At 57.2% G+C, this 43,623-nt stretch carries 52 protein-coding genes, 1 tRNA gene and 2 pseudogenes; 44 read left to right on the top strand and 11 right to left on the bottom strand.

Going from position 1 to position 43,623, the window contains the following annotated elements; translation table 11 throughout:
• The 7 genes and pseudogenes from ACFE72_RS18960 to ACFE72_RS18930 form a co-directional block, all read right to left on the bottom strand.
• A pseudogene (locus tag ACFE72_RS18960) lies at positions 1–478 on the bottom strand (hypothetical protein); the annotation flags it as partial.
• Positions 478–735 (bottom strand): hypothetical protein, encoded by a 258-nt coding sequence (locus ACFE72_RS18955; protein ID WP_375414660.1) that lies wholly within the window; start codon positions 733–735, stop codon positions 478–480. The pseudogene ACFE72_RS18960 and the gene ACFE72_RS18955, both read right to left, overlap by 1 nt.
• A 73-nt stretch (positions 736–808) precedes the next feature.
• The gene (locus ACFE72_RS18950) at positions 809–1,003 is read right to left on the bottom strand and encodes a hypothetical protein (RefSeq protein WP_375414659.1); all 195 of its coding nucleotides are present in this window, start codon (positions 1,001–1,003) and stop codon (positions 809–811) included.
• A 76-nt stretch (positions 1,004–1,079) separates the two neighbouring features.
• Positions 1,080–1,289, bottom strand: a complete 210-nt coding sequence (locus ACFE72_RS18945) for a hypothetical protein (RefSeq protein WP_375414658.1) — start codon at positions 1,287–1,289, stop codon at positions 1,080–1,082.
• A gap of 215 nt (positions 1,290–1,504) precedes the next feature.
• Positions 1,505–2,401 (bottom strand): exonuclease domain-containing protein, encoded by an 897-nt coding sequence (locus ACFE72_RS18940; RefSeq protein ID WP_375414657.1) that lies wholly within the window; start codon positions 2,399–2,401, stop codon positions 1,505–1,507.
• A 30-nt stretch (positions 2,402–2,431) separates the two neighbouring features.
• A complete protein-coding gene (locus ACFE72_RS18935; RefSeq protein ID WP_375414656.1) occupies positions 2,432–3,073 on the bottom strand; it encodes a hypothetical protein in 642 nt (213 codons plus the stop codon).
• A gap of 32 nt (positions 3,074–3,105) precedes the next feature.
• Positions 3,106–3,741 (bottom strand): hypothetical protein, encoded by a 636-nt coding sequence (locus tag ACFE72_RS18930; RefSeq protein WP_375414655.1) that lies wholly within the window; start codon positions 3,739–3,741, stop codon positions 3,106–3,108.
• Positions 3,742–4,333: 592 nt separating this feature from the next.
• On the opposite strand from ACFE72_RS18930, the gene ACFE72_RS18925 reads away from it, so the two are divergent.
• The 10 genes and pseudogenes from ACFE72_RS18925 to ACFE72_RS18880 all read left to right on the top strand — a co-directional run bounded on the left by ACFE72_RS18925 (position 4,334) and on the right by ACFE72_RS18880 (position 12,079).
• On the top strand, positions 4,334–4,627 hold the full coding sequence (locus tag ACFE72_RS18925) for a hypothetical protein (RefSeq protein WP_375414654.1): 294 nt from the start codon (positions 4,334–4,336) through the stop codon (positions 4,625–4,627).
• Positions 4,624–5,274, top strand: a complete 651-nt coding sequence (locus ACFE72_RS18920; protein WP_375414653.1) for a hypothetical protein — start codon at positions 4,624–4,626, stop codon at positions 5,272–5,274. Before ACFE72_RS18925 ends, ACFE72_RS18920 begins: the two co-directional genes overlap by 4 nt.
• A gap of 113 nt (positions 5,275–5,387) precedes the next feature.
• Positions 5,388–5,723: a hypothetical protein gene (locus tag ACFE72_RS18915; RefSeq protein WP_375414652.1), complete on the top strand. Its 336-nt coding sequence runs from the start codon at positions 5,388–5,390 to the stop codon at positions 5,721–5,723.
• A gap of 56 nt (positions 5,724–5,779) precedes the next feature.
• Entirely contained in the window at positions 5,780–6,007 is a 228-nt protein-coding gene (locus ACFE72_RS18910) for a hypothetical protein (protein ID WP_375414651.1), read from the top strand.
• 649 nt (positions 6,008–6,656) lie between these two features.
• Positions 6,657–6,950, top strand: a pseudogene (locus ACFE72_RS18905) (helix-turn-helix domain-containing protein); the annotation flags it as partial.
• Between the two features lie 346 nt (positions 6,951–7,296).
• Positions 7,297–7,656: a hypothetical protein gene (locus tag ACFE72_RS18900; RefSeq protein ID WP_375414650.1), complete on the top strand. Its 360-nt coding sequence runs from the start codon at positions 7,297–7,299 to the stop codon at positions 7,654–7,656.
• Entirely contained in the window at positions 7,653–8,753 is a 1,101-nt protein-coding gene (locus ACFE72_RS18895; protein WP_375414649.1) for a hypothetical protein, read from the top strand. The genes ACFE72_RS18900 and ACFE72_RS18895 overlap by 4 nt, the downstream gene beginning before the upstream one ends.
• Positions 8,750–10,141, top strand: coding sequence for an SNF2-related protein (locus ACFE72_RS18890; RefSeq protein ID WP_375414648.1), 1,392 nt, complete (start codon positions 8,750–8,752; stop codon positions 10,139–10,141). The genes ACFE72_RS18895 and ACFE72_RS18890 overlap by 4 nt, the downstream gene beginning before the upstream one ends.
• Positions 10,138–11,211, top strand: a complete 1,074-nt coding sequence (locus ACFE72_RS18885; protein ID WP_375414647.1) for a DNA-methyltransferase — start codon at positions 10,138–10,140, stop codon at positions 11,209–11,211. The genes ACFE72_RS18890 and ACFE72_RS18885 overlap by 4 nt, the downstream gene beginning before the upstream one ends.
• Before the next feature lie 31 nt (positions 11,212–11,242).
• Positions 11,243–12,079, top strand: a complete 837-nt coding sequence (locus ACFE72_RS18880; RefSeq protein WP_375414646.1) for a ParB/RepB/Spo0J family partition protein — start codon at positions 11,243–11,245, stop codon at positions 12,077–12,079.
• Here ACFE72_RS18880 and ACFE72_RS18875 read toward each other — a convergent pair.
• Positions 12,055–12,564, bottom strand: coding sequence for a hypothetical protein (locus tag ACFE72_RS18875; RefSeq protein ID WP_375414645.1), 510 nt, complete (start codon positions 12,562–12,564; stop codon positions 12,055–12,057). The genes ACFE72_RS18880 and ACFE72_RS18875 overlap by 25 nt on opposite strands.
• 228 nt (positions 12,565–12,792) lie before the next feature.
• Between ACFE72_RS18875 and ACFE72_RS18870 the strand changes: the two genes are divergently transcribed.
• On the top strand, positions 12,793–12,996 hold the full coding sequence (locus ACFE72_RS18870; protein ID WP_375414644.1) for a hypothetical protein: 204 nt from the start codon (positions 12,793–12,795) through the stop codon (positions 12,994–12,996).
• A gap of 35 nt (positions 12,997–13,031) precedes the next feature.
• Here the strand turns inward: ACFE72_RS18870 and ACFE72_RS18865 are convergent, their stop codons facing one another.
• Positions 13,032–13,658, bottom strand: coding sequence for a hypothetical protein (locus ACFE72_RS18865; RefSeq protein WP_375414643.1), 627 nt, complete (start codon positions 13,656–13,658; stop codon positions 13,032–13,034).
• A gap of 54 nt (positions 13,659–13,712) precedes the next feature.
• Positions 13,713–14,525, bottom strand: coding sequence for an HNH endonuclease (locus ACFE72_RS18860; RefSeq protein WP_375414642.1), 813 nt, complete (start codon positions 14,523–14,525; stop codon positions 13,713–13,715).
• Between the two features lie 140 nt (positions 14,526–14,665).
• On the opposite strand from ACFE72_RS18860, the gene ACFE72_RS18855 reads away from it, so the two are divergent.
• The 29 genes from ACFE72_RS18855 to ACFE72_RS18715 all read left to right on the top strand — a co-directional run bounded on the left by ACFE72_RS18855 (position 14,666) and on the right by ACFE72_RS18715 (position 39,503).
• Complete coding sequence (locus ACFE72_RS18855) at positions 14,666–15,601, top strand: hypothetical protein (protein WP_375414641.1); 936 nt, start codon at positions 14,666–14,668, stop codon at positions 15,599–15,601.
• 206 nt (positions 15,602–15,807) lie between these two features.
• Positions 15,808–16,044 (top strand): hypothetical protein, encoded by a 237-nt coding sequence (locus ACFE72_RS18850; RefSeq protein ID WP_375414640.1) that lies wholly within the window; start codon positions 15,808–15,810, stop codon positions 16,042–16,044.
• Between the two features lie 107 nt (positions 16,045–16,151).
• Entirely contained in the window at positions 16,152–16,787 is a 636-nt protein-coding gene (locus tag ACFE72_RS18845; RefSeq protein ID WP_375414639.1) for a transcription termination/antitermination protein NusG, read from the top strand.
• Positions 16,788–17,138: 351 nt separating this feature from the next.
• Positions 17,139–17,214 (top strand) — tRNA-Thr (locus tag ACFE72_RS18840).
• 945 nt (positions 17,215–18,159) lie between these two features.
• Positions 18,160–18,645 (top strand): P27 family phage terminase small subunit, encoded by a 486-nt coding sequence (locus ACFE72_RS18835; RefSeq protein WP_375414638.1) that lies wholly within the window; start codon positions 18,160–18,162, stop codon positions 18,643–18,645.
• Positions 18,646–18,683: 38 nt separating this feature from the next.
• Entirely contained in the window at positions 18,684–20,180 is a 1,497-nt protein-coding gene (locus ACFE72_RS18830) for a terminase large subunit (protein ID WP_375414637.1), read from the top strand.
• A gap of 9 nt (positions 20,181–20,189) precedes the next feature.
• Positions 20,190–21,473 carry a phage portal protein gene (locus tag ACFE72_RS18825; protein ID WP_375414636.1) on the top strand — a complete coding sequence of 428 codons (1,284 nt, stop codon included), beginning with the start codon at positions 20,190–20,192 and terminating at the stop codon, positions 21,471–21,473.
• On the top strand, positions 21,424–22,341 hold the full coding sequence (locus ACFE72_RS18820) for a head maturation protease, ClpP-related (protein WP_375414635.1): 918 nt from the start codon (positions 21,424–21,426) through the stop codon (positions 22,339–22,341). The genes ACFE72_RS18825 and ACFE72_RS18820 overlap by 50 nt, the downstream gene beginning before the upstream one ends.
• A 10-nt stretch (positions 22,342–22,351) precedes the next feature.
• On the top strand, positions 22,352–23,629 hold the full coding sequence (locus tag ACFE72_RS18815; protein WP_375414634.1) for a phage major capsid protein: 1,278 nt from the start codon (positions 22,352–22,354) through the stop codon (positions 23,627–23,629).
• Between the two features lie 17 nt (positions 23,630–23,646).
• The gene (locus ACFE72_RS18810; protein WP_375414633.1) at positions 23,647–24,033 is read left to right on the top strand and encodes a hypothetical protein; all 387 of its coding nucleotides are present in this window, start codon (positions 23,647–23,649) and stop codon (positions 24,031–24,033) included.
• Positions 24,034–24,036: 3 nt separating this feature from the next.
• The gene (locus tag ACFE72_RS18805) at positions 24,037–24,600 is read left to right on the top strand and encodes a head-tail connector protein (RefSeq protein WP_375414632.1); all 564 of its coding nucleotides are present in this window, start codon (positions 24,037–24,039) and stop codon (positions 24,598–24,600) included.
• A 36-nt stretch (positions 24,601–24,636) separates the two neighbouring features.
• The gene (locus tag ACFE72_RS18800) at positions 24,637–25,134 is read left to right on the top strand and encodes a hypothetical protein (RefSeq protein WP_375414631.1); all 498 of its coding nucleotides are present in this window, start codon (positions 24,637–24,639) and stop codon (positions 25,132–25,134) included.
• A 4-nt stretch (positions 25,135–25,138) separates the two neighbouring features.
• The gene (locus ACFE72_RS18795; RefSeq protein WP_375414630.1) at positions 25,139–25,498 is read left to right on the top strand and encodes a head-tail adaptor protein; all 360 of its coding nucleotides are present in this window, start codon (positions 25,139–25,141) and stop codon (positions 25,496–25,498) included.
• A complete protein-coding gene (locus tag ACFE72_RS18790) occupies positions 25,495–25,680 on the top strand; it encodes a hypothetical protein (protein WP_375414629.1) in 186 nt (61 codons plus the stop codon). The genes ACFE72_RS18795 and ACFE72_RS18790 overlap by 4 nt, the downstream gene beginning before the upstream one ends.
• Positions 25,661–26,065: a DUF3168 domain-containing protein gene (locus tag ACFE72_RS18785; protein ID WP_375414628.1), complete on the top strand. Its 405-nt coding sequence runs from the start codon at positions 25,661–25,663 to the stop codon at positions 26,063–26,065. Before ACFE72_RS18790 ends, ACFE72_RS18785 begins: the two co-directional genes overlap by 20 nt.
• A gap of 65 nt (positions 26,066–26,130) precedes the next feature.
• Entirely contained in the window at positions 26,131–26,568 is a 438-nt protein-coding gene (locus ACFE72_RS18780; RefSeq protein WP_375414627.1) for a phage tail tube protein, read from the top strand.
• A gap of 2 nt (positions 26,569–26,570) precedes the next feature.
• Complete coding sequence (locus ACFE72_RS18775) at positions 26,571–26,954, top strand: hypothetical protein (RefSeq protein WP_375414626.1); 384 nt, start codon at positions 26,571–26,573, stop codon at positions 26,952–26,954.
• Positions 26,951–27,376, top strand: coding sequence for a gene transfer agent family protein (locus ACFE72_RS18770; RefSeq protein WP_375414625.1), 426 nt, complete (start codon positions 26,951–26,953; stop codon positions 27,374–27,376). Before ACFE72_RS18775 ends, ACFE72_RS18770 begins: the two co-directional genes overlap by 4 nt.
• A gap of 35 nt (positions 27,377–27,411) precedes the next feature.
• Entirely contained in the window at positions 27,412–27,561 is a 150-nt protein-coding gene (locus ACFE72_RS18765; RefSeq protein WP_375414624.1) for a hypothetical protein, read from the top strand.
• Positions 27,561–29,957 (top strand): hypothetical protein, encoded by a 2,397-nt coding sequence (locus ACFE72_RS18760; RefSeq protein WP_375414623.1) that lies wholly within the window; start codon positions 27,561–27,563, stop codon positions 29,955–29,957. The genes ACFE72_RS18765 and ACFE72_RS18760 overlap by 1 nt, the downstream gene beginning before the upstream one ends.
• 3 nt (positions 29,958–29,960) lie before the next feature.
• Positions 29,961–30,599 carry a hypothetical protein gene (locus ACFE72_RS18755; RefSeq protein ID WP_375414622.1) on the top strand — a complete coding sequence of 213 codons (639 nt, stop codon included), beginning with the start codon at positions 29,961–29,963 and terminating at the stop codon, positions 30,597–30,599.
• A complete protein-coding gene (locus ACFE72_RS18750) occupies positions 30,599–31,270 on the top strand; it encodes a hypothetical protein (RefSeq protein ID WP_375414621.1) in 672 nt (223 codons plus the stop codon). The genes ACFE72_RS18755 and ACFE72_RS18750 overlap by 1 nt, the downstream gene beginning before the upstream one ends.
• Positions 31,267–31,728, top strand: coding sequence for a GCN5 family acetyltransferase (locus ACFE72_RS18745; RefSeq protein WP_375414620.1), 462 nt, complete (start codon positions 31,267–31,269; stop codon positions 31,726–31,728). Before ACFE72_RS18750 ends, ACFE72_RS18745 begins: the two co-directional genes overlap by 4 nt.
• Before the next feature lie 4 nt (positions 31,729–31,732).
• On the top strand, positions 31,733–35,029 hold the full coding sequence (locus ACFE72_RS18740) for a phage tail protein (RefSeq protein WP_375414619.1): 3,297 nt from the start codon (positions 31,733–31,735) through the stop codon (positions 35,027–35,029).
• The gene (locus ACFE72_RS18735) at positions 35,026–35,475 is read left to right on the top strand and encodes a phage tail assembly chaperone (protein WP_375414618.1); all 450 of its coding nucleotides are present in this window, start codon (positions 35,026–35,028) and stop codon (positions 35,473–35,475) included. The genes ACFE72_RS18740 and ACFE72_RS18735 overlap by 4 nt, the downstream gene beginning before the upstream one ends.
• 11 nt (positions 35,476–35,486) lie before the next feature.
• Positions 35,487–36,887, top strand: coding sequence for a hypothetical protein (locus ACFE72_RS18730; RefSeq protein ID WP_375414617.1), 1,401 nt, complete (start codon positions 35,487–35,489; stop codon positions 36,885–36,887).
• On the top strand, positions 36,884–37,123 hold the full coding sequence (locus ACFE72_RS18725; RefSeq protein ID WP_375414616.1) for a hypothetical protein: 240 nt from the start codon (positions 36,884–36,886) through the stop codon (positions 37,121–37,123). The genes ACFE72_RS18730 and ACFE72_RS18725 overlap by 4 nt, the downstream gene beginning before the upstream one ends.
• Before the next feature lie 14 nt (positions 37,124–37,137).
• Positions 37,138–37,521: a hypothetical protein gene (locus ACFE72_RS18720; RefSeq protein ID WP_375414615.1), complete on the top strand. Its 384-nt coding sequence runs from the start codon at positions 37,138–37,140 to the stop codon at positions 37,519–37,521.
• Positions 37,521–39,503 carry a hypothetical protein gene (locus tag ACFE72_RS18715; protein WP_375414614.1) on the top strand — a complete coding sequence of 661 codons (1,983 nt, stop codon included), beginning with the start codon at positions 37,521–37,523 and terminating at the stop codon, positions 39,501–39,503. The genes ACFE72_RS18720 and ACFE72_RS18715 overlap by 1 nt, the downstream gene beginning before the upstream one ends.
• Before the next feature lie 8 nt (positions 39,504–39,511).
• Here the strand turns inward: ACFE72_RS18715 and ACFE72_RS18710 are convergent, their stop codons facing one another.
• On the bottom strand, positions 39,512–40,417 hold the full coding sequence (locus ACFE72_RS18710; RefSeq protein ID WP_375414613.1) for a class I SAM-dependent methyltransferase: 906 nt from the start codon (positions 40,415–40,417) through the stop codon (positions 39,512–39,514).
• Positions 40,418–40,544: 127 nt separating this feature from the next.
• On the opposite strand from ACFE72_RS18710, the gene ACFE72_RS18705 reads away from it, so the two are divergent.
• The 4 genes from ACFE72_RS18705 to ACFE72_RS18690 are packed head-to-tail and all read left to right on the top strand — an operon-like array spanning position 40,545 to position 43,307.
• Positions 40,545–41,360 (top strand): C1 family peptidase, encoded by an 816-nt coding sequence (locus tag ACFE72_RS18705; RefSeq protein ID WP_375414612.1) that lies wholly within the window; start codon positions 40,545–40,547, stop codon positions 41,358–41,360.
• Complete coding sequence (locus ACFE72_RS18700; RefSeq protein WP_375414611.1) at positions 41,357–42,595, top strand: M15 family metallopeptidase; 1,239 nt, start codon at positions 41,357–41,359, stop codon at positions 42,593–42,595. Before ACFE72_RS18705 ends, ACFE72_RS18700 begins: the two co-directional genes overlap by 4 nt.
• Complete coding sequence (locus ACFE72_RS18695; RefSeq protein ID WP_375414610.1) at positions 42,592–42,861, top strand: hypothetical protein; 270 nt, start codon at positions 42,592–42,594, stop codon at positions 42,859–42,861. Before ACFE72_RS18700 ends, ACFE72_RS18695 begins: the two co-directional genes overlap by 4 nt.
• Positions 42,858–43,307 (top strand): hypothetical protein, encoded by a 450-nt coding sequence (locus ACFE72_RS18690; protein ID WP_375414609.1) that lies wholly within the window; start codon positions 42,858–42,860, stop codon positions 43,305–43,307. Before ACFE72_RS18695 ends, ACFE72_RS18690 begins: the two co-directional genes overlap by 4 nt.
• Positions 43,308–43,623: the final 316 nt, after the last annotated feature.

The raw sequence follows: 43,623 nt of genomic DNA, 5'->3' as shown, positions 1-43,623 counted from the left end.
CGCCGCTGTCGCCCGATGCCGTGGCAGCGCCGCTGTAGCCCGATGCCGTGGCAGCTTCATTATCTCCGCTAACGCTAGGAGCATCCTTCCAGATTGCACGATCAAAAACCCATTTGACGGCACGTTGTGCGAGATCGCCTAACGATATCTCAACTCCGATCGTAACTGATGCCGAAGCAAGTTTGGTGTCCCTCTTGTCGCGATCGCCCTCTTGCACTACTTCAAAGAACCGATTGTATGCAGGCGGATAGAACTCGAAAACGGAAAGCGGATGTTCATCGGTTGGGCAGGCGTGGAAACCGTTGCTGCACGCTTCAATCTTGCCCGACACGCTATAGGTCTTGCCGACCTCGAACTGGAATCCGCGGCATTGAAGATTTCTGTCGAAGCCTTTGATCGATGCGACCGGAGCCAAGACATCAGCGACGACAACAGGCTTGGTTTCGGCTTCAACGTTGATTAATTTCTTCGGTGCCATCAAACAATCCCCCGCTCAGAAGCTATAGTTTTGACGATCAGCGCGTAATCGGACGCTGTAATGCCTTTGAGAAAGGCATTGTGAGCCGCATCAAAATCGTCGGAACCGTGGAGATCGCATCCGCTTTCAATCTCGACACGCGAGCAAAATTGCTCCCATGAACGCTCGCGAGAGATTTCCCCATCGTCACAATCGCCATAACCGGCGAACACACCAAGCGTCTCGTATTCTGGGTGTGCTCTATGATGAGCTGCCATCACAGCAACACCACAATGAGCATCGTGCCGAAATAGGCGATGCAGAGGGAGAGAGTGAAGTCGAGAGCGCGGGTCATGACGCGAATCCCTCTGCCGGGGTGGATTGTTCTATGAGAACGCTGTTGATCGTTCCCCACGCAACACAAGCGCCGGGCACCACGGCGAGGGGAATCATGTCGTCCGAAATCCCCCACTTGGCGCGTTGCGCTTCAACGCGCGGCCAATCCCAGCCCTCGGGGAGTTTGATTTCTGCGGGACGTTCGGCCATCACAGCAGCACCGCCACGAGCCATCCGCCGGAATAGGCGATGATGAGGGAGAGGGTGACGTCGAGGGTGTGGGTCATCACACGGCCTCAAAGCGGCGCCGCTCAGCCGTCGTGCTGTATGTCGCTGTGATGTTGTTGCAGGTGGCGCACGCCGCGCCGCGCCAGTCTGGCGTCGATTGCTCGACCGATCGGGAGTGCCGGCAGTTCAGGCTTTCGTATTTGTACGGCGACTTGCCGTACTTCTGATATGGCGACCGGGCTTCGGGCTTCGTCGCTGCGCGAGCCATTTCCGCTCTCCCCCTCCGATCCGGGATTGGATCGTGTGGGAGAACGATAAGTCGGAAAAATCCGACTGTCAAACTAAAAGTCGGAAAAATCCGATAAAAATTTTGGGGGGCTCTCTTTTAAAAAATCCGAACACCACAAAATTACGGTGGCGATGCGGGCACTCAGAGAACCGGGAGAGCGGTCTTTTCCAAAAAAAATGGGGGGGTACTGCTACCTAGCGTATCATTAGCATAAAGTCACTTTCTCCAACGATGCGAATGGCGACACCCCTTGCGATCAAGTCCTCAGCCTTCCGGTGTTTTGAGCTTTTTTCTTGACCACGCGTCAGTTGCAAATCTTGGTCGCCCAAGACTAAAATAGTCGTTTTTTTCGTTACGCTATCCATTACATTGCAACCGGCCGCTGCCGCGTCTGCTGCGGCCAGCGCTCTCGAAACTTGGAGCGAGCCAGTAAAAACAATGGTTTCACCGGCAAGGGGGCCGGTAAGGTTGCCTGGTAAGGCAACCTTGTTGGGCCTGGATATTGGTGGCCGTATACGTTTTGGCGTTGTATTAACGGTCGACTCGTAGCCGTATTCATCAACCATCTGCTGCAGCGAAATTCCACTGTCGGCTATTGCACGCAATAGCAGAAGCCCTGAAGCGCGCGCATCCTCTGCTGCGTCGTGATGGTGAAAATCTATGGAAAATATGCGAGCCAAATTCGAAAGGCTGTAACCGCCAGAATCACGAAATTGCCCCCAGACGATGCGTGCAATTTGACATGAATCGAGCCAATAACATTGCAACCCTCCCGATCCGTATTTTCCTGCGGCTCGAGCGAGAGCGGTTCGATCAAAGGCGCTGTGGTGAACGATAGCGGCCCGTTCGAGTACAGCGCTAATCACCGGGAACACATCAGCCATTGTCGGCTTGCCCGCAACGTCCGTCGGCTTAATCCCGTGGATTGCGATGTTCGTTGGGTCAAAGTGATCCTCAGGATCGACAAGGATAGTTAGTGCTTTAAAGACCTGACCAGCCTTAAAATGCACCAATCCGATTGAGCAAATGCTGGCAAGGTCGGCATTTGCTGTCTCAACATCGAGAGCGATAAAGTCCGTTACATCGACCACAATTCCGCCCACGCAAAGCGATGAACATTTTCAGAAACGTCGCCATCCGAGCCGGTTGCGCGGTTGCTCGGGAATTGAAGCAAGTAAGGCCAACCAATTGGTTCTTTCTGTAATGGCGATGGCTTTTCGGTCGTCATGCAGGGTGATCCGGCATGTTTGATATCTGTTCTTGACAACCAAAAGTGTTCCGAGCGTTCCGCCAATCGCCGCGCCCAACCCTCCTGTTGGCAAGACGCTGAACATACCGAGCGCAGAGCCTACGCCGCCTCCGATCATGCTGCCAATGCTCGCGCCTTTGGCTCGTTCGACGGTAGATGCGCGTTTTTCGGTATGAAGATTTTGCACCGAACGGATCGCTGAGAAGGGAACAATCTCAAGCGCGTTGCCGCGGTTGTGCAGCCGTAGGCCGTCCATGACGATCAGCGCTCGACCAGGCTGAAAATCGCCGCTGATAATTTTGAACGTGGAACTGTTGCCGGCGCGCCAGAGATCAATTTGATGGCCGATTGAGGATGCTTGGTCCGCCAAAAGAGAGGTTACGTAATCAGCGCCGCCACCCAAGTAGCTGCCAACAGTGACCACGTAGGCGCCAAAACTACCTCCCGCCTGCGAGCTTGTGTCGCGGACTTGGGAGATAAGTGCAAGCACCTGCTTCCGACCCGCTTCAATCAATTCCCGCTCCAGACGCGATTGTTCCGCCGGGGTTAGCCCGTTGCGCGAAGAGGCTTTTCTTTGGTGACAATCAGATCTTTGACTGGAATAGAATACCGTTCTGCCAGCGCAAAGGTAACTTCAGTTTTTAAGGATCGCTTCCGGCCGTCAAGAAAATCCGAAATATAGTTCCGTTCTAAGTCAAGTTCGATTGCGGCGGTGACCGGCCCTTCGCCAGCATCATCCATTGCTTTCTGCAATTTTCGCCTGATTTGATCCACCGATGACATGGCGGATTTATCCGACTTTCCGGTATTATCTTCCAGTCGGAAGTTTCCGACAGAAACTGCTTGCGTAGTCGGAATTTTCCGACTATCGTCCGTTCTTATGGAATCCGAACTCCGATCAAACCTCATGGCGTGTGCATCAGCATATGCATCGGCACGCTCCGTAAGCCTCTCCACGATCGGCAGGCTTGCGGCAGGCGATTGGCGGTTTTTTGACCGGCTCGACGATGACGGCAAAACCTTCACGGCCCGCAAATACGACGAGGTGATAGGCTGGTTTTCGCAGCGTTGGCCCAACGAGATCGAATGGCCGTCGCAGGTGATCCGTCCCGCTGATTTTGTCGAGCCTGCGGAGGCTCGCACATGACGCCGACGCCAAGGGCCGCGAATTACCTTTCCCATTGTGATGCACTCCTGATCCCGCCGCCCCGGAACAAAGCAAGCACATCGGCTGTCGAGGAGATACAGAAATTTTTCCTACTGCGGCATTTAGCTGCTTCACGAAGAATTTTTGAAACCGCAACTTATCCGTTAGTAGCAACCACTTCTGCGCGTAGTTCTCGCGCGGTGATTTGCAAATCACGTCGGCAGCAACCATCGCGTTGCTCGCGTTCGGAGAGAGTTTACCGAATTGCACGCACCGCGTTTGTTGGTGGGTATCTTGCCAAGGTGCTTTCCGGATCGCTTGACTCCGCACCGGTGCCGGCATGAAGCCCTCGCAAGAGTTTTTCATAATCCACCAGACCGTGATGGAGTCATGGCTACGGGACGCGTCCACATTTGCGCTGTTCGTCGCCTTGATCGGGACGGGCGTGCTTCTGAACAGCGTCGCATTGCAGTGGGTTGGCGCGATAGTCGGCTTTGTAACGGTTCTTTGTCGCGGAGCCGGGTTCGCGCATCGATTAACGATCACCGACGCCCGCAAAGAGCTTGATCGGATTGAGGCGGAACTAACGTCTCGCCCGGATCGGTCGTTAAAGCCGGGGGTCGTCGCATGACATTCCGGATCAACGAAAAGGTTTTGTGCGTTGATGATTCGGCGAATGGCCTGGGAGCACCTGTTCTCCTTCCCGAGCGCGGCAAAATCTACACTGTTAGGGCCGTTGGTCTGGTTCATCCGCTCGACCTGAGCCGGCTGCCTTGCATCCTGATTGCGGAAATCGACCGTCTGTCGACCGCGCCGCTTTGGGCTCATCGCTTCCGTTCCATTGCCAACAGCAAAACCAGCATCACCTTCGCGCATGACATCCTCCGCGCAGTTTCCCGCAAAGAACCGGTGCACGCATGACCAGCGCAACCGCCGAGTTCAAGACCAGTCTTAGCGCCCACTGCGACATGGCGCCTCCCGAGACCTGCGATGCGCTCGGCGCGCTCCTGCTCGGTATGCTTGCGAAGCGTCCGATGTGTTCGCGCTGCAAGATCAGACCGGCGTTACTTCGGCTCAATGCTGGAATCTTCTGTTCTAAATGTTCCAGTTTCGCCGGGGCCACCACCTTCGGCGAGAACGTGACGGCCGCGGGTTCAGCCCCCAGCCCATCCGTGCCTGCGGCCGTCACACCAATTTCTCGCGAGCCTGATGCCGACGTAGGCGATACGAAACAGATGGCGGGGCCACCGGACAAGCCGTCCGCCCGCCACGTCTCGGCATCAGGCTCGCGGGATTCAACCCCGGATGCTTCCTACCGAATTTCCTCGCATCCGGTAGACTTGACGGCTGGCGCGGAGGGCAACTTAGACGCCGCCGTCACTTTTCTTTCTGCCGATCCAGGTGCATGCGGGTTCGCCCCCGAGCAATTCGGGTGTCCGATCTGTACCGGCCTTGATTGCAAGTGGACGCACGGATCGCATCCGGCGCTGAGCAGAAACACGACCGCGTTGCGCGTCGTCGCGGAGAATTCGATCACGTCGAGTTTCGCATCCGAATCCGAAACCTGAGAATCTGAGAGGAGCAAAATCATGCTGTTTTTATTTGCCCCTTGGCTTGGGAGTTGTCCCAATTGTTATGTGCAACCTCTGGGAAATCTCCCAATCGGATTGGGAGAGCCCTCGTGACGGTGAAAATCATCTATTCGGACGCGCTCAAGGAATTGGCTGAACCCCGGCCTCGCGACGAGTACAAGAAAAACACAATTGCTCGCGTAGCGAGGGCTGCCGGCCTTCACTACTGGCGCGCTTACGACATTTGGTATCTGAAAGCCCGCCGCATCGACGCTGAAGAAGCCAGACGCATCGACGACGCACTCCAGCAAAAACGGGAAGATGAGGCGGTCAATGAAATCAGTGAACTCCGCACCCGGCTCCTCAAGATCGAATCAAGGATCGCTGCGGAGGCTCCAAGTCGGGCTGGCGCGGCTCTTGGCCAAGCTCGGGCACGGCCTTGCTGATCTAGCCGAAATGGTGTTGCCGGTCTCGAAGAGACCAAATCAAAGGAGCAAGCGCGATGACAATTAAATCTCGCCAGATGAGTGCGCCCGATATGACTCGTACCTTCAATGAATGGATGCGGCGGTATATCGAAGAACCGGAAAAATACACGCGGGAGTTTCAACGCGTGCGGGATTTCCTTGCCGACGAGGCGGCCGGTCGAGAGCCAAGCTACGGCGAATCCTGCACCGCCTATCAGTTCGAGATTTTTGACGAGATGAATGCGACCCCGATCGCCGACTGAGACTTTCTCGCGTTGCACCTCCTAAAGGGATGTCATGCCGACAGTCACTCGTTCCGAATTGAACCGATGCGACGACATTATGGCAGAGCGCGGGTTAGTGCGGATGCGCAGACGCTCGGAGCTGAAGGGTTTCGGATCGCCGGTATCTGCCTGCAACGGCAAGGCGTCGTTTATCAGCAAGGCCGCTGCGGGTCAGTCCGCCCGCAGAGGCCAAGTCGCGTATCGCTGCCGTTACTGCCGGAACTGGCATAACGGCGCGCATCAGAAGAGTTCCTGAACCTCTCTCACAGGAGAAGCAAAAATGGTCAAGCTCGTTCAGGGCGACAAAGACAAGATTTCGGGTTTTTCTGGCGTCGTCACAGCACGCGCCGAGTATATCAGCGGTTGTAATCAAGCGCTTTGTTGTCCACTCGTGCACAGTTCTGCGATACATGATCCGTATGCACATCTGACGCCGTCACAGTGCGCAGCCGAGATCGCGAAGCGCTTGCGGCATTCGAGAATGAGCATTGCCAGACCTACATCCATGCGAGCAGAAATCGGGGTTGCAGCCAAAGCAACCGAAAAGCCGATCGAAACTCCGGCTCAATGGGCAGAACGCCAAAAGGAAAGGTTCAAAGAGCCTTGGTTCCAGATTGTCGGAGAATGCGAACCGCTTAAACCGAAGATCGAGGACATTCAGCGCGTGGTGGCCCGGCAGTACAATGTGAGCCGCTCCGATCTGCTGTCGTCGCGCCGCACCGCCGACGTGGTTCGCCCGCGGCAGGTCGCGATGTACCTGGCAAAAACGTTGACACTGCGCTCGCTGCCCGAGATCGGCCGCCGCTTCGGCGGACGCGATCACACCACCGTGCTGCACGCCGTGCGCAAGATAGAGGCGCTGGTCGCCAAGGATGTCGCGCTGTCCGAGGAAGTCGAGTTTATCAGAGGGCAGATCACATGACAAATCTCTTCGAAATGGCGTCTGCCCTCGCACAGCGGGATGCAGGTATCGCCAGCGTTACATCTCACGCAGATGAAAACCATCCACGATGGAGCGAACGGGCGAAGGGCTGGATTCGCACCTACAGCGCAACGCATCGTCAGTTCATCAGCGAGGAATGTGTAGCCGCTGCTTATGCGGCTGGAATTCCGAAGCCGCATGATCCGCGCGCCTGGGGCGGCGCTTTCATGTCGTGCTCGCGCGACAAGTTCATTCGCCGGATCGGTTTCGGCATCAGCAATAACCGGCATCGGTCGCCAACGCCGTTGTGGCGGTCGTGTCACTTGAATTTTGCGGAGGGCTGAGCATGTCGTCGACAGCAGCACTTGAGCGATTGCCTAATACAGTTACGGCGTGTCACGCGGAGATAAGAACGCTGCGTGAGGCCGTGGGTGGCAACAAAGAGGTTAGAGAAAAAATATACGCTCTGGAATCAGAGCGCAACAAATTGAAGGACAGACTGCAAGCTTCCGAAAACAAGGTTTTGGGACTTCAAGGACGGGTTGACGAATTAGAAGAGGCCGCACGACCCGACGCCGAAGTTGCAATCGATGGTTTTCTGGATGAATGCGAGCGTGTTGGCCCGATGCGGTATGACGTTCCGCAATCGGATAGTGCCATCCGAGCAATCCTCCGACTTCACGATCCCGTGGGGAGACAGCCATGAAATTCACCGTGAATGCCGGGGAGCTATCGGCTGCGCTACGCGGGCCGTGTGATCGGGCGCGCAACAAGAGTGCGATAGCGATATTGAAGCATATCAGGTTCGGCACTGTATCTGGGCGGCTGACGTTACTCGGCCACGACATGGATTCGTCCAGCATCGCGAGCATTGAGGCTGAAATTGCCAGTTCCGGCGCGTGTGCAGTGCCGGCCGATCCTCTCGCTCGGCTAATCGGCGCGTTACCCAAGGTGGCCGCACCCTCATTTGAGATTGACGATAAAACCATCGTCATTAAGTCTAGTCGGTCGCGCTACAAACTTCCTATTCTTGATGCCGCAGATATGCCCGATGCACTGACGGCAGACCCCACCTTTCGCGCCACGGTCACCGCAAGCGACTTGGATCAACTCTTTCAACGCCCGCGCGCCGCCTTGAATCTTAGAGATGAGCGTCCGGTTTGCCATGGAATGTTCTTGCATGATGAAGGTGGTCACCTCTGTTCGGTAGGGACCTCCGGCGTTGTCCTGATGAGGTTCTCTACTGATGTTCCATCAAAAGGGTTTGCGGGCGCGATAATTCCGCGCGCCACAGCCGATGAAATACTTAAGGTGGGTCCAGGGGAGCTTTCGATTTCAGATCGAATCATATCGATCGCTGCAAATAACCAAACCTATAGCTCGAAGATAATAGACACCATCTATCCATCTCATTTTCGGAAGACGATTCCGCAGCGTGTCGCAACTCCGGTGACCGTTGATCGCGATTCACTTATCGAATGCCTCAACCGCCTAGGATCGATTGAAGGCTTAGGTGGTTCGGACTTGATTGATATCTCAGCCGGTGGCGGCGAGATTTCGATGTCAGTAGTCGGCGTGGCGTACGGTGTCGAGATGGTCGAATGCGATGCGACGGAAAGTAAATTCGTATGCCTACGATCCACCCAACTTCTTGATGGACTCAAAGCCTTCCGCGGCGAAACGTTAGAGCTCCATATAGGCACAGAGAGAGACCCGGTCCGGATCATTGACCCAACGGAACCCGACGCTGCTAACGTAATTATGCCGTGTGCCTCGCCAAACCGAAGGGCGGCTGCGGCATGAATTACGATCAGTTCATCGCACGGAAATCGGTCCAAGCGGTTCCTGCGGGCATCTCTGCAGTTTCAGAACTTCCACATCAACTGCGTCCATTCCAGCGCGACATCGTGACATGGGCGCTACAGCGCGGTCGTGGCGCAGTGTTCGCCGGTACGGGCCTCGGTAAAACGTTTCAGCAATTATCCTGGGCGCAAGCAGTACAAAAGGAAACGAAACGTCCCGTGCTTGTGCTTGCGCCGCTCGCGGTCGCACATCAAACGGTACAGGAAGCAAAAAAGTTCGATATAGATTCAGTTGCCTATGCTGCAACTCAGAACGAAATCAAGTCGGACATCGTCGTCACAAACTACGATCGGATCGACAATTTCGATCGCCTGCATTTCGATGGGATCGTTCTGGACGAGTCTAGTATCATCAAGGCACATGATAGCAAAACCCGCAAAACCCTGATCGACTTCACCAAGGATATTCCGTTTCGGCTGCCCTGCACCGCGACTCCCGCACCGAACGATTACGTCGAACTCGGCAACCACGCGGAGTTCTTGGGCGTCTGCAGTGCGAAGGAAATGCTGGCCACTTGGTTCGTCCACGACGGATCAATGAAGGCAACCAACGTCAACAACCACGGCAGCAAGCCTATTGCGGAATGGCGCTTGAAAGGCCACGCCGAGCAAGAGTTTTGGGGTTGGCTTTCGTCGTGGTCCGTGATGCTGCGGCACCCCCGCGAACTCGGATATGACGAGCTAGGCTACGATCTCCCACCGCTGCGCAAGGAATTCATCACCGTTCCATCCGGTCTACCCGTGGCGAGAACGCTTTCGGAGCGATTGCGAGCCCGTCGAGAAAGCATGACGGATCGCGTCCGTGAGGCTGCGGCTTTGGTCAACTCAATGCCTGATCGACCGTGGATCGTATGGTGCAACACGAATGCCGAATCCGAAATGCTGACCAAGGCAATTTGCGACGCCGTCGAGGTTAAGGGTTCCGATCATCCAGACTTGAAAATGCGGCGTCTGATGGGTTTCGTTAACGGCACGGTGCGTGTGCTCGTGAGCAAGCCAAGCATCGCGGGCTGGGGTATGAATTTCCAGCGTTGCGCCGATATGATTTTCGTCGGTCTCAATGACAGCTTCGAGCAACTTTATCAGGCTATCCGCCGCTGCTGGCGTTTCGGGCAGACGCAACCCGTCAATGTATGGTTCGTGGCATCGACAGCGGAGGGTGCCGTAGTTGAAAATCTCGCGGCAAAAGAGTCCGCAGCGGACTACATGGCTGATGAAATGTCAAAGCACACCCGCACCCTCATGACGCGGACTCTTCGCGGCATTCGCGAGCCGGCTCCGCACCAGAACAAACTCATCATTCCGGATTGGCTGAAGGCAGTCGCATGAACGTGATCGATCAAGCATCGGGTAAAGACTGGTATCTGTGGAACGGCGATTGTGTATTGGTTGCGCGCTCGCTTCCAGAGGAGTCTGTCCATTACACGATCTATTCGCCTCCGTTCATCTCGCTGTATACCTTCAGCGACGATCCGCGCGACATGAGCAACTGCCGGACAGATGAAGAGTTTTGGGCGCACTATCAGTTCTTGATCGCAGAGTGCTATCGCGTCACCAAACCCGGTAGGCTTGTGTCGATTCACTGTATGAATCTGCCTACCTCCAAGCTCCGGGATGGCTTTATCGGATTGAGGGACTTCCGTGGTGATATCATAAAGGCCCATCAGGCTGCAGGATTTTACTACCACTCGGAAGTTGTGATCCGCAAAGACCCCGTCTCCGCAATGCAGCGGACCAAGGCAATCGGACTTCTGCACAAGCAAGTGTGCAAAGATTCCAGTATCTCGCGCATGGCAGTCCCCGATTACATCATCACCATGCGTAAGCCCGGCGAGAATCCCGAGCGCATCGCAGGCCAGTTCGATGCCTATTATGGCAGCGAAGCGGCACCAGATGATCCGCTTCCGTCTCGCGAATGGGACGCCGTGGCAGAAGAAATGGTGCCGTGTACGGCATACCCGGGCGAGGCACGGTATTCGATCGCCGTGTGGCAGCGCTACGCCGAACCGGTATGGATGGACATCGCTCATAGCGATGTCCTGTCCCGAAAGGAAGCGCGGGAAGAAGCTGATGAGGCGCACATCGCGCCGCTGCAGCTCACGCCCATACGTCGTTGCATGGAACTATGGAGCAATCCCGGCGATACGGTCTTTAGCCCGTTCGCCGGCATCGGCTCCGAACTCTACGTTGCCCTGCAGATGGGGCGGCGGGCGATTGGCGCGGAATTAAAGCCTTCTTATTGGCGCCAGGCGGTACAGAATTGCGAACGTGCGTTGATAACGGCAATTCCCGGGGTAGGAAACGCTCCGCCTCGCCCCACAACGCAACTGCGCAAAGATATCCCAGCATCGCAAGTCGATTTATTCGCCATGATCGAAGCGCAGGAGGCCGCCGAATGACGATTTCAAAGTCACATTTTAGGAGCCGATTATGACCCAGTTACGCGACCTGGCGGAAGGCAAGCGCGATCTTTTGATGTTCGACCCGCGAAGAATCAAGGTCGATCCGGGCTACAATATCCGCGACCTGTCCACGCCAGAAGCGCAGGAGAAACTGCGCGAATTGGCGCGGTCGATCGCGTCCATCGGCGTGCAGCAACCGTTGACGGTGCGCCTGAAGGGCGATCAGCCATTCGTTGTCGCTGGCCATCGCAGACTCGCCGCGGCATTGCTTGCGATCGAAGGCGGCGCGGAGATCAAGACCGTTCCTTGTATCGCGGAAGCGAAGGGGACGAGCGAAGATGATCGCTGCGCCGATCTGATCGTTTCCAATTCGCAGGACCCGCTCAAGGCTATTGAAGTCGCGGCGGGCATAAAGCGTTTGATCGCATTCGGATGGGACAACGCGAAGATCGCGGAGCGATGTGGCTGGGGATCGACACAAACCGTTGACAATTATCTTGCGCTGCTTTCCGCGCCCGAAGACGTAAAGAGCATGGTGCGTAGCGGCGAGGTCTCGCCTTCGACCGCGCGCGAAGTCGTCCGCAAGCACGGCGACAAGGCCGGCGAAACCCTTGCCAACGCCAAGCGCCAGGCCAACAGCGAAGGAAAGACCCGCGTCACCACGGCTCACATCAAGGCGTCGACCGGGGAATTCCAGGCCACAGTTCCTCACATCAAGCTGATGCTCGCAACCCTTCAGAAGATCGCGACCGACGGAGACGAGGACGCGGCGGAAATGGCGCGCGACACATTGGAGAAAATCGGGGTTCTCAAGAAGCAACCGAACGGCTCGGAAGCCGGTCACAGGGCAGCGGCGAATAGATGAAACAGGTTTTTCAATTTTTCAAACGTATCGCGGACTCGCGCCCGCCCGACTTCCTGATCGGAGGTTCGGAGCAGCCGTATATGCGCCGATGGTGGGTGATACCGCGCAATCGTTTCTTCAATATCTATCTGCACCAGTTCCTTCGGTCGGACGATGATAGGGCGCTGCACGATCATCCGTGGCTGAATTGTTCGATCCTGCTCGACGGCAAATACACGGAGCACACCATCGCCGCAGGCGGAGTGAACCGAAAGCGGGAATACTCTGCCGGAGACTTCAAGTTTCGGGCGGCGTCCTACGCACATCGCGTCGAGCTGACGGACGGACCGTGCTGGTCGCTGTTTCTTACGGGTCCAACCATCCGGACATGGGGATTCCACTGCCCGGCTGGCTGGCGGCCGTGGAAGGAATTCGTCAACGACCGCGACAACGGCAAAGTGGGTCGAGGTTGCGAATGACTGTTTCACACGAAACAAACGCAGCATTTGTTGGTGTCGCATGAGCAACAAGACATACATGGCCTCGCGTCGCCAAGGCAGCACCGTAGGATGCGCCGAAAGTAGCGTCCGAATGAGCCTGACGATCAGGCGTGACAGCTTTGATGCGCTCCGCGCCCAAGCCCGGGCCAATTATCATTCGCTATCAGGCGAGGCCGCAGAGGCCATTGAGCGTGATTTAGCTCGCGCCGCGGCGTTGCGGGCGGGGAGGGCGTCGTGAAACATCTTCCCCCGCTTCCATGGTCATATTCGACCAACGCTCCCGTGGGCCAGCACGAGAGCAAAGGGCTCGTCTACTTGCTAGATGCGAACGGCCGCAAAATCGGGACTGTGTGGGGCAATCCTGACGAAAAGCTCGCTGCGGCGGCAATGATCATGGATGCGTCAGAGGCGCTTCACAAGGTCGGTGGCAATTCATGACCACCTCACCCCGCCATAGCTGGGGCGACCCGCGCTCAGTCGAGGTTCATATTTCCAATCTGAGCGTCAAGGGACTTGATCAACGTTGCCGCAACGTCCTCGATTTGCCCACACAGGTTCGCATACCTGTAGACGGGGTCGTTGTACCGGGGGCCTGTGGCGGGAACTTCGAAAGTCGTCGTATCTGGGAAGCTGGCCAACATTTCAATGGCACGCGGGAGTTTAGTCCTTATTGCGTCGATGTGGACGCTGATCGAGACTGGGAAAAGGTCCAGGTTCTCCCAACTTTCATTAAACTCCGATTTTTCGGCTATCTTAATAGCATAGACACCGGTTTTTCTGGTTCCTGCCGATATGTTAAACCCAACGGCCATCCGCACATTACGCGTTTCGACGACAAGTTTTTCCGAGGCGTAGCGGAGGCGAAGGTACAAACCGAGGCGCTTTCGGGCAAGGTCGCGCAACTCGCGATCTCGGTCATAATTGACCTTAGCCATCGCACCCTTATAGGCGTAAGTTCCCGCTATAAACGCGATCAAAGAGGCCATCAAAGGCTGCCACTCCTTCAACGCAAAATTCATAGGCCCCGTTACCAACCAAATGGTCAGAATGGTTGTGAAAAAGAGCAGGGCAATAGCGAGCAGGTCGTAGCGCTGGTTCATAAGGATATGCTGCCGCTCCATCCATCGTTTGTCGAGGGCGGGGCGACCCGGAGGTTAAACCGAAACATTCGGTTCTATATCAGCCATGCCGCTCCCAAGGGTCGAATTATAATCTTCACCGTCCTGACCGGCATGTACCCGGCGATGGCAGTTCGGACAAAGGGCGATGACAAATTGAGGATGGTCAGGACCGCCGTCGCTCACACGCCGCAAGTGGTGCGGCTCCAGATATGGTGTGCCATCCTTGCGGGGAAATGGGGCCGGGGCCTTACACCCTTCGCAGTGACCCGCGGCGCGCGCGAGAACGTAGTTTCGAACGTCGGCACTTCGCTGATAAACGTTACGAAATCCCGCTACGCGACCAGGTGGCGGCGCCCCCGCGGCGGCCATGGCCCTTCGAAGCAATTCGTCGAGTGGCGCGGCCTCTACCGGCTGGGCGTCTACTTGCTCGGCGATTGCAGAGATCGGCCGGAGCTCAAACACGATAGCGTTGCGCTGCGCGCCTTTGCGGTCAAGCGCACGTTCGATGTGGTATGTTTCGAACACCATTTCATCGACAAATTGCAGTCCGTCGCGAGTATCACGAAACAAAAGCAAACTCTTTCCTTCGGAAGAATGACCGGCAATCGCCGCATTTCCGCGTTGCATGGTCATATCGCCGACCTGACCTTCGCCGAAGTATTCAAAGACGCCATCCGGACGCTCTCGATCGGCATAGCCATGCCCGAGGCCGACTTCTCCGGTCACGATGATGACGACGCGGAATCGCTGAGGCGTAATAATTCCGCCCTGCATTTGTCCGCCGAAACGGGCGTGAATGTCCCTTCGCCGGTTGTAAAGCCGGCCCTTCTCAAAACCCCAACTCACCGCGACCCCCGATACGCAACAAAACGCGACAGATTTTGCGCTGGCCGCCGCGCCATGTCCAGGCTCGGTACGGGCACTTGTGGCGGATCGGGGAACCGCAGCAGCCCAAGCCATAGAGACTGAGGCGCGGAAGATCTGAAATGACACGCTGGTGGCGCGCATATGACGGGTCGATCGACCATCCGAAGCTTCTGAAGCTTTCGGACAAGATGTTTCGTGCCTGGTACACGCTGCAATGCGTCGCCTCGGCGAACGGCGGCACGCTTCCGCCTGCCGAGGATATCGCCCTCCGGCTCCGGATCAAGAAAGCGGAAGTGGCGGCGTGGATCACGCAACTGGTCGCCGCAAAACTAATGGATAACGATGAAGGAGTGTTCCGGCCGCACAATTGGGATAGCCGACAGTTTCAGTCCGACCGTTCCACGGAACGCGTTCAGAAACATCGAAACAAAAAAAGGAGCGTTTCGCCCGAAGCGAACGGAAACGTTTCAGGAAACGTTACAAGTAACACCGGAGGAAACGTTTCAGAAACGGCCAATGAAACACCCCCAGAGCAGAGCAGAGCAGATTCAGAAACAGAGCAGAGCAGAGCAGACGCCTGCGCGCCCATTGATGAGGAATTGAAAAGGAAGGTCGCCGCGCTTCAGGCTGGCGTCAGCGCGCATTTCGTCTCCCGAGGGGTAAAAATTCCCAACCTCGAACGATGCCGCCAATGGTTGGCGGATGGCGTAGCGGCCGGGACGGTGCTGGTCGCGGTCGAGACCGTGCTGAAACGTGGCACGAAGCCTGCTACGCTGGATTACTTCGAGGGTCCCGTGAGGGACGCGCACGCCAAGGCGGCGCCGGAAAATCTGCAGATCGTTCCGCCCGGCGAGTTCATTGTCGAAGGTACGCTGGAATGGGCCTGCTGGGACCGGTATCTGCGCGAAACCACGGGGCGCGGGTCGCCAGTCACGGACAGTCGGCACGAAGGCGGCATCCGCCGCGGCTGGTGGCGACCGTCTCGCGTACCCGACGGCTACGACGAAGCAACCGGAGAAAAACTCCCTCCAACCTCTGAGGAGGATGCGGCCTAATGCCTGATGCGCCTTACAAAATTATTGAAGGATGGCGGTCGACGGGACGCCGGCGCATCGTATGCCGCTGGTTTCGGACTCGTATTGAGGAACTGTGGGAGCATAAATCTGGACGCGCCGAGTGGCGGTGATACCACGGCGTGCTCTATCTAAAAACAGACGATGATGCCGGGTCGATCCAGGCTTCGCATTAGAGGAGAGAGAAAATGGCACTTGCAGCAGAAGAGATCGAAAAGGCAAATCGAGGCGAAGGCTGTTTGGGGAAAGCACATCCGGCCGAACCCGTATTCATCCTGCGCGCACAAGATTCGCTTTCAGCCGATCTTGTCGAGAAATGGGCAATCCATGCTCGTTCACTCGGCTGCGGAAACGACAAGGTCAACGAGGCGTTCGCGCTTGCAGATGAAATGCGGCGTTGGCCGGTGCGGAAGAATCCGGATTGACGGTGGGATCGATCATGAGGCGAGTGAACTGCGATCTGTGTAATGACCCCGGCCAACTTATCCGGCTAAAATCATGCATCACAGGGTTTAATTGAAGGATACGGGACGTGCAGGAACTGCAAACGCTGATCGATGCAAAGCCGAAGCCGTCAGAGCGTCCGATCATAAATTCGGGTTGGCATATCGTGTTGTGTGAGCCGAACGTTGAAATTCAAGTATCGATTGCGCTGAACGTTCGTGGCTACGAGTCATTTTGTCCCGCGGAGCACCGACCACAACGAACGAACAGGACCAAAAACGGACGTCGTGTGTATGAGGACCGAGCCAAGGCGATGATACCAGGCTATAACTTTGTACGTTTCGAATATAGGAAATGGGACTTTGAGGGCGTTAAAGCCGTGCGTGGTGTCCGCGGCTTCATGAAAGTGGCGGACCGGCACGGCGACATGGTTCCGGCAGGTCTGAGCGGCGCCGACATTGAGCGACTAAGGGCCGAAGATGAGGCCGCCTTCGTGAGACATCAGGCGTTAATGGCGAAGCGGGCAACGGACGAGGCAGACAGAATAGCAGGCAAGCCAGAGGTTGAATTCGAAGCAGGCAAGCAAGTCCGTATCGATGGGCCGACTGGTGAGAGGTGGGTCGGCGTGATGGTGAGGCAACGCGGCTCGTCGCGAGTCGAACTATTACGGGCCAACGCCAAGATCATCGTGCCGCACTCGAAAATCCACAACCTTTGTGAATAACGGAAAGTTTTAATATCGCGATGGAAACAAATCATTTACCGGCTATTGCGTTCGGCTGGCAAACCATCTCCGAATCGCCAGACGAGATTGATCGATCGCTTAGCAGGTTGAATTCCTGTCGGTCGTTTAACCCCGGGTTCGGGACATCCCACCGCATACACAGTGGTGGGCGCTGCGCATGGTTCATGGCAACATGACGGCGACAGCCCACCCAGATGATCAGGACGCTGTCCGCGAAGCCCTTGAGGCCGCAGCGAGCGACCTCGAAAACCGCGCAGGCAACACGGTATATCGCGCGGCATGGAAAGTAGCGGCGAAGCTCATTCGAGCGCGGAAGCCTAAAACTGATTTGCCCGAATAGCTCAGTTGGTAGAGCGGCTGTTTTGTAAACAACGGGTCGCTGGTTCAAGTCCGGCTTTGGGCTCCAATACTCGTTGCAGAAAGAGCAAGCAAAGATGACCGCAACGGTTCTGCCATTCCCCACACCAGCACCAAAGGACGGCGGGAAGGCGCGTATCCAGGCTGGTCGCATCCGCAAGGGATTGACCGCAGAGCAGGCATTCTTCGCAGCGGCACAGGCCATATCAGGCGGCGCGTGTGATTTGAGAATGGATCATACGGACCCGGAAGATACGGTGCCGAGCGAGTATGTGGCACCTGTATGTGATGGCTAATTCGGAGATTCGAATGTTTCGTAGGTTGCTCATCAATACTTTCGGGCTGAGGCTATTCCGTGCGGGCGATGTCGTTATCGATCGCTTCGATGGCAAGAAGGTGACGTTAGAGCGTGTGACAGGCTCTCGTGCAGAGGTGTTCTGGTTCGATAGGACGAAGCTAAAGCGTGGCTCACTCAACGTACGGCACATCAAACTTGCATAACCAACATCCGCCCGCCGTGACCTCATTGCGCGGCCCAGACGTGGATTAAAGGGCGGAGCTATTGCCTAAACCACTGGAACGAAGAGAGCGGAACAGGGAATACGACGCTCGACGTCGCAAAGAGAAGCCATGGAGAGCGCTCTACAACACGCCACAATGGAAGGCATTGAGGTTAGCGCAGCTAGCAAAAGAACCGCTCTGCAAGCGTTGTAGGGAGCGTGGGATAGTGCGTGCGGCGACCGTGGCTCACCATACTTCGCCGCATCGAGGTGATCCTGGACTATTCTTCAAGGCGTCCATCCTCGCTTCGTCGTGCGACGACTGTCACAACGTGGATGAGCAGCGCATCGAGCGCGGTGGTAGGGCCAGACAAGCAGTAGGACCGGACGGATGGCCGTCATAGGGGGGCGGTCAAAAACTCTGAGTCTTAGGGAGTTGAGACCGGCATGGCAGTCTCGCGTTAAATTCCGCTAAATCCGCATAGGGGGGTCCATTGGGTCGCCGTAAGAAGTTACCAGACATCGAACGCCTCGACGGGAACCCCACAAAGCGCGTCATCGAGGAAAGCGGAATCGAAGCGCTCGGCGAACCGTTCATCCCGGAACATCTGTCTGATGACGCCCGCGGTTGCATCGAGTGCATCAAGGCTTCGATGCCTTCGACCGTCTACTCCGCTCTCGACAGTTTCATCCTCTCGGCATTCGCAACATCTTGGGCGCTGCATAAGCTTGCGGCGCACAAAATCAATGACCCTGCGTTCGAACACGTCATCACCGTGGGAGACAATGGCGCTGAGGCGCAAAGTCCATGGCTGGCAATCCTAAACAAGCAGGCGATGCTAATGGCGAGCCTCGGCGACCGGCTCGGACTCGATCCGAAAAGCCGCGCCGCGCTCAAACTGCCCGGCGCAAAACAGCGCAAAAGCAAGTTCGCCGGCCTGATCGGGCAGACAGGGTTGTCGCGTTCATTGAGCAGCTAACGGTTCCGTCTGGAGAAGGGCAGGGCGGAAAATTCAGGTTGCGCGAGTGGCAGAAGAAGTTTGTCCGGGCGATCTATGAGCCGCACAATTGGGTAAACGGGCGGCTGTTACGCCGTGTGCGCCGCGCGATCCTGTCGATCGCCAGAAAGAACGGCAAGACCGCCCTGATCGCAGCGCTGGTGCTGGTCCACTTGGTCGGACCGGAAGCTGAGCGCAACGGAGAAATCTACTCGGCGGCCAACGATCGGGAGCAAGCCGCCCAGGTCTTCAAGGTTGCCCGACAGTTCGTCGAGGCTGATTCCGAACTCTCGGAAATCATTCGGATCATTCCGTCAACTAAGACGCTCGTCTGCTACGCCAACGGTTCGTTCTATCGGGCAATCTCTGCAGAGGCGGGAACCAAGCACGGCTTAAACCCGACGTTCGTCATCTTCGACGAACTCGCTCAGGCCAAGAGCCGAGACCTATACGATGTTCTCGATACTTCGATGGGTGCTCGTTCTGAACCGTTGTTTGTGGTCATTTCTACGCAGTCGAACGATCCTGAACATATTCTGTCGAAGCTAATCGATGACGGTGCGGGCGCAAAGGACCCGCGCATCGTCTGCCACCTCTACGAAGTTCCCGAAGATTGCAAGGACGTCTTCGATCCGCGCGTCTGGAAAAAAGCGAACCCGGCCCTAGGTGACTTCCGATCGCTCGCCGATCTGAAGGCGATCGCCGACAAAGCCGAACGGATGCCGGCTGAGGAGCCGAAATTCCGTAATCTGTACCTGAACCAGCGTGTTGCGCCGATCTCTTCGCTGATCTCCCGTAAGGAATGGACGGCTTGCGCCGGTCAAGTGGAATTTGTCGAGAAGGAAGAGGTCTATCTCGCGCTCGATATGTCGGCCATCGTGGATCTCTCGGCGCTTATCATGGGCAGCGCGGGGGACGAGACGAAGGTTCGACCGTTCATATGGAAACCGGAAGAACTGCTTCGCGACCACAGTGACCGTGATTTCGGCTCGGGCAACAATCGGTATGGCGAGTGGCACAAGGCCGGGCATCTGCTCGTCTCACCGGGGCGCTCGATTGATCCCGCGGTAGTGGCCCGAAAGATTGCCGAACTGTTTAATACCTACACGGTCTTGGGACTGGCTTACGACCGCTGGCGCATTGCGGACCTGCTTCGCGAGTTCGACCGAGTCGGTCTTGAAGCGTGGGAAGACAAGGGCAACGAGAAGCAAGGCTCCGGTCTTCGCCTCATTCCCTGGGGTCAGGGCTTCAAGGATATGGCGCCGGCAATTGACGCTCTGGAGCTCGACGTTCTTGGGCGGAACTTGGTGCACCCCTCGAATCCCGTACTGACTTGGGCGATGGGTAATGCGGTCGCAACCATGGACCCTGCGGGCAACCGCAAACTAGACAAAGACAAGGCCCGGTTTCGCATTGATCCTGCAGTCGCGCTTACGATGATGTGCGGGCTGAAATCGCGCGACCTCAACAGTGTTCGGCCGTCCGTGTACGAAGAGCGCGGCATCATCATGTTTTAGGCGGGCCGGATGGGATTACTCGATTTCTTCCGCAGCCAGCCCGAACAAGCATCGCAAAGAATCGAACCGCGTGCCGACATCGGCGGCATCATGTTCGACTCCCTCGATGATCCGTACCTTCTCCAATTCATGCGGGACGGATCGGCGACAAAATCGGGCGTTTCGGTTAACCGTCGCAGCGTTCTTTGCAATACCGCGGTACTGCGGTCGGTCTCCCTGATTTCCAACTCCATCGGTATGCTGCCGATGCATTTGATCGATGCGGCGACGAAGGAAAAAGCGACAAAACACCCGCTGTTTCGGTTGTTGCATCGGCGTCCAAACAGTTTTCAGTCCGCCTTCGACTTCAGAAGCTTCCTACAGATGCAGGCGCTGACTGAAAAGAGAGGCGGATTTGCGCTGGTAATTCGCAACGGCGACAGGATTGTGGAGCTGATTCCGCTGGAATCGTGCCGCGTCGAGCCCGTTCAGAACAACGATTGGTCCGTAACCTATTGGTACGATCGTCCAAAAGCCGGGCGAATTCCGTACAAATCCAGAGATATCCTGCATCTTCGCGGCATCACTTACGATGGGATCAATGGAATTTGCCTCGTAGATCAGGCGAAAGAGGCAATCGGGTTGGCGCTTGCGGCCGATCTTGCGATTGCCCGGTACTTCAGAAACGGCAGCTTCATCGATGGCACGCTGAATGCGCCGAAAGACGCCAAAATCAGCGAGCAGGCCTTGAACAGAATGAGGGACTCCTGGCAGGCGCGCTATTCAGGCGCGGACAACGCCGGCAAGACTCCGTTTCTGGAAGAGGGTGTTGAGTACAAGCAACATTCGTCGTCTGCCCGAGATGCCCAATCGAACGAAACGCGTGCGCGGCAGGTTGAAGAGATCGCGCGAGTGTTCGGCATTCCGCGGCCGTTGTTGATGGTCGACGAAACGAGTTGGGGATCAGGCATCGGCGTCCTCGGCCAGTTTTTCGTTCGGTATGGACTTAACCCCTGGTTCGAAGCGTGGCAGCAAGCGATCGAGCGAACGCTTCTTAGCGACGACGATCAGGAAAAGTACATCGTCAAGTTCAATGCCGGTGCGCTGCTCCGCGGCTCGATGGCAGAGCAGGGCGATTTCCTCGCGAAGATGATGGGCGCGGGCGGCCAGCAGCCGATCTTTACGGCAAACGAGGCGCGGGATTTTCTCGACATGCCGTCGCATCCAGACGGCGACAGCTTGTCCAACCAGATGATGGGTCACAATGGCGGACCTCCACTCAACGACAACGAGAGCGGCAATGCGAAACCATAAGTTCAAGGTTTTTGCGAAAGAGCGGCCCGGCGCGTTGCCGATGCCGGCGTCGCGTGACGTACAGGCCCTGACCGACCCGAAGGTGTTCGACAAATGGGCAAGGGATGCCGCTGGCATTCGGGCCGTCGAGCGCGATGACAACGTCATCACAATGTTCGACGTGATCGGTGAAGACTTCTGGTCGGGCGGCGGGATCACGGCAAAAACGGTTTCGGCCGCACTGCGCGCCATCGGGCCGCGTCCTGTCGAAGTTCAGATCAATTCTCCGGGCGGGGATATGTTCGAGGGGATTGCGATTTATAACGTGCTTCGCGAGCATCCCCAGCCGATCACGGTCAAGATCATGGGGATGGCGGCGTCGGCGGCTTCCATTATCGCCATGGCTGGCGACGAAATCCAAATCGGCGCCGCGTCGTTCGTCATGATCCATAATTGCTGGGTCATCGCTGTCGGAAACCGGAACGACCTTGAGGAGGTCGCCGAGTTTCTGGAGCCGTTCGATCAAGCCATGGTTGACCTCTACGCGGCGCGAACCGGTCAGGAAACCAAATTGATCGCGAAATGGATGGATGCCGAAACTTACATGTCCGGCTCTCAGGCCATCGAGCGGGGCTTCGCGGACGCGCTGCTTTCCGCCGACAAGCTGACGACGGACAAGTCTGCACAGTCTCACGACCGTCAGATCAACGATTTGCGCGCAATGGAATTGTCGCTGGTGGCGGGTGGCCAGTCCCGCACCGACGCCCGTGCGCGCATCAACAAGATCAAGGGCACGCCAGGCGCTGCCCGCGATACCGACACGCCAGGCGCTGTCGACCTTAGCTGGATTGGCCTTGCCGCCAGTCTGTCACAGTCCCTCTCCGTTTAGGAAAACCAACATGAAGCATGTTTCCCGCACCGCCCTTCTGGCGGGCAGTACCGCTTTGCCGCGCGCCATTGCGGCCGGCAGCATTCGCATGGACGCGTCGGATCCGAAAGCCGTTCTCGCCGCTCTGCAGAAGTCGTTCGAGGACTTCAAGGCCGCAAACGACGAGAAGCTGAGCAAGAAGGCCGACGTCGTTCTCGACGAGAAGGTGGACCGCATCAACGCGGTCGTCGCCGATCTTCAAACCAAAGCGGAAGCCACGGTCAAGGCCATGGACGATATGGCCGTGAAGATCGCGGCGGCGCAGGTTCGCCCCGGCGATCAGATCGGCGATCTGCCGCCGACCGATCCGGAGTACGTCAACGCCTTCAAGGCGTGGATGCGTCGGGACAAGGTATCGGCCGCGTTGCAGAAGGATACCGATGCGAACGGCGGCTACCTTGCGCCGATCGAATGGGACCGCACCATCACCAACAAGCTGAAGCGTGTTTCGGCGATCCGGGCGAATGCGCGTGTGCAGTCGATTTCGGTGGCCGGCTTCAAAAAGCTGTTCAACGACCGCGCCGTCGGCTCGGGCTGGGTAGGTGAGACCGCTGCGCGTCCGACCACCACCACGCCCGGCCTGGGCTCGCTGGATTTCACGCCGGGCGAGCTCTATGCGAATCCCGCCATCTCGCAGCAGTTGCTCGACGATGCGGCAATCGACCTGGAGCAGTGGCTTTCCAACGAGGTCGAGGGCGAGTTCTCCAAACAGGAAGGCGTCGCCTTTCTGTCCGGCAACGGCACCAACAAGCCGTATGGTGTCCTCACCTTCGTCACCGGTGCGGCAAATGCCGCGCGGCATCCGTGGGGCGCCATCGCAACGGTCAATACCGGCGCCGCCGCGGCGCTGACCGGGGATGGCTTTATCGACCTCATGTACAGCCTGCCTGGCGAGTTCGCCGCCAATGCAAAACTGTATATCAACCGGCTGTCGCTCGGGGCCGCCCGCAAGCTGAAGGACGGTCAGGGTAATTACCTGTGGCAGCCGACCTATGTTGCGGGCCAGCCCGCCACATTGGCCGGTGCGCCGATTGTCGAATTGCCCGACATGCCTGTGGTCGGAGCCGGCAATGTCGTCGCGCTGTATGGCGACATGGAAGCGACGTATCTGGTCGTCGATCGCATCGGCATCTCGGTGCTGCGCGACCCCTTCACCGACAAGCCCTACGTGCACTTCTACACGGTCAAGCGGGTCGGCGGCGGCGTCTACAATCCGGAGCCGATGCGCGCGCTGGTCGTTTCGGCCTGATGCCTTCGACCGATTAAATGGCCGGGCGGGAGCGCCCGGCCTCACAATTCCATCTCAAACAGGAGAACAGCATGACCAAAGCCAAAGTACCCGGTGGCACAGCGAGCGGAATGAAACCGGGCGGCTCCGCTGCCCAAGCATCGGATGGCGACAAGCTCGATGCGCTGTCCCCAGCCACCAAACCGGAAGCGTCCGGCGCCTTGCAGGAACCGGAAATTGCGGATCGCATCGATCTTACGCATCCGGCCGTTGACGCCAATCCGCGCCAGGGAACGAGTCCGGACAGCAACCGGATCGATTTCAACGACCCGACTATCTCCAGCCATGAAGCGGTCCGCCGCAATCTGGAAGAGCAGGGCATGACGGTCAACGATCCGCCGGCCGAGCATCGCAAGAAGGGTTAATCAGTGTACGTCGTCGTCACGCCACCCGAAGAGCCGGCTGTTTCCCTTGAGGAAATGAAGGCACATCTTCGGGTGGACCATGATGACGACGACGATGAGATCGAATCGCTCGTTGCCGCGGCGCAGGCCGGCTTCGAGGATCCGGATATCGGATGGCTTCGACGCCCGGTAGCGCTTCAACAGATCGAGTTCGTTTACGACTGCTTTCCTGCCCGAAATGTCGATCTCCCGGGACCGATCCTTTTAGACGGCGATCATCCCGTCGTCGTCAAATATCAGAATAGCGCCGGGGTCGATCAGGTATTCTCATCCGCCTCGTATCGCGTCGACCGTGCCTCTACCGCGATTCCACGCTTGATCCTCGGTCCATCTTACGCGTGGCCGCGTCCGGCAAGTTTCATGCGGATTAACTGCTGGGCAGGCTTTGAGAATGATGATCCGCGCATCGGAAATTTCCAGAGTGCGATCAAGTTGCATGTCGAAATGCAATACGACGACGTTGATCGGCAAAAATATCAAAGCGCGATCGACGCGCTCTTGAGTACCTATCGATTCCGCGAGTTCTGACTTTCTTACACCGGGCCCTCAAAAGGAGCACTTCAAATGTCCCTCACCACCACCGTCAAATGCTCGATCAGCGGTCACTACACGAAGTCCGTGGGCGGGCGATCCATCGTCGACGACATTCCTCCGACGGAAGACTTTCTGCTGGCGAGCGGGACCGGGCCAGGCGCGGCGGACATCGCGTTCTCCGACAAGCGCACGCTGGCGTCGAACACGTCGGAGAACCTGGACCTCACCGGCACCCTGACAGACTCGTTCGGCGTGGTGATCGCGGCGGTGAAAGTCAAGGCCATTGAGATTCATGCCGACAAAACGAACACCACGAACCTTACGATCGGCGGCGCAGCGTCGAACGGGTTCAAAGGTCCATTCAACGACATTACCGATGCCATCGTTCTCGGGCCGGATGACCGCTTCGTTATTTCCAGCGCAGTGGGCTGGACCGTCACGGCGGGGACAGGTGACCTGTTGAAAGTGGCAAACGCCACCGGGGCCTCGGCCGGTTATCGCGTGAAGATTATCGCAGCGTCGGCGTAGTGTCGTGACCACGGCCGGCGAACTGCGACATCGTATCGCCTTTGATCGCCGCGCGTTGATCGATGACGGGGCAGGAAATACCGAGGGCGACTTCGAAGAGCAGTTTGTCGTCTCTGCAAAGGTCCAAGCAAAATTCGGCGGCGAAGCCGTCACGGCGGCCCGGCTAGCCGGTCAGCAACCGATCATTGTCACGATCCGGCAGAGTTCGAAAACCGTCTTGATCGGCACGGACTGGCGGGCGCGTGATGTGCGCTCATCGGCAAATCCCGACGAGCAGACGGTCTACAACATCCGGTCGATTGCCGATCCTGACGATGGTGGCGCATGGTTCGAAATTCTTTGCCAGTCCGGGAGCGCGGCTTGAAGACGGTCGCAATGACGCGCGATTTTTCTTACAGGGTCGCCCGGCACACCGTCATTCAATACGTCGGCGGCCTGACCTATCATCGGGTGCCTGAAGCTGCGGCGAACGCGATCCTGGACGCAAAGGCCGGCACAATTATCAAGACGAACACGCGCGGCAAAGATGATCGACCCGAGCAATGATCTACAGGTCGCGCTGGAAGCGGCTTTGAAGGTCGAAGGGGCGCTTCCCCCAGAAGTATCCGGGCGCGTCTACGACAAGCCTCCGACCGCCGCGAAGTATCCTTACATTGTCATCGGAGACTGCCAAGTTGTTCCGGACAAGGCCGATTGTATCGACGGTGTCGAGGCCTTCCCAATTGTCGACGTGTGGTCGCAAAAAGGCGGATACCCGGAAGCAAAAAGGATCGCAGGGGCCATCGTCGCGGCGCTTGATGACAAACCTCTGACGGTCCCCGGCTTCAACGTCATTCTTTTTGAGCTCCAAAACTATCAGCCGCTACGCGATCCCGACGGCATAACGCGCCGCGTTTCGCTGATATTCCGTTCGCTCCTTCAGCCCTCCTAAATCCCGCGCCGTCGGCGCTTTTTACGCCGCTTGAGCGGCGCGCATCTCTATGAAAGGGAAATGCAATGGCACAGCCGGTCGTGTTGCGCGGTACGAAGCTCCTGATCTTGATCGGGAACGGCGCTTCTCCTGAGGTGTTCTCTCAGCCCTGCGGATTGACGACGCGTTCGTTCGATCTGTCGGCTGCGACAGCGACAACGCTTATTCCGGATTGCGATAATCCGGACGCGCCGTCTTGGGAATCGAAAGACATTACAGGATTGTCAGCGGCCGTCAGTGGGTCTGGAGTAATGGCTGTCGGGTCGTTCAACGTTTGGAACGACTGGTTCATGAGCGGGCAGGCGAAAAACGTCCAGATCAAACTCGACGATGCTGCGCTGGGTCATTGGTCAGGGCAGTTCATTCTCAGTTCGCTGAAGTTCGGAGGCGCGCAAAGCGGCAAAGTCACCGCGGATATTTCGCTTGTCAACGCCGATGCCGTGACTTGGGTGGCGGCCAGCTAGCCGTGAGTAGACCCGACGACGATCTTCAGAAGTGGTTCGACGGGCTTTCGAAAAAGGTCAGGAGTCAGCTTTCGGACGTCGTGAAAGGTGAGGCATACGATCTGTCAGCCGCCCAGCTATCCCGACTTCGGTCTCTGGAGAAGCCTCCAGAAGAGACCGGCGATCTTGAGGCGTCTTGCAGGGTCGAGCCGGGCGCGAGCGAGGCGCAGTTCGTGGTTCTTGCCGGCGGCGAAACCACAACGGTCAAGGGTGACGACCACGCCCTGAATTTTGAGTTTGGAACCCGCAAGCAGCCCGCGCGCTCGTTCTTTTGGTCGACCTATCGGGAGCGCGCCGCGGGTATTCGTGAACGGATTGAGGGCGCAATCGAAAAGGCAATTAAATGAGCGCAACCGGAACGCGCGCCATCATATGGGCGAACGGGGAAGACCAGTTTTGCTTGGCAAAGGTCGGACTGATCCTCGACTTGGAGGAAAAATGCAAGGCGCCGTTCGCTGTGATCATGGCGCGCCTCGAAAGCGGAACTTGGGGATTGAACGACGTTCGCGAAACCATTCGCCTGGGCTTGATCGGCGGCGGCATGGCGCCGGACAGGGCGATGACCGCGGTCAAGAACCATGTCGACGAAAATCGGCAAGGTCTCGCCCATTCAGTTCTGGTTGCATATGAGGTCGTTAAAGTCGTCATGTTCGGAGTGCCCGACGATCCCGTCGGAAAGAGCAGTGACGATGCGGGAAAAGGGGAGCCGGCGGAGGCGCCAGAAACCGGCTCTACCACGACGACGGACGCCTCCGACGCTCCGAAATAATCAAGATTGCAGCCAAACTGGAAGTCGATCTCCGCATGCTCGAAGATTGGACGGTTTGGGAGATTGTTGCGTACATCGATGGTCGAAACGAAGCGTACGCGAACGAAGATAAGCCGGAAGCAATGAGCGGCAATGAGTTCGATGCTCTGCTGTCCGTCCACAACATTCTGCATTCGGTGAATTAATGGCCGTACCAGCGCTTCGCGTTCCTCTCGGGCTAGATACCCAAAGCTTCGAGAAGAGCATCAATGATGCCAAGTCGCTAACGTCTTCGACGACAGACTTCCTGGTGAAGCAATTTGCCAAAACGCAGTTGAAGTTGGTCGCAAATTCGGATCAGTTCAGGCCGGCTATAACCAGCGCGACCAAGTTCGTCGGCGACGAGTTTGCGAAGGTCAAGCCTCAAATTCAGGCCTTCACGCAAGCCGCGACCAAAGAAACGGTTGAGGCTGGGCTGAAGGTTGGGAGCGTTCTTGGTGGGCCTGCCATCAAGGGGAGCTTCCAGGCATTCACGGCCGTCGGTATTCCCGCTGTAACAGGATTGGCGCAAGCCATGGCGCCGCTGGCGTTGCGCGCGTTTGCTGTTTACGAGGCCTTGCATCTCGTCAGTGACGCGGTAGGGGCTGCGCGCGAGCAGATCACGGCCATGGTGGCGGTCGCGGATAAGGCTGCAAACCTTACCGTCACCCCCCAATTCCTCCAGTTGTTCGAAGGCGAATCGCGCAAGCTGAAGGTCACCGTCGACGAACTTGATACAGCCCTTTCGAATGCCTTCAATGCTTCCAAGGAAAAATCGCCGATCGATCTGGCTAAGTGGGAAGTTGCCGGCGAGCGGGTAAACGATACTGAGCTGGCGTTGCGCGTATTCAACGCAGAATTGGAAAAGTCGAGCGGCAAACAGCTTCAGGGCCTGGTGCTGTTCCGTGACGCGCAAACGCAAGATGAAAAGGTCAAAGCGATCCTGCAGTCCATGGTCGAATTGGACAAAGTCGGACAGCATCTGCAATCGCTGGAATTGGGTGAGAAGTTCTTCGGAGCACAGTTCGTAGATCGTATTCGGCAGGGTAAAGCCTCAGCCGAAGGCATTCTTGATACCATGGAGAAGCTTAAGGCTTCTCAAGATGGCATATTTGCGGACTCGTTGGTTAACCGGGCGAAAGCTGTTGATGATCAGCTCAAGCTTTCGCAGGATCGCTTGTCGCGATCGCTCAAGCCGACCTGGGACGATCTTGCGAGCGTGATACTGACGATCAAGGGATATTGGGCTGACGTCGTCGACCTTATTGCGAAGGCTGTCGAGTTCACGAATAAGCTGAGCGGGTCAAGCCTGGAATCCCTGAAGGGCGAACTGGCGGCGGTTCAGGATGCGCGCAGGAGCGGAACCGGCTTAGGTGGTATTCCGCGGATACCTGGCGCTGATACGGTTCGCTCGTTTTTGGGCCAGCCATCCATCGACCAAAGCCTTCGTCAGCGTGAAGAGGACTTGCAGCGTAAGATCGATGCTCTTGAAGGGCGGGTTTTCGGACCTGAAAAGCCTGCGACTGCCTCTCGCGGCACGGGTGCCGCTCCTACGCTCAAGAAAACAGCGAGCGAAGAGCGCGATCCGCTGGATGTCGCCATTGACGCCTCGCGCAAGCACACCGCAACGCTTGAAGCAGAGGCGAAAGCGATCGATGGGACTGCAGCGGCTCAGGCGCGGGCTAAAACGGTCGCTCAGCTTGAGGAGGCTGCCAAGCGCGCCAATACGGCTGCGGGCAAGGAAGGGGCCGCAATCTCCGAAGAGCAGCGCAAGCGCATTAACGCGGAAGCGGATGCGGTTGAGCGCGCCGCCGCCGCCTACGCTAAAAAGCAGGTCGAGTCGCAAATCAAGTTCGACCGTGGCACGGCATTTCTTTCCCAGTCGGACGTTGCCATCGCACAGCAGCTCAAGGGAATCTACGGGTCGGACATCCCGGCGGCCCTGAGCAGCACATACGCCGCAGCAATACGAGTCAATGAAGCCACCAAGGAAATCGCTAACACGATATCTACGAACCTTACCACAAGTCTTGTGGACGTGATCGACGGGACCAAGACGGCGGGGCAGGCGTTCAAAGACTTCAGCAAGGTTGTCATCCGCGCGATCGAAGAGGCGATTGTTAAGCTTCTGATCGTTGGTCCGTTGATGCGCGGGCTGCAGGGTGGTTTAGGCGGAATCTTTGGCGGGATCTCTGGGGCGTTCGGAGTTACGTCGGGCGGATACGACGCTGCGGGTGTGAGCTTAGGAACAGGGTCGCTGGGCGGGCTTTCCTATCCGGCGTTCGCCTCGGGTACTGATTACGCGCCAGGCGGATGGTCCATAGTTGGTGAGAACGGGCCGGAGTTAAGAAAGATCGGTCGCGGCGATCAGATCATCCCAAACGATATTGTCCGCAGCATTGGGGGCGGGGGGATGAATGTCAGCTTTGCACCGCAGATTGATGCCCGGGGCGCCGACGTCGCCGCAGTATCGAAGCTCGCGCAGGTCATGGCCCAGCAACAGGCAGAATTCGAGCCGCGCGTCCGCGCGATCGTCGCGGCTCGCGGCAGCAAGAGATGGTGACCCGTGGCGCTTTCGCAGCCGTTCGATCTGTTCGGGGATTTTCCGGGCTGGATCACCAGTTTTGACCTGAAGTGGAGGCAGGAGCAATCCACGCAGGCCAGCGGCCGCATCATCGTAAAGGATTTGGGCACGCCGCTCTGGACGCTTAAAGCGCAGTCGAAGCAGCTCAGTCCGAACACCCTCGATTACTGGCGCGCTCGATTGAACGCCATGGAGAATGGTCTCTCGACGTTCTACGGCTATTCGCTGTCCCGCACCTTTCCGATCAAATATCCAAATCGATCGTGGCCTACAGGGAGCAGCTTCAGTGGAACGACCGCGGCTGTTTCGGCGATCAACATCAATCGCAAGGCTATCGCGGTCGCATCGCTGCCTGCGGGCTACGTCATTTCGATCGGGGATTACGTGAAAATAGGAGCTACCGATCTTCATCAGGCGATGGAATCTGCGACCGCAAATGGTGGTGGCGTCACGCCGCAGTTCGAAGTTCGGCCGCACATCTGGCCTGGCGTTTCAGGTGGCGCGGTCTCGGTAAGGAAGCCGTCCTGCATTATGGCCATCGTTCCCGGATCGCTCTCCTCCGAGGCGGGTCTGAACGGATGGGGCAGCATTTCATTTTCAGCTATTGAGGCTCGCACCTAATGCGCTCGCTTTCTGCGGAAAACTATGCCGCCCTGCAATCCCGCCGCCTCGTAGCGCGCGATTTCATCTGGTTCGTGGTGCGAGACCGGAATACCGGAAATCCCGTCACTGATGGTTATTGGTCGGACGTAGGTCAGATAACCGCCTCTGTGGTCGATCCGGATACGGGCGGGACTTCGTTGCGGACATGGTTCGGCGCGGGCTCGCTGATTCAGATTTCGGATATTCCGCTCGTTTCCAGTCTGACTGTGCAGAATGTCACGGTTACGCTGTCTCAAGTCGCGGATCGGGTGAATGCGCTGATCAGGACCTACGACGCAAAGCAGGGTCGGGTCGAAATTTACCGTGGACTGTTCGATCCGGACACGCGCCTCATGGTGGCGCCGGCTACCCCTAGGTTCGTAGGGACGATCGACGAAGCTCCGATCAAGACGCCGAAGGAAGGCGAGAGCGGAGACGTTACCCTCACGCTCACCTCGAACACGCAGGAATTGACAAGAAGCAATCCCGATACACGTTCAGACGCCTCGCAAAGGTTGCGGAGCGCAACGGATAATTTCTACCAGGACGCGGCCGTGGTTGGGACATGGCAGCAATTCTGGGGTCGGGCAGGCGGGGCCATCAGAACTTCTGTGGGTGGGGCAGCGCCTGGATTACCGATCGGGCAATGATCCGGCCGGCCGTTCCCGCCGACAAGACGCGGGTTATCGAACTACTGAAGGATTCCAGGGAAGCGGCTGGCTTCGACACATCGAAGGGTCTGACGGGTTTCGTTTTTCCATTTGATCCAGCCTATGCCGAAAGGTTGTTCTTGTCGCATCTCGTTGCCCTCCGGGCACTTTGTCTTGTGCTTGACGTGGGCGGAAGCGCGCAGGGCGTACTGATGTCCGTCGCCTACGAGCATCCGTTCGGGCCGGTCTGGATCGCTAAGGAGACAGTGTGGTGGATCGACCCGGAGCACAGAGGACCCGCCGCTGCCCGGATGCTTGATGCCTATGAGGCCTGGGCGCAAGGGCAGCATTGCACCTTCGTTGGAATGGCCGGCATGGGCGCCGATCCGGATGTAGCAAAGTTGTACGTGAGACGCGGTTATCGCATGGCCGAAACGCACTATTTGAAATCGGTCTGAAGTAATGGCGATCTTCTCGGCGCTGGGCATTGCTACATTCTTGGGGATCGCGGCGGATAGCTTCATTGCGGCTGCGGGCGCCTTCGTTCTCAATGCTGCGGTTGGTGTTGCTGCATCTTTAGGTCTCAGTTATGCCGCTAAGGCACTGGCGGGCGATCAGAACCAGACCGCGGCGACCGCCGGTAATTTCGGAGTTCAGGGAACACTGCAGGCGGGCGGCGCCGTGCCGCGTTCGTTCAATCTCGGCTACAGCGTCACCGCCGGGTCGCTGGTATATGCCAACTATCACGGCGGTGATACGGCAACGCCGAACGCCTACATCACGCAAGTGATCTCAGTGGCCGATCTGCCGAGCCGTAACATTACCGAATTCTGGGTAAATAATGAGAGGGTTACTCTGCCGGATGGCGGCTTGGTAGGCGGCGGTCAGGGCCCAGATGCCGGTTATAGCGTTCCGGAATACGTCAAGGCTCGAACCGACAGTGGCCCGACTGAGCCGCACTTGTATATCAAATATTACGACGGGACACAGACTGCGGCCGATCCTTATCTGGTCGGCACGGTTTCTTCGGACGATCGTCCCTACGAGTCGACTAGGGTGGGCGTCGGCGTCGCCTACGTTGTCGTCACCTATCTTGAGAATGACAAGTTGTGGTCTGGATTTCCGGAGTTCAAGTTCGCTGGTGCTCAGGTCAGGCTCTATGACCCATCAAAGGATTCGAGCAACGGTGGTGCAGGGTCGCACCGCTATTCCAATCCGACGACATGGGGTGGCGATGGCGACGACCTGCCTGCCGTCCAAATCTACAATCTGCTGCGCGGTTTCCGCTACAACGGAATCTGGCTTTATGGCCTTCAGAACATGTCGGCGGTGCGCTTGTCCTCGGTCAACTGGTTACCGCAGATAGCAAAATGTCGCGCAACGATCCAAGGTGAGAGTGGGTCTGAGCCAACATATCGATCTGGCGGACAGATCAATGTGAACGTCCAGTCAGCGAACGCAATCGAAGCCATCCTGACATCATGTCAGGGTCGGCTTTCGGAGATCGGAGGCTTCTACAAGATACACCTGGGCACCCCGGATAGCCCGACATTTTCATGGACGGATGACGATATCCTATCCAGTGAAGAGCAAGTCTATCGACCGTTCTTCGCCCTCTCCGACAGCGTCAACGGCATCCAAGCGACGTACCCCGACCCCGCCCAGGGATGGAACACTGTAACCGCACCGGCGTACTACCGGCCCGATCTCGAGGTGCTGGACGGCAATCGTCGCCTTATGGCGAACCCATCCTTCGACTTGGTGCCGTATCCTGCCCAAGTGCAACGACTGCAAAAGTCCGCGATCGAAGAGGCGCAACGCGCTCGGACGCACACGATCGTTCTGCCGCCCGTTTTCTGGACCGTCGAACCTGGTGACGTCGGTGAGTGGACGTCGGTTCGGAATGGATACAGTGCCAAACAATTTCGTGCGGACGCCATCGTTGATAAGGCCAATCTCGACATCATCGCCAGCCTGACGGAAATCGATCCGTCTGACTACGATTGGGATCATGCGGTTGAGTTTGAGCCGGTTACGTCCGGCCCGACGATAATCCCAAGACCGGCAGCGCAGGGCGTCGTTGACTGGTTTGCCGAGCCTTGGACGCTCGTTGACTCGGACGGTGTATCGCGTCGGCCCGCGATCCGGCTTACATGGGACGGCACGCAACCCGGCGTTGCGGGCATTCAATATGAAGTCCGGCTTGCGGTCGATCAGTCGGACGTAACGAAAGGAAGAACTGATCAGCTCGCGGCAGGAGCGATCATCGTCTCGCAATCGCTGATCCCGAACACTGCGTATCAGGTAAGAGGGCAATATCTGCCGACTTCGCCGCGCGACATGCTGTGGTCGGACTGGCTGAACGTCAGGACGCCAGATGTTTTGACTAGTTTGGTTGAATTCGACGCTGGGCTGCATGAGCGCTTCACCATCGCATTCGACCAACTATACGAACTGGAAAGCAGGATCACTCAGCTTATCTCGTCTACCGCCTCAATCAATATCGCCCGCAATTGGCTGGACAAGAAAAAAGTCCGAACCGAATTGTCATCTGTTTCGGAGGCAATCAGCGCACGAATTACTGAAGAGTCGCTTGTAGCGAGTTCGGCCACTTCGGCGGTTGCGCTTCGCACCACCACATTAGAAACCGCCATCAACGATCCCACTCACGGGCTTTCTGCAACTGCCACGACGGCAGACGCTCTATACTCGCAAGTCAACAATAGCGAGACGGGCCTCTCGGCTATAGCAGGAAGGACAACGACGCTCGAAGCGAATGCTAATGATTCCGCGCATGGTCTGGCGGCGACCGCTGGCGCAGTATCGCAGCTCCAGTCTCAAGTCGAACTAGACTCAAACCATCTGTCAGCGATGAGCCTATTGCTGAATTCGTTAAATGCGACTGTTAATGATGCCGCGCACGGAGTTATTGCGACCGCGAACGCAACCGACGTGCTAATCGCGCAAGTGAATCTTGACGAAGGCCATCCGTCAGCAATTTCAGGGAGGCTTAGCAACTTCAGTACGACGCTTGGCGATCACAATGCGACCCTCAATTTACTGGCAAGCAGTGTGGATGGAAACAGGATAATGCTGGGATTAGTCGGCACCATCGACGGTGTGAGCGGTGGGCTAATTCTAACGGGCGTTGGTCAAAATGGCACTGTCTCCTTCACTCTGTTGTATCGCGGTGAATTCATAGTTGACGGATCGATACTGTCTTCGAAGATAGGTGCGGGCGAGATCAAAGCGGTCAATGTTGGAGCTCAAGAGATAGATGCGACGCATATCAAAGCGCGCACACTGACTTCCGACTCCGGAGTATTTGGAGTTTTAGGGGTCAAGTCAATTTCGATCGGAGATAACGCAGTCACAGTTCCAAAAGTCCACTCGCCCCCGGGATCGTTGACTGGATCAGCCGCAAGCCAAGTCGCGGCGACTGTGACTCTTGACGTCGATACAGCCGGTTTAGCCGGCAAGCAGATAGCAATCCTGATCGGCTTCTCTGGTGCGCTAACATACGCGACGAATGCCACCTACCGCGGCTCGATTACTGTTTCATCATTAGGCGGATCAGAAGTTACGCTCATCAATAGCGCAGGATCAGGGCAATACGAAGCCTCCCTAAATTTCTCCGCTTCGTATGTGTTCACAGCCTCTGGTGGAATAGACACTTATATCATCAGAGCTAGGGTAATTTTGTCGGCGGATGTTCGTATGGATAGCAGAACGCTTTGGGCTGTGGCGGCAAAGCGATGAGCACGATTCACATTCACTACAAGCCGATCGATGATCGATACGGCGAAATTGGTGGTTGGGAAACAAATGATGTTCCAACCATAGAAGATGGTTGGTTGATTGCGACAATATTGCTTGCGAAGGGGCAATCCGTACCGGATGGCAAGACACAAAAACTGGATTTTATCGACAAGATTATTGTTGAAAAAACTGAAGCCGAAAAACGTGAGGCGCTTGTCCCTTCCGCATGGGAAATGAAGTGTAGAATCTTCGCCGAACTAAACGCAACCGATCAATTCGTCGTCCCCGATAGGCCGATGTCGGAAGAGTGCCGCGAGTCTTGGTCGACATACCGTCAAGCGCTTCGTGACCTTTCCAAACTTTCCGGTGTTCGGGCAATGATTGGCGCATGGCCGGTACGGCCTGACGATATTGACGCTGCGTCTGAACTGCGTGAGCGAACTTAACGGACCTCATCATGACCGTTCTTCTGCCTCCCTACACCACGGGGACCGTCACCGTTGCTGCAAACGGAACGGTGGTTACGGGTTCGTCTGTTGTATGGAGCGATTTGAACGCTCGCGAAGGTGATTGGTTGCGTAATCCGGCAACGGGTTACGTCACGGTCATCACTGGTCGGCTGGACGCCAATCACCTGACCGTGCCGGCATGGAAAGGCACAGCAATCGCCGCTGGCGCCTACGAAATCTATCCGTATTCACCGCTGCGCTACGCCGGTGGAACGGCGATGGCAGATGTGCAGGCCTTGCTTGCAATTATCAACGGCGCGACGATTTTCTATCAAGTCGCTGGTAGCGCCCCTGACAACTCGCTCGGCGAGGACGGCGATATCGCCATCAAAGTCAACGCGTCTCCGTGGCAACAATGGGTCAAGAGCGGCGGAGCTTGGGTTTCTCAAGGGGTACCGCTCGGCATTTCGAATAAAGGGGCGTGGTCGAGTTCGCAGGTCTATGCCGTAAATGACGTAGTCGGGTCGGGTGGCAATGCATATCTGTGTATCGCGCAGAATCAGAATGCGATGCCGCCCAATAATACATATTGGGTCTTGCTCGGCGCGAAAGGTGATACCGGCAACCCAGGTGTCGCAGGTAATGCTGCAACCGTTGCTATCGGTTCCGTCACTACGGGAGCGGCAGGAAGCTCTGCGGCGGTGTCGAATGTCGGCTCTAGCAATGCCGCCACGTTGAATTTTACGATTCCGCGCGGTGACCAGGGCATTCAGGGTATCCAAGGTAGCCAGGGTATCCAGGGTCCTACAGCGGTCATATCCGGTACTAGCGCATCGGTGGCGACGGTCGGCTTAGGCACTAAGGTATTCGTTACGCAAGCCGGCATCGCGTGGCCCGTGGGTACGCGACTGCGCGCCGTCAACGCAGGCGGCGACCGGGTTTTGGTCGGTCTCGTCACGGCCTATTCAGGCACATCGCTCACGCTGTCGGTAGACACGACGCAAGGCGTCGGCGCGGACAACACCTGGACAATTCACATTGCCGGCGAGATTGGCCAGCAAGGCGGTACCGGACCATCCGGCCCAATCGGCCCAGTCGGCCCAGTCGGCCCAGTCGGGCTACCCGGCGCCGCCAGCACCGTACCAGGACCTAAGGGCGATACCGGCACGGGATTTACGTGGAGCGCTAGTGGGACGCTAGCGCAACGCGCAGCGTCTGACGGGCAGACCACTGGATACGCGTTTTTACAAACCGACACGGCGCCGTTCCGTCTTTGGGTGAAGGCCTCAAACACGTCGGCCGATTGGGCGGGTCCGACTTATGTGGGTGGGCAAGCCGCAGTTGGCGACATGGGCTTAATCACCGATAGCGTCTTGGACAATTACGACTACGGGAGCATCGCGGCATGACGACAGCAACTCAAGTCAAGCGGCGCCGGGGCACGACATCTCAACACACGGCCTTCACGGGCGCTGATGGTGAAATCACAATCGACACCACCACGCATAGCGTAGTCGTCCACGACGGAGCGACTGCCGGCGGGTTTCGTCAGGCGACCGAGTCGTACGTCCAGGCTCAAGTAGCCACGCTCGCTGCCGGAAACTTCCAGAATCAGTTTCTGTTCGCGAACACGATCTATCCATAACGGAAAGGACTTTTATGGCCCTCGCACCTGTCTATATCGGCACGCCGCAAACATGGCAGGCCGCACTCACCGCCGCGAACTCCAACATGGACGGCACAGGGACCATTGTGGATGTTGTCACTGGCGGTTCAAGCGGCTCGCGCATTGATAAAGTTCGTGTCGTTGCCAGTGGCACAACTTCGGTCGGAAAGGTTCGATTTTTCCTCTACGACGGCTCCAATACGTACATGATCAAAGAGGTTCTTGTCTCCGCCATCGTGCCAAGCACTTCTATTGAAGCGTTTGTGGCTGAATGGGATGCGGACGGTCTTGTACTCCCAAGCTCCTCTTGGAAATTGCGCGCTTCGACTCATAACGCCGAAGCTTTCAAAGTCTTCGCCAAGGGCGGTAACTTCTGATGGACAATCGATCATCTTTCGGCACACCGGAAAGTGCGGCCCCGATTGGCTTTGGTGGTATCATTCCGTCAACATCAGAACTTCCCGTCAACCGGATGCATGCATCTTTTACCGTTGAGGGTTCTGGCACAGTCAAATCACTGACCCCGTTGCCGCGTGGGGTTCCTATCCTCTTGACGTTCATTGGCTCCCCGACGTTCGTCCACTCAACCAAGCTGCTGATGCCCAACGGGGTCAACAAGCGCTTTGCAGCAGGTGACCGGGCATGGTTGCGTCCCGACAGAGATGGCGTTTGGCGCTGTATTGGTATCATGCCGGCAAACCCTGGCCCCCTATTCGTATTCGAGGGCGATAGTCTCACTTGCGTTACCAACCAAGGGCTTTGGCCCCTGATCCTACCGACTGTAAGTGGTTTTTTTTCGCGCGGAACTTCTCTGTATTACGCAGCGGATGGCGAATCTGCTTCGACAATGGTCGGTCAGTACACGACACAAGGCGGCACTGTATCGTTCGGCTCAGGCATCGAGGCGTTTTATTTGTTGTGGGCCGGCACGAATGACATTGTCTCAGGCACTTCGGCTGCCACCACCTACGGATATCTCACAACTATTTGGGCGGCCGCACGGGCAAGCGGTTACAAAGTCGTGGCTTTTACGATCATGTCGAGGAACGACAATTCTGGCGCGGCTGAGATTCAGCGCATCGAGCTGAATCGTCTTATTCGAAGCGATGCGAGTCTATATGATTATCTGGTTGAACCCGATTTGGTATTCACCAATCCGCTCGACATGGTCCTCTTCAACAATACGTTCGTGCATCTCTCTGCCTACGGCAACAACGTTCTCGCGCACATGGTGGCATCAAAGGTGTTGGGGACGGCACCTTACGAAAGCGCACCGCCAGAGGCTCTCGCACAGAATAATATTTTCATCAATCCGAAGGTGGCGGTCAATCAGACGGGTGCCGGCGGTACGCTTGCATCCGGCACCCGGCGATGGAATGCTGATGCATGGGAAGCGAAATACGTCCATGGCGCCGGGACTGCTGTCGTCATTGCGCAACAACTTCCATCTGGTTCTTTCCCGGCCACCTTACCGGGATTTGATTTCGCGCAGCAACTCGCCGCGACTACCGCGGTATCTTCACCGGCAAACGGCGATTATGCGTTACACCGGCAGCAGGTAGAAGGGTACAGGGTCGCCCATCTCGGATGGGGAGCGAAAGGCGCCTTGCATCTATCCTATGCCTTCGCGTTCTACACGACGGTGGCAGGAATTATTTTTGTCAAAGTATCGAACGGAGCAAGAAACCGATGCTTCTATCAGGAGCAGACGGTCGCCGCAGGGTGGAATTTTCTTACCGGCTCAATCCCCGGCGATGTGACCGGGACATGGGCCAAGGATACGGCCGTTGGCTTGGTCTTCGAAGTGTTTGCGGTCGGCAAGGCAGCATCACCTGCCGCACCCGGCGCGTGGGGTGCAACCAGCACCACACAGACGACTAATTCAACGAACCTGCTCGGAACTAACAACAACCAGACCGTTATGACCGGCTTGTTCGGATGGGCTGGCGCGCCGATCGTGACCTCGCCGGCTCGGCTGGCTATGCTGATGCGCTCGACGGAAGAAGAGCGGTTGCGGTGCTATCGGCATTATTTCGTCGTCAACAGCCCCAATGTCGTCGCGCTAGGGCAAGCCGCAAACACTACACAAGCCAGTTTTTTATTGACGCTCCCTGTCCCCATGAGGGTTGCACCGATATCTTTTTCAGTATCGGCTGCCAGTGATTGGAATTTGCTGAAGGCTGATCTTACTTCGCTAGTCGGGACGGCTTTTCTTGGAGGTTTCGGAACAGCCGAATTGAATTTAGCGCAGCTTGTCTTTAATTGCGTCTCCGGCCTAGTTGGCGGCAATGCGACAGGCCTGCTGCAAGCAAATTCTAACGGCAGGATTTACATCGATGGTCGGTTTGCTGACGTTTGAACGGTAAACTAGAGCTTTCTGAAAACGTAGGCATCCTGCCAATTTGCAAAGGTGCCGCCTGCCACGAACTCCGAAAGATCAAACAATTTGTGTGCAGCATCTATCATCCAGTTTGGGTCGACGAATGCGTTTCCGTAGTTGCTGCCTGCATTAGCGCTGGCAATAGTGAAGGCGTCGTAAGGCATAAAGACATATCGATCATCACATACCCTGCGGATCAGGTCCGTGACATGATCGGAATTGTAACCGAAGAGTGCGCGATGCGGCACCGAAGTTACTAGCGTGGATAGCGCGCGATAGCCGTGCGTCGTAATGATAAGGATGCCGTTATTCGCTAGAACGCGCGCCATCTCATGCAGCCAAGCGAGAGTTCTTTCCTTCGGAAAATGTGAGAAAACGGATAGGGCGAAAGCAAAATCGATTGACCTGTCTGGCAAACAAAGTGGCGGCTCGGGGCCATTCGTCAACGTGGTGACGTTGCTAATTTTCTCTTGACACCAAGCAACGTGCGCTGGGTTGGTTTCCGACCCGAAAGTCTTGTAGGCAGTTGATTGTCCCAGCAATCTTGTGACTCGGCCGCAACCGCAACCAAAATCCAATACTGAGGCTCGCGGCGGACGATCGACTGCGTGTTTCTCGAACAAGTCTACGAGGAACATTGCGTCTCTCACCCCTTGCCAAAGGAATCCTGCCTCGTGAGGGTCGTTGGTGATAGACCGCAGTTCATGCGGAGGAATCGGCGGCAATAAGGATCGTAGCAGGTCGTCGAATCCAGGACCGATAGTATGAAGCCATTCAGCGTCTTTGTCCGCACCGGCTACGAGCAGAGCGACATGAAGATCAATGTGTTTTTGCCGAAGGTCCTTTAGCCGCTCACGAGCTCCAACGGGAGTGATCAAGTCGAGGAAGTTCATGCGTCAACCTATCCCTCGGGGTTTATCAGCAACCTATTCCCGCATCGTGCCCGCGTAAAGACCGCCAAGGGTCCCAGAGAGTCTGCCCCGCAGGTTCCACTCGTCCTTCAATTTCGGAGACTTCACCATGACCAAACGATCTGCCCAGGCCGGGCGGGGCGGTGCCGTGCGCATTGCCCACCGAAACGGATATTACGGCTGCCGCCGCGATCAAAAGGACATGCGCGACCATATGTTCGTGGCCCGCGCTACGAGATTGCCGCCAGCCGTTGACCTGCGGGCGCATTGCCCTCCCGTGATGGACCAAGGCGATCTCGGGTCGTGCACCGCGCACGGAATCACCGGCGCACTCCGATACGAGATGAAACTCCGCGGACTGCCGGATGTGCCGCTCTCGCGCTTGCAACTCTACTACGATGAACGCGCGATCGAAGGAACTATCAAGTCGGATGCCGGAGCCGAGATTCGAGACGGCATCAAATGCGCGGCAAAGATCGGCGTGGCCCATGAAAATCTGTGGCCGTACAACACCTATAACCTGAAGCGCTTCACGACCAAGCCGTCGGCGAAGGTCTATGCCGACGCCAAAAACTTCATGGCGTTGTCCTATCAGCGCGTCGAAGTGAGTGCTGTGGCACTCAAGGCCGCCTTGGCAGCGGGCCACACGCCCATTATTGGCCTTACGCTTTACGAGAGTTTCGAGAGCGATGCTGTTGCAAAGAGCGGCATCGTCCCGATGCCGGCGAAGCACGAGAAAGTGGTCGGCGGCCATTGCATGTACGTCGTGGGCTATGGCCAGAAGCCCGGCACCTTCACCGTCCGCAATTCATGGGCCGCTGATTGGGGCGACAAGGGCGATTGCTATTTTCCGGAAGCCTATCTCGGGTCGGTTTTGCTGGGATCGGACTACTGGATCATCACGACGGAAGGATCCGCACAATGACAACTTGGCCAAAAGACAACCAAGCTGCGCGCAACGCTTTTTACGGTGACCCCGGCAAAGGACAGATCCCCGCGCAGATGGTGCCCGTCGTTCCACCGTTTCGCATGACCTATACCGATGAGCACGGCACAAAGGTCATGAAGTCGATCATGTTTCACCGAAAAGCCGCGCCGGCTCTGCTGGCAGCTCTTAATGAGATTTGGGACCACTGCCAACACGATCAGGCTAAAGTCGATGCATCGGGAGCCTCAAAGTATTTCGGTGCCTACAACCATCGCATGGTGCGCGGCTCTACCACAAAATGGTCGAACCATGCCTACGCTGCGGCGATTGACCTGAACGCGCTGGACAACGCCCTAGGGGTGAAGAAAGGCACGATGCCGGACTTCATCGTCGATGCGTTCTGCCGGCAGGGCGCCATGTGGGGTGGCTGGTACAAATCCCGTCCGGATTGGATGCACTTCGAGTTCGTTGATAACGGCGGGCGCAAGCCAAAGTCGATGCCGCCTTGCATCAAGCCTGCAAAGCCCGCGGCGCTTATCGCTGATGACGCGCCTGCCGATGAATTCGAAGATCATCCTGCGTTGCCGTCGTTCCTTAACAAGAAAGATGATCCAGTCATTGTCGATGGTGACGTGAAGGGCGATCCGGAACTCTATTCAGTTCAAAGGCGCCTCAAGGCCATGAACTACAGCCCTGGCGTTCTTGATGGGGTGTGGGGAGGCGGCACGTCCGGCGCGCTCAGCGGCTTCATCAATGACCGCGGAGGGCACATTTTGGTGCCTGCATCGCTAGACGCGTTCAACGACGTCCGTGAGGCGATCAAGGGTGAGTTAGGCAGGGCCGAAAGTGAAACCCCAAGGTTCACACGCCCCGTATCGCCAGCCCGTAAAGCTGGCGACGCGAAGACGGTTGCTGCGGTCGCGCCGGAAGTCGTGCCCGCGAAGCGTAATTTCCTCGCCGCAGTGTGGGCCGCGATTCTCGCCGCTTTCGGGTCGATTTGGGACACGATATCTGGCTGGTTCATGGAGGCTTGGAACTTCTTCACGGACCACAAGGACGATCTCCCTGAGGACAGCGGTGGATTGCTGAGCACGGCTTGGGAATACGTGAAGCATATTCCGACACCGGTCTGGTGGCTGGCCGCGGCTGGGCTGTTTGTGTTTCTCGCCCTCAATGCCCGCAGCAGCGTGAAAAAGATCACCGAGTCCGTTCAATCGGGAGTACGGCTATGATGTATCTCAGGTTTGCTATGACGGCGCTTGGCGGTGCCGGCCTGGTTGCCAAGCTGATCACGGTCGGCGTGCTGGTTACCTCTCTGCTGGCCGTGTACGGCTTCTGGCACCATAAGGTGTACATGAGGGGGTGGAACGGGGCGCTGGCCGCCATTGCTCGACAAGACAGCAGGGCCATCGCCGACGCGACCAAGCTTCGCAGCGCCTTCAAGACGTGCCGCGACCAGGGCAGGAAGTGGGACCAAGCCACGGGATCTTGCTCATGATCACAAGGTTTATCTTAATCGGCCTTGTCGGCGCTGTATTGGCAGGGTGCCAAACAACCGGTCCCGCGTCGGTCAAAGGCGGCGAGTGCCGCATCTTCGAGCGCCCGGAATACGCCATCCGCGGCAAGCGCCAGTACGATCAGGACTGGATCGACGGCAACATTGAGGCAGGTGTCGGTGGCTGCGGTTGGAAACGCCCCAAGGCTCGTCCAGCGTCATTCGATGCTGCGCCTGGGCAAAAGGTGGTTGCGCTTGTCAAGAAACGCAGCGTGATCCGGCGCATCAAAGATCGGGTGGTTGCACCCTTCACCGCGCCCGTTGCACCAGTGGTAGCAACCCCGCCGCCGCCCGCAGCTTCATCGCCATCAACTCCGCCGGCACCACCACGCGACGCCGTCGACGAATTGCTTCACCCAGTTGAACCAATTCGCGGGGATCGCTTATGATGCGGACCTCGTCGGCACAGTGAACTGAAAGCCGTCTCGCATGGCCGGAGAGATAATCCCCGCGTCGATCGACTGGATCGATGTCATTCAGCAACGCGGCGCTATCAGCGTATCATTATGGCTGGCGCGTTGGATGGGTGCTCGGGCTCGGCACGACGGATGCGATGCGCGGTAACATCCATGCATGGGGCGCGATGGTGCTGGCGTTCTTTTTGGCGGACGCACGATCGAAAAGTCGCACGGATCATCAAGATGACGCTCTGCGTCTCCAATTGAAAGCAGGGCGCTGATGTCCGATCAAGGATCGAAAGCCGAG

The organism is uncultured Bradyrhizobium sp. (genome assembly GCF_964252615.1).
Lineage (GTDB): Bacteria > Pseudomonadota > Alphaproteobacteria > Rhizobiales > Xanthobacteraceae > Bradyrhizobium.
The sequence above is the reverse complement of the archived record's forward strand: the minus strand, read 5'-3'. Positions and strand labels throughout refer to the sequence as shown.

Bases quoted from the DNA above. Each gene is read 5' to 3' on its own strand.
- ACFE72_RS18745 (WP_375414620.1), top strand. From the start codon at position 31,267: ATGATCCGGCCGGCCGTTCCCGCCGACAAGACGCGGGTTATCGAACTA.
- ACFE72_RS18735 (WP_375414618.1), top strand. From the start codon at position 35,026: ATGAGCACGATTCACATTCACTACAAGCCGATCGATGATCGATACGGC.
- ACFE72_RS18850 (WP_375414640.1), top strand. From the start codon at position 15,808: ATGGCACTTGCAGCAGAAGAGATCGAAAAGGCAAATCGAGGCGAAGGC.
- ACFE72_RS18695 (WP_375414610.1), top strand. From the start codon at position 42,592: ATGATGTATCTCAGGTTTGCTATGACGGCGCTTGGCGGTGCCGGCCTG.
- ACFE72_RS18855 (WP_375414641.1), top strand. From the start codon at position 14,666: ATGACACGCTGGTGGCGCGCATATGACGGGTCGATCGACCATCCGAAG.
- ACFE72_RS18900 (WP_375414650.1), top strand. From the start codon at position 7,297: ATGTCGTCGACAGCAGCACTTGAGCGATTGCCTAATACAGTTACGGCG.
- ACFE72_RS18710 (WP_375414613.1), bottom strand. From the start codon at position 40,417: ATGAACTTCCTCGACTTGATCACTCCCGTTGGAGCTCGTGAGCGGCTA.
- ACFE72_RS18825 (WP_375414636.1), top strand. From the start codon at position 20,190: ATGGGATTACTCGATTTCTTCCGCAGCCAGCCCGAACAAGCATCGCAA.
- ACFE72_RS18910 (WP_375414651.1), top strand. From the start codon at position 5,780: ATGACAATTAAATCTCGCCAGATGAGTGCGCCCGATATGACTCGTACC.
- ACFE72_RS18770 (WP_375414625.1), top strand. From the start codon at position 26,951: ATGAGCGCAACCGGAACGCGCGCCATCATATGGGCGAACGGGGAAGAC.
- ACFE72_RS18720 (WP_375414615.1), top strand. From the start codon at position 37,138: ATGGCCCTCGCACCTGTCTATATCGGCACGCCGCAAACATGGCAGGCC.
- ACFE72_RS18785 (WP_375414628.1), top strand. From the start codon at position 25,661: ATGATCGACCCGAGCAATGATCTACAGGTCGCGCTGGAAGCGGCTTTG.
- ACFE72_RS18815 (WP_375414634.1), top strand. From the start codon at position 22,352: ATGAAGCATGTTTCCCGCACCGCCCTTCTGGCGGGCAGTACCGCTTTG.
- ACFE72_RS18950 (WP_375414659.1), bottom strand. From the start codon at position 1,003: ATGGCCGAACGTCCCGCAGAAATCAAACTCCCCGAGGGCTGGGATTGG.
- ACFE72_RS18880 (WP_375414646.1), top strand. From the start codon at position 11,243: ATGACCCAGTTACGCGACCTGGCGGAAGGCAAGCGCGATCTTTTGATG.
- ACFE72_RS18955 (WP_375414660.1), bottom strand. From the start codon at position 735: ATGGCAGCTCATCATAGAGCACACCCAGAATACGAGACGCTTGGTGTG.
- ACFE72_RS18920 (WP_375414653.1), top strand. From the start codon at position 4,624: ATGACCAGCGCAACCGCCGAGTTCAAGACCAGTCTTAGCGCCCACTGC.
- ACFE72_RS18895 (WP_375414649.1), top strand. From the start codon at position 7,653: ATGAAATTCACCGTGAATGCCGGGGAGCTATCGGCTGCGCTACGCGGG.
- ACFE72_RS18810 (WP_375414633.1), top strand. From the start codon at position 23,647: ATGGCCGGGCGGGAGCGCCCGGCCTCACAATTCCATCTCAAACAGGAG.
- ACFE72_RS18875 (WP_375414645.1), bottom strand. From the start codon at position 12,564: ATGCTGCGTTTGTTTCGTGTGAAACAGTCATTCGCAACCTCGACCCAC.
- ACFE72_RS18750 (WP_375414621.1), top strand. From the start codon at position 30,599: ATGCGCTCGCTTTCTGCGGAAAACTATGCCGCCCTGCAATCCCGCCGC.
- ACFE72_RS18725 (WP_375414616.1), top strand. From the start codon at position 36,884: ATGACGACAGCAACTCAAGTCAAGCGGCGCCGGGGCACGACATCTCAA.
- ACFE72_RS18760 (WP_375414623.1), top strand. From the start codon at position 27,561: ATGGCCGTACCAGCGCTTCGCGTTCCTCTCGGGCTAGATACCCAAAGC.
- ACFE72_RS18945 (WP_375414658.1), bottom strand. From the start codon at position 1,289: ATGGCTCGCGCAGCGACGAAGCCCGAAGCCCGGTCGCCATATCAGAAG.
- ACFE72_RS18780 (WP_375414627.1), top strand. From the start codon at position 26,131: ATGGCACAGCCGGTCGTGTTGCGCGGTACGAAGCTCCTGATCTTGATC.
- ACFE72_RS18705 (WP_375414612.1), top strand. From the start codon at position 40,545: ATGACCAAACGATCTGCCCAGGCCGGGCGGGGCGGTGCCGTGCGCATT.
- ACFE72_RS18690 (WP_375414609.1), top strand. From the start codon at position 42,858: ATGATCACAAGGTTTATCTTAATCGGCCTTGTCGGCGCTGTATTGGCA.
- ACFE72_RS18740 (WP_375414619.1), top strand. From the start codon at position 31,733: ATGGCGATCTTCTCGGCGCTGGGCATTGCTACATTCTTGGGGATCGCG.
- ACFE72_RS18730 (WP_375414617.1), top strand. From the start codon at position 35,487: ATGACCGTTCTTCTGCCTCCCTACACCACGGGGACCGTCACCGTTGCT.
- ACFE72_RS18890 (WP_375414648.1), top strand. From the start codon at position 8,750: ATGAATTACGATCAGTTCATCGCACGGAAATCGGTCCAAGCGGTTCCT.
- ACFE72_RS18930 (WP_375414655.1), bottom strand. From the start codon at position 3,741: ATGGGAAAGGTAATTCGCGGCCCTTGGCGTCGGCGTCATGTGCGAGCC.
- ACFE72_RS18885 (WP_375414647.1), top strand. From the start codon at position 10,138: ATGAACGTGATCGATCAAGCATCGGGTAAAGACTGGTATCTGTGGAAC.
- ACFE72_RS18715 (WP_375414614.1), top strand. From the start codon at position 37,521: ATGGACAATCGATCATCTTTCGGCACACCGGAAAGTGCGGCCCCGATT.
- ACFE72_RS18865 (WP_375414643.1), bottom strand. From the start codon at position 13,658: ATGAACCAGCGCTACGACCTGCTCGCTATTGCCCTGCTCTTTTTCACA.
- ACFE72_RS18800 (WP_375414631.1), top strand. From the start codon at position 24,637: ATGTCCCTCACCACCACCGTCAAATGCTCGATCAGCGGTCACTACACG.
- ACFE72_RS18765 (WP_375414624.1), top strand. From the start codon at position 27,412: ATGCTCGAAGATTGGACGGTTTGGGAGATTGTTGCGTACATCGATGGT.
- ACFE72_RS18820 (WP_375414635.1), top strand. From the start codon at position 21,424: ATGGCGGACCTCCACTCAACGACAACGAGAGCGGCAATGCGAAACCAT.
- ACFE72_RS18700 (WP_375414611.1), top strand. From the start codon at position 41,357: ATGACAACTTGGCCAAAAGACAACCAAGCTGCGCGCAACGCTTTTTAC.
- ACFE72_RS18925 (WP_375414654.1), top strand. From the start codon at position 4,334: ATGACATTCCGGATCAACGAAAAGGTTTTGTGCGTTGATGATTCGGCG.